Source organism: Nocardia sp. CC213A, assembly GCF_030766805.1.
GTDB classification, from domain to species: Bacteria; Actinomycetota; Actinomycetes; order Mycobacteriales; family Mycobacteriaceae; genus Nocardia; species Nocardia otitidiscaviarum.
The window spans coordinates 339,692-397,362 of the sequence record NZ_JASFXA010000005.1 but is presented as its reverse complement, the minus strand read 5'-3'; the positions used below and the strand labels follow the sequence as shown (position 1 = coordinate 397,362).

The following is a 57,671-nucleotide window of genomic DNA, read 5'->3' as shown; positions in this document are numbered from 1 at the left end:
GAGACACACTCGGCGAGGACCGCATCGAGCACATCCTCGAATCGTCGATCCCGGAGACGAAGCCGACGGCCTCGTCTCCGCCTTCGAGATCATCCTCATCGACGGCCGGTCATTCATCACCGGCGTGCTCGACGAGTTCACCGTGCCACACCACCACCAACGATCCCGTGGCCTGCGGCATCATCGGAACGAATCGAAGACCTGGACTCAAAGACCCGGGTGGTGGTCTCGAAAGACGGGGTGTTTCACTCTGCTATCTGGGACCGGTCAGTTCAACTACCGCGCACCCGATCTCCGCAGTTGGCCGTGACATGCTCGATCACCGTGTCTACCGACACACCGATCTGCGCACTATTCTTGACTCGCCGATCCAAGTCGGCGAGCGTTTGGCTGGGGTTGGCCATCTCTGGGGTGGCTTTGTCGCGAGCACTGATCGCCTGCTCCAGCGCATCGGCCAACGCCTGCCATTCTGTAGCGATCCCTTCAGGGGCCACGTCGGCGACCTTCCCAATTTTTGTCACGACATCCAGCGACGGCACCGAGGACGCGACACCAATATCGCCCACCTCGGCGACCGCGTCGCAATACGCTGACGCCGACGAGCCACTACCCCCGCAGCCGACAAGGGCAGTGACGTTGAGACTGAGGACAGCCACCGCGACACCGGCGGTAACTGCACCGCGCAACAGCGTGACGTGCTTACGTACAGGCATGGAGCAACTTTCTCGGGATTGCGTCAGTTCAGCCCCATCTGGACGGCCTTCGTGACAGTACAGTGCTACAAGGAATAGAGTTCATCCGAGTGATATTTTTTGATGCAACCGTCCATCTCGAATACCAGGTCTACAACTGAATAAACTCCGATAGTTCTGAATTGTTCGGATGCAACAAGATTGGTGACTTCAGCTCAACCGATCGATAACTACACCATTCGTCCTCATACCTCCAGGTTCCGCCCATTCATATCCCACGCCTGAAGGGAAGAGTCAACCCACCCCAAAATTACAATCGCCGAAGGGTGTGTGTCGGATCTCTGGTGCATCAGGCGAAGTACCAGATATCCTTACAGAAAGATACTCTCCTGGAGGCACTTCATAAATCATCCCTGCTGGCTCGAAATGGATCGCGATGGACTCGTCTCCGAACGGGCCAACTGTGAACCCCATCTCAAAGCCTGGTTCGTATGCCACTTTCGCTCTGCCGACTTTCCGAGAATATCATCCATCGATTTCGGCACGGCGGGCAATATCAGACTCATCCCCAACGTATCCAGGTCCTCGTCGTTCTGCGTGCAAACGCTCGTGCTTCATGCCACTTTCTCACATGTCACCTGCAGTCTTTCAACCGATTGTCCGGAACGCTGGCGATCGAGCTAACCGAGCCGACGAAGAGAATCGGGGTCGGACCTAGCAAATATATGAGCAACGGAAGCCGCGACGATCAGGGCAACGCTTTCACGCTGAATGTAGTAGAAAGTGGATGCGTCTGTGACCTGACTGACGACGAGTTCAACCAAGTTGTTCTGGAGCTACCCGCACTGATGCTGCGTGGATTCGGTGATCCTGTTAAGCACCCGGTTCCCAATGGTTCCTTGCTGAAGAATCTGCTGCCTATTAGTCATATCCGACGTTGTGAACGAGGACGGGGTGTCACCGTTGGTCACGTAGTAGGTGTGGATACCGCTGATGGTGAGGTTGTGGACAGTTTGGTCGATAATCGGGCTGCAGTCGCTGATCCACGTGACAGTGGTCGTGCCGATCCCAAATCCGCCCACTGCCGCAGACAGGTAAGCCATCGACTTCCAGCTCCCGATCTATATGATCTCGCCGGGCAGCGCCACCAACGGTGGAAATTACCTGTTGTGTTCGCTCTCACGGTCGTTCTAAGGCTCATGCCAAGCACTGCTCACGCAGCCCTCCTCGTAGTCCCACAACCCATTGTTCACGCCCTCATCCAAGAGACGCTTCACAGATTTCAAGTCAGCGTCAGATGGAACATTGAACGCGAGTATGTTGAAGGCCTCAAGGCCTGCGCCTTCCACGCCGACAGCAGCGAAAGCGGCTAGCACGGCTTTCTTACTGCCCGCGAGTGGACCATCCAGTAGGGGGATGATCCGAATCGTACAGTTGCCGGAAGCAGACACTTTCCTTATTGCGTAACGTTCTCCACTTTCGCCTGTGTGAACCTCGAAGGTGTCTCCTTTCGCAACATCCCTGACCCACCAGGGTGTACTGTCGATCTCGACAACGCCAGGGCGTGCCGTCAGCCTCGCCCATACTTTCTCATGGTCAACCGGGGGCCATCCAGTATCGTCTGAAGTAATTTTGAATATCAAACATATCCGCTCACTGTTGCAAGCGCGCCTCCCTTCGGACTTCTCCAGATTGCTGCCAAGAAAGCCTTGAGCAGGCTCCCACACTTCGGGCTGTCGATCTGACATCCATTTAGGCGCGTTTTCCTCCCAAGGAAAGTTACCGTCCTTGTCGGGCCAGCACATTGTGAGCGTCGGAAAGTTATCGTCTCTATAGAACTGTAGAGCTTTACCTAGATACTGTTCATATTTTGAATGCTGAAACTCCAAGAACACCACTGGATAGTTGTTGAGGATATCATTGGATATCGCTCCCGGCGTGAATCTCGAACCCTCGGATACAAGTTCGCAGACCGACGCAAGAAGGCGGGATGATGTCTCATAAGGTAGACCGAATACTGCCATTTCAGGATGACCATATCGGTGGTACAAGCCGATTGTATATGCGTACTCGGGTTCTCCAGAACTTTCCGGTAGCACTCCAATTACATGAAACGAACGCTCGCTAACATCAGTCATTACTTGACGGTCAGGACCTTGCGCGGCGAACCTCCGTGTCGGCCCACATAAATCACAGTTCACGTTATGCATCAGGCATCCCAAATCGTATCATCGCGTCGGTTTGCTATCACGATACCGCCTCCGGTCCATTCGTTTCGCCTCCCTGGTGCGTACGGTGGCCCCCCGCTGCTCCGCGGATTGTACGAGACACTGTCGCTCTTCCAATTGTTGCAGCTTGCGCAAAGTAACTGGCCGTTTTCTGGAGTTCCCGATCCTCCGTTGGCTTTCGGGTCAATGTGATCAACCTGCCATGAGTTTGGGTCCGTTGGGACGCCCTTCTTCGACTGCGGTGGCTTTGTAACGGGGTTTCCGCACCACTCGCAGATGTTCGTGCCATTGTATTTTGCTTTGTTATCGGTAGCAACTTGTTGCTTGCCAGCTGGGGTGAATGGCTTATTTTTTCGACTGCCCGGCGGTGACATCGGGCAGTTGTGAACGAGCGTCTGTGCATTGGCTACAACAATGTAGTACGTATGCACTCGACCCACTGACAGATTGTAAACGCTTTGGTTTCTGACGGTGCCTCGGTCGCGCACGGCCGATACCAGGAGAATTGGATCGGAAGTGTCGTCCCCAGGTTGTGTATCTGGTAGTGGACGAAGGCGATCGCCGACTTGAATTTCTCCAACGTTAATCCAACCCTTGTTCTCGACCCAGAATGGGTGGCCAGCGGTGGCAGTGATGACGTTAGGCGATCCCTCAATTGCGATGTCGACGAGATGTTTGGTGCCACGTCCCGAAATAACGTCAGCGACAGGTTGGACCCCGGTTTGGCTGGTGGCAGGATCTGTGGCCACAACCAGATCCCCGACTTCGATCTTGCTGATCGGCTTCGTTGTCCCGTCGGCCATCACTACCAAGGTGGTGGGTACAAAGGAATTCGCACAGACTGCGTCATCGACGGCTTTGGTGACATCGGGGGCATTCTTTGCCGCGTTCTTGGCGGCTGCACCAATGAGTTTGCCGCCGGGGACGAGGCCGGCTGCGGCGATGGCGGCATCCTTGACGTTGCCCTGGGCAAGGTTGCCCGTGACTTCGACGGCCGCGCCGACGGTGCCGATCGGGCCCGGGACGTAGGAGACGACGGCGCCGGCTTTGGTGGCAACCTTGGCGACGCTTCGCCAGGAGAAGGTACCGGCGAGGTCGTAGTTGTTGATGGGGTCGGCGCTGACGTAGTCGTAGGCGTTGGCCGAACCTCCCGCGACTGAGTCGACCTGCAGGAAGCGGCCAAGGATGGGCAGGTAGGTGCGGGCGCCCATCTCGATTGCCTGCAGTCCGGCGAGGTGTTCGACAGGGCGCTGGTTCTGCCCAAGGTATCCGTAATCCATGCCGCCGGTGACGGTTTGGGGGATGGGGATGTCCTCGATGGCTCCGGTGACGGGGTTGATGTTCTGCCCGTACGGGTCGTAGAGATAGATGCCGGAGGTGCGGGCGGCGGTGCCGTCGGAGGTGAACAGGACATCGCCGTGCAGGTTTGGATATGACCAGTTTGTAACCGCGCCTGGTTCCTGGGTGCCGTAGTTCTTGGTCAACAGCACACCGCCGGGTAGCGGGATGAGCCGTTGCAGCATATTGCCGTTGGCGTCGAGGACGACGTCGGCGGTGTCGGATTCGGTGGTGTAGCCGTAGTGGGTTGTGCCATTGTCCTCGGCATCGGGTGCGCCGGTGACAGTGCGGGTGGTGAGCCGGTTGGTAGCGTCGTAGGTGTAGGCGATCTTGGTGCCGTCAGTTGTTGTGGTGGAGGTGTGGCGTTTGGTGGCGTCGTAGCCGAGGGAGTCGGAGCCAACGGTGGTGGCGTCGCCGTGGTCGTCGTAGGCGAAATCCAGGGTGAGGTCGCCGCTTGTGGACAGCAGGCGGTCGGCGTGGTCGTAGCAGTATGTAGTGGTCGTCGCCGGGGCTCCGTCGTGACTGTCGGTGACGCTGGTGCGGTTGGTGTTCAATCCCGCGTTGGTGGCGGGTCCGCAACCGCCCTCGCCGTCGAAGGCATAGGTGAGTTCGTGGTGTGGCACCGACGCCGCGGCGAGCCGACCGACGGTGTCGTAGGTGTAGGCGTAGGTGGCGATCGTGTCGCCGTCGAGGGTGACCACGTCGTCGGTGACGCGTTGGTCCTGGGAGCGGGTGACCGTGTCGACGACCGTTGACTCGGACGTCTTCCAGGTCAGGGCCGTGAGCATGCCGGCGGGACTGCGGGTGAGGGAGTCGAGTCGGGATCCGTTGCCGTACACCACTTGTGCGAGTTCCCCTGCCTGTGACCAGGTGGAGGTGGCGAGGGTAGTGCCGTCGAGCGCGGTGCTGATCAGTTGGGAGGCGTCGTTGTAGGTGTAAGTCAGGGTGCTGGAGACGCCCTGGACGGTGGTGACATCCTGAGTCAGGCGTCCGGCCTGGTCGTAGGTAGCGACGTTTTCCACACCGTGGACGTCGACGGTCTTGACCGTTTGACCGAGCAGATCGATCGTGGTGGTGATCGCTCCGGACTCGTCACTTACCCGCCGGGTCAGCGGGTCGCCGTTGACGGCCCAGTCGGTAGTGATCGTGCGCGAGGGCTGACCGCCGAAGGCGGGGTGGGTCAGTTCGACTACGCGCCCGCGTGCGTCGTAGGTGGTGCACGACCAGTCGCCGTCGCCGATCCGTGTGGCTACGGTTTGACCGGCCTCGTTGTACACCGACTCAACCGCCATCGCTGCGCCGTTCGCTGGCTTGGCACTGGTGACAGTTTTAGCCATCCCGGCCTGATTCGCTGCCGGAGCCGAAGAGTCGCACGGGTTCGCGCGGGTCTCGCTTTCTCCGTAGTACACGGTCGTCGTGCGTTTGTCAGGATCGCTGATGTCCCCCGCCGGTGTGGCGTTTGCCAGTTCGCGGAGGTAACCATCACCGGGCTTCTCGTATGCACGCCACCCAGTGAGATTGATCCCGGCAGGATCGGTGGTTGAGGAAACCGCAAGTCCATACACTGGGTCGACACCTGCATCCGGGGCCGCGTAACTCGTCGCGTTCTGTATCGACGGGGCGCGTTCGACCGCTCCGCCGGAAGTGTCGTGGATGACCTTGCTGGTCTCGAGCCCGTACCGGGGCGCGAGGTACTGACCTGGCACATCAACCGATGTACTGGTGCCTGGTGGTGTCCACGTGAAGTCGAGTGCGCCGCTGTCGCCGGTGCGGTTGTAGTAGTCGACGCGGATGCGATGCCAGCTACCAGCGGTCTGATTCGTATAGGTGCCTGCGACCGTGGTGCTGGCTTTGTCGGTCCAGCTGTCCACCAATAGGACGTCATCGATCCAGAGCCGGACTCCGTCCGTGACGGTGAATCCGAGACCGTACTCCCCGGCCTCGGGGAATAGGAGTTCACCGGTGAAGCGCGCCGACCAACCGTCGGAATTGCTCACCGGCGCAGACGATGCCCACGCACCGGACAGCGCGCCGTCGGCGGCTCCGGTGCCGGTCTGCCACAGCGCCGGGACTCCGGCGGTGTGCGGGTTGTCGTAGAACGCGGCTTCCAGCCCGACCAGGCCCTCGTCATAGCTGAAGTGACGGTGCGGCATGGAGGTCGCGCACGCGGGGGTCGGTAGCTGTCCGTTGAAACAGGTGGCGGGTGCGGGACCGTATTCGTCGGTGGGGCGGTCGGCGTGGTCGTAGAGGATCGTTGAGCGGCGACCGGCCGCGTCGACCGCGGCGGTGGACTGGTCTTTGGCGTTCCACTCCGCGTAGATCGTTGCGCCGGAGAGGTCGGTGGTAGACAGGGCGCGTCCGGCGTCGTCCCAGACTACGGTGCGGTCGGGTGGTGAGTTGATGTCGCCGGTGCCTTCGACGTTGACCACGGAGGTGCGATTGCCCAGGTCGTAGCCGTAGCGGTGGATGGGTCGGTTGCCCATGTAGCCACCGTCGGAGGAGGGGCCGGTGACCGCGGCGGCGCGCCAGCGGGCGGGCATGCCGGGTTCTTCGACGATCTTGGCGTATTGGATGGTGGTGTGGGCGAGGGTTTGTGAGGGGAACTGTTGGGTGGCGGCCCAGTCGTAGCCCAACGCGCCGCGGGCGAAGCTCATCGGCCCGATCGAGGCGAGCAGTTCGCGGCGTTTGATCTCGCTGGAGGTCTTGTTGTACTCCTTTTTCACCTCCGCCAGGTCGACGTAGCTGAAGTCCTGCATGGCCGCGCCCGGATTCTCGATCCGGGCCAGGACGTTGAGCACGTACCAGAGCAGTGTTTCGGTGCCGTCCCAGTAGGTGATGCGGCACAGCTGATGTGCGGGTGCGGAATTCGCGCCCGAGGGCAGTGGTGTACCGCCGTAGCAGCTGTCGCTGCCGTCGGTGTTGTAGTGCAGGGTGTGCGAGCGGCCCGAGACCGGGTCGTGGATTTCGGTGAGCCGTGGCGGGGTGCCGCTGTAGCGGTACTGCAGCGACGCGGGTTTCTTGCTGTCGAGCACGCTCGACACCTCGGCCAGGCTGCCGTCGGCGTGGAACAGTGACACCACGCCGTTCTCGGTCACCGACAACCGGCCGTGGCTGTCGAAGGCGACGACGCCGTCACGACCGGGTGGTGGGGTGTAGCCGCCGTCGGTGCGGGCCCAGCTGTGTTTGCCGCCCGCGCCGTCGGTGAGCACGACCGCGCCGTCGAGCATCGCGGCGTGGCTGTAGGCGCTGGCCGGGACCGACAGGGTCCAGCCCGGCGGCAGCGGCGGCGGGTCCGACGGGGACAGCCACTGGCCCGACACCAGTTGCGGGGCCAGATTGTGCAGGCGTTGGCCGCCCATGTCCTGGGTGGACTTGACCCACAACACCATCGCGGGCGGGTTGGGCGAGTGGTGGTAGAGCTCGACTGTGATCGCGACGCGTTGACCGACGGTCAAACTCACTTCGTCGTCGCGTTTGGGGCCCGGGTCGAGGAAGCCGCTGCCGACCACGGTGGTAACCGGGTCAGGGTTGTCGTAGACGAGCTGGTCGTCGATCCAGATCTTCGCGCCGTCGGTGTGTTCTCCGGCGAAGCGGAAATCACCGCTGGCGGGGGCGTCGAAGTAGCCCTCCCACCGGATCACATACCAGTCGTCGACCAGACCCGGCGGCAGCGGGTCGCGGTCGGTCTCGTCACCGAATTGGTTGCCCCAGTGCAGATCGACCTGCGACTCGGTCCGCACCAGCACCGGAACGTCATCCGGGGTGCCGTCGTGGCCGGAATCGTTGAAGTACGACGCCCGTACACCGCGGGGCACACCGTGGGCGCGGGAGTTGTAGGCGAAGGTGACCCCGGCAGGCCCACCGAGAGCGGAGAAGATCGGGCCGGAAGCGTTGTAGCGAACGTTGCCGTTGAACAGGTTCACCGTGATCGGGCCGAGCGTGTCGGTCGGTGTCGGTCCCGGATCACCGAGGCGTTGATCGATGGTGAAGTGCCCCACCCACGTCGCGGGGGTCAGCGTTTGGCTGCCCTCGGCCATGGTGTCGACGGTCCAGGTGTAGCGGCCACCGTCGGTGACCACGTGGCGCGGGACCGTCCATTTCGGCTGGGCCAGACACCCGGATTGGGCGACGCTGCCGGTGCGGCCGTCGAAACCGGTCGAGACCTTGAAGCAGTACTTCGTGCCGTCGGTGGCACCGTTCGCGGTGACTTCGAGGGTGGGGGTCTCCGTCGACAGGATCGCGTCATCGGCCGGAGCGACCAGCACCGCTTCTGGCCCGGTCCCCGGGTCGCCGCCGTCGGCGAACTCGACGACGAGGTTGGCTTGCAACTCCTTGTAGGAGTGGGCGCCGGCTTCGGAGCCGGTGAGCATGAACCACATCTCGGTCGCGCCCGCGGCGACCTGATCGGCCAACGCGGTGGTCAATTCGGCCGATTGCAGGACACCGGTATCGGTGACCGACGCCGTCGCGAGTTGCGCACCGAGCCCGTCGTATCCGGGCGGGGTCACCGCCTCGGACACGGTGACCGGGGCGGCCAGGAACATGGCCGGGTCCGCACTGGTGATCTGCAAGTCCATGTGCGCACCGGTGATCGTGCGTCCGGCCACGGCCGCCAGGTCGAACCGGATCGCCGAGCGCCACACCTCGGGGGTGCCGAAGACCGGCTTGTTCGTGCCCGCGCGGATACCGCAGGTATCCACGCATCCGGCCGCGCCCTGCTTGTAGGCGATGGTCTCGACCTGGCCACCGAACCCGTAGGTGAAGGTCGGATCGACCACCACCGGGAACACGCGCGCCGGGTCGGTCAACCAGTCGAGGTCGACAGCCACGGTCAACAGCCACGCGTCCCCATCGGCGGTGAGGGTGTAGCTGCCGCCGGTGCGTGCGGTCGAGGCGCCGTCGTCGTCGGCGCCGGCCGAGTCCCACACCGTGATCGGCGGCAGCACCGCCACGACCTGCCCGGCCGCATCGGCGATCTCGACGGTCTGCCCGTCGGTGGACGGGGTCCACGTGCCGGTGTCGAGGTGAAAGGTCCACTGGCCGTTGCCGACCGCGTCGGCGGTTTTGACGAACAGCAGTTCCTTGACCGCGCCCTCGGTCACCTCGTAGGTCAGGTCGACCCCGGGCAGCACGTCGCGGTACCACGCCACCGAGTCGACCACCGACCGCTGGGAGGTATCGGCACCGACAAGCCCCATCGTCACCACCGATTCACCCGCGTCGACACGGACCAGGTCCGTCTCGGCGGCCGACGGCGCGAATTCCACCGTGCCCGCCGCCGATTCGGCGACCTCGGAATCCGGCCGTTCCACCACCCGGGTCTCGCGCTCGGCCCAACCGCCCTGGCCGTCGGGCACGCTCACCGGCGCCTGCGACAGCACTACCGAGCCCGTGCCGTCCCCTTGGGAGATCGTCACCGACTTCTCATCTCGCGCGGTCTCTCGCGGACTCGACGACCCACCAACGGCGTCGGCCGCTCCCGCGAGGGGCAGGAAGTCGGCGTCGGGTGTCGGCGCGGCTTCCTCCGGACGTGGTGGCCCGTCATCGGTGTCCTCCGACGCCGACGGTCCGTCCTCCGAGGCAAGCAACGGCACATCCCGCGCCGGAATGGGTTCGGCCGCGCTCGGCGCGGACACGATCACCTGCGTCAACGTGGCAACCAATACCACCGACAACGCCACCGCGCCGACCCGCAGTAACACCTTGATCCAACCGCGCAGCCAGAAAACGCCGCGGCGACGATGAGAACTCACCAGCACAAACCCTGTCATTCAAAATCCAACACCAATCCCAGCGCGGTAACCGCGACGGCATTGGTGGAACGGGACCGTAACCGAAACGGACGCAACTCACAAACCGGGCGGTCTACTGCAAATTAGCTGGTGCGCACCGGATCTCACGTACACGCCGAGAAATCCGCGTTAGCTAATGGCGGGTAACTTGATGAGTCCTGTCGCCGCGCCTCCTGGGTTCGATCGCTCGCGTCGTCACCGGCAGCGCGGTGGCTTACGTCATCTATATGACAACTGGATTTCGACGACCTTACGGTTACCAAAGGCTGTGGCACGTTTTAGAGCACATTGCACAGCCGGTCCACAGTCCTTCACGGCAAGAAGTATTGGATTCGCCTCACTCGAAAGATGCGATGTCAGAGCGATATTCGCTCGTCCGTGTTGATCAGTTCTGGTGGGCGTGGTAGGAATTCACCGCCGGTGTGGTTCTGACCCCGGCCGCGGCCGTTGAAGGGGATTCCGGTCGTGGTGAATCCTGATGAGGAAAGTGAAATCCAGTGAGCACGATTCGCGCGTTCAGCGCTGCCATTGTTGTGTCGTCCGGCCTGCTACTCGGCGCTGCCGGTACCGCATCGGCAACCGAACTGTCCCCCGCACCGGCCCCGGTCGGTCCGGTCGCTGACACCGGCTCAGCGGCGGCAGTCATCGACATTCTCGGCATGCTCGTCAGCGGCAGCGCCGAAGGAACCGACACCGTCGCCGACGACGACAAGAACAAGCCCGATACCGGATCCTCGGTCACCGGATCCTCTGCTAGCTCCGGTTCGTCCGACCCGACCACCGGATCCGCGGAAATCGCGACCGGCAGCGCCGAAACCGGCAGCGCCAAACTGCTGACGTAGCACCGTTCGGGCGGGGCGCTGGAGAAGCTTCGCACACCAGCGCCCTGCTTCGGCAGTTCCTGCAGGCTTCGGCGATCTGTGCGATGGCCCGCGCGGGCCGACGATCAGGCGGAATGCATCGGCAGCACAGATCTGCCCACGCGTGGGGTCACTGGGCATGTCTGGATCCACACGTGGTCGCGCGTGTCGTGGACTACGGGATGTTAGTTCCATATGGTGATTGGATTTTGCCGTCATGGAACGGTGGCAGCAGGGTTACACGCTCGTAGACGCGTAGTGCGCGATCCGAGCTACCAGCGCTGGGTAGCCCGAACCGCGTCGATCGCGGTCGCTCATTTCTGGTGACCGATCTGGGTGGTCAGCCAGTTGAGCACGGTGGCGAGGCTGGTGTCGTAGCCGGTGTGGTGGACGCCGGAGGTGTAGAAGCGGGCGGCGTCGCTGCCCTGGCGGGCGAGGTCGGCGAGCATGGTGCTGGTGTCGGGGTCGGCGGTCAGCGTGGAGGCCAGTGAGCTGCCCGAGCCGCTGCTGGTGCCGGTCAGCGCCGCTGCTGCGGTGAGGGCCAGGTCGGCCGCGACCGGTACCAGGCCGACGAGTTCGATGCCTGCGCCGAGGATGTCGCCGAAGGCGAGCTTTTCGGCTGCGCGCCAGGCGATCTCCTGCGCGATTCCAATGTTGGTGGCGACTCGTTGGATGTCGGTGCGGGCGAGGATGGCGACGATTTGTGCGGCGATGGCGGTGGTGCCGGAGGTGTCCATCGGTGCGGCCAGTTCGAGTGCGCGGGCGACCAGGGCGAGGTCGGCTTCGTCGGCCAACCGCACCAGCGGGCTGAAGGCGGTGTTGATCGCGCCGGAGAGCCGGTGCGCTGTGGGAATGTCCCCGGCGGCGACCGCGCCGGGCAGTCGGGCGAGGCTGTCGAGCAATATCGGTATGCCGGAGGCGAATTCGGCCATACCACCGGCGACGAGCACGACCTGCTTGGCCACGCTCGCGGCGTCGATTCCAGTGCCGGAGAACGAGGTGCTTGTCGTGGTGTTCGGGGTGCCGGTGAAGGCGTGGCCGAGGGCGGACCAGGCCGGCGAGTCCTGGGTTGTCGAGCAATACAGGTCGCCGGGGGCGCAGACGGTGCGGACTCGGTCGGTCAGTGCTCCGAACCCGGGGGTGCGTGGTCCGGCCACGCCTTGCCCGCCGACGTTGGTGTCGCCCAGTAGTGGGGTGGCGGGGTCACGGTGTGGGTCGGAGATCAACGCGACCGCGGCGACCCGCGCGGCAGGGAATCCTGCGAGGTTGTTGCCGATGTCGGCGGCGATCTCCCCGGCGACATCGGCGCCTTGGGAGTAGCCGGTGAGGACCACGCGGGTGGTCTCGCACAAACCGCCCAGCAGCGCCGACAATGCCTGTACTCCGGCCTGCTGAGAGTGGGTGTAGGGGGTCACCGCGGCCGGGTAGGGCAGGAAGCGGACGTCGATGCCGGTGCCGTAGCGGGCGGTCAGGCCGGTGCCGATGGGGGCCAGCAGCCCGACCGGGCGGGCGGGGTCGGCGGTCGCGTTGGTTTCGCCGGTGCCGGGCACCAGCACCGCCGTGTAGGGCGCGCAGCCGGGGGCCGGGGCGGCGGTCGCGGTCACGGTGACGACGGCCGGAACGGCGGCCAGCAGGGCCGTGGCGGTGACAGCGGCGGTCAGCCGCGCCGGTGCCCGCCCGTGGCGGCGGGCACCGGCAGCGGCGCGGTCGAAGAAGAATGGACGGGTGGGCATGGGAACCTCCGGAGGGCAGGGGCGAAGCGGTTTCCTGACGGGAGGCGGTTTCCTCCCACTCACGGAAAGGGCGTGCTCCGGAGGTGATTTCGACGCGTGAACTCCACACACTGAGCAGCGGTCGCGCCGCGCGTTCTCACACGGGCCACCCACCCGCGAACGAACGGTGACCGGTGCGAGGAAGGTGCGCACCGGTCAGCGGGTCGTTCAGGCGCAGGAGGGCTACTGCTTCTGGTCGGGGTGCAGGGCGAAGCGCTTGGGCTGTTCGCAGGTCTGGTGAGCGACACCGAGCTCGGTGAGCTTGAAGCAGGCGTTGTAGACCGCGCCGCTCGACCGGGTCAGCGCCTTGCCGATCGCGCCCGGGGTGAACTCCTCGTCCGGGTGATCGCGCAGGTAGTCCTCGACCAGGCCCCGCAAGCTCCCCGGCGGCAGCGCCGTCCCCGAACTGCTACGCCGCCCACCGCGCCCACAGGTCGGGCACACCCCGTCCCCGGCAGCCGCCTGCTCACCAACCGCCGCAGGTTCCGGTTCCTCACTGACTGCCGCCACCTCGACCTCGGCCCCGGCCTCGACGGGCGCGGGCGCGGGATCGTCGTCGGTGGCGGTCGTGGTGTCGGTGGGCGGTTCGGCCGGGGCTTTGTCGGCCGTCTCGGTGTCGGCGGGGGCCTGCTCGATCGGGGTGGCGTCGGCGGGGTTCTCCTCAGCGGTGCCGAGGGTGGCGCGGGTCCAGCGGTCGGCGGCGCGGGGGTTGGGGTCGGGGGTGCGGGTGACGAGCCCCTCGGTGGCCCAGCGGGTGAGGATCTTGCGTGCGGTGGAGGCCCCGATGGACGCGGTTTTGGCCAGCACGGTGGCGGTGGCGTCGGGTTCGGTGGCCAGCGCCGCCCACAGGACGTCTTCGGTGGCGCTGCGGCCGGTGTCGGTCGCGGTGGTGGACGTGGTGGACATGACGGTCTCCTCGCGGGAATCGCCGAATGAATTCGGGAATCGGTTCGGTGGTCATGTCCCGGCCGGGACGGTCACCCCGCCGGTGCGCTGCCGGTGTGCCGGGGATTCCACGTCCATGGACGCTCCATGCCGCCCGCGATGTCAAGCGGATTGGAAAACAAGACGGCTGTCTTGTGCCATGAGAGAATTCCCCGCCGTGGAATTCGTGTGGTCACGCCCGTTTCCGCGTCGGTCGCAGCGGCACGCGAAATTCGCGGGCGGGGCGTGGTTGTCACGCGGCGGTGTCGTCGGTGCGGCGTTGCCAGGGCAGCCGTTCGGTGAGCAGGTGCTCGGCCTGCCACTGCTCGGCGCACTCGGGGCACAGGGTGTGCTCGTGTGTGCAGGTCGCGGCGGAGGCGAGGGGGATTTCGATGTCGTCGATCCGGCTGACGCTGCGGCGGCTGCCCGGCGGCAGGTAGTCGAATTCCATCAGCGCGCTCACCGTCTTCTTGCGTTTCGCCATGGCCGTCACCTTTCAGGAGTAGAAATGAGAAGTTGCGAACTCTCGCAGCGTTGCGCTGCGCGTAGTCGGATCTATTCCGAGCCGTGAGTCCGGGGTGTCGGATTCTGATTTATGGGCGAGGTCGCTCCGAAGAAATCGTCTCCCGGATAGCGATAATCCTGAATTCTGACCGGTATTCCGAAGGTGGGGGCGTTGATCATCTTTCCGCCGCCGAGGTAGAGGCCGACGTGGTGCAGGTTGTCGGCGGTGCCGTAGAAGACGAGGTCGCCGGGGCGCAGTTGGTCCTCGCTGATGACCGGTCCGGCGTAGTACTGGTCGTGGGCGACGCGGGGCAGCGGAATCCCGACGGTGGCGAAGGCGGCCTTGGTCAGCCCGGAGCAGTCCCAGCCGCCGCTGGCCTCGGGGCCGTTGCCGCCCCACACATACGGTTGCCCCAGCTGCGCGCACGCGAAGGCGAGGACAGCTGCAGCACGGCCCGCGTCAGCGGTGTCGGCGCAGTCGCCGCTGCCTTCGGGGACGGTGGTGCGGTAGCGGGCGGCCTGGTCGAGCACGTCACGCACGTACCAGTCGGCGTGGTTGTAGGCGAAGATCGCGGCGTACATGTCGCCGGGTGCTCCGGAGTCGCACAGGTAGTAGGCGGCGGCGTGCACAGCGTCGGAGGGGTTGTAGCGCGACGGTGGGGTGGCTCCTCCGGCGGGGAGTTGGTGGGCGGCGATGACGCCGTCGAAGGTCGGAGCCAGGAATTGCATGGGTCCGCCCGCGCCCGCGAAGTTCTCCCCGGAGCTGACGCCGGGAAGTGGGGAGCGGCCGTGGTCGGTTTCGATCTTGCCGATGCCGGCGAGTATCGACCAGTCCAGGCCGGGGCAGACTCCGACGGCTCGTTGGTAGAGCACGAGCATGGACTCGGGGATATCGGCGTGCGCTTCGGGGCTCGGCGCGCTGCCGCTGCCCGGGGTCTGGGCCGGTGGCGCACCGTGTTCGACCACGACGAGAGTGGTGACGGTGGCCGCGATGACCACCGTGGTGAAGACCACGGCGACGCTGCCCGCGGCAAGGGCCTTGCCGAACATCACCGTGCTCCTCGTCCGGGTGCGGTGGGCGGCGGTGCCGCCAGCAGCGCGTGACGGCTGGCCGGTGGCACCGGCACCGTTGCTGGTGCGGTGGTGGCGCGCGGCCACCCGGCGGGCAGCTCGTGCAAGCTGCGCCGGGTGCTCGTGGTCAGGGGCAGCCAGACGCGGTCGGCGGGGCTGGGCCGGGCGGCAGCGGGGTCGAGCAGCTCGGCCGGAGCCGTGGCCACGGGCACCGCGTCGGGGTCGGGAAGCCGGGTCCAGGTGTCGTGCAACAGTTTCCGGGCGGCGGCTTCGCGAGCGGCGGTCGGAATCCACACCAGGATGGGAGTGATAATTCCGGTGGTGCGGGCGAGGTCGGCGTAGCCGAGGAGCTTCGCCGCGACCGTGGGTAAGGCCATGGTGCCCAGGTCGAATTCGAGGAAGAAGTCGAGGGTGGCTCCGGTGCGGGTGTAGCGGCCGTAGGCGTCGGGGCGGGCCAGATCGCCCCACAGGGCGTGGCAGCGGGTTTGGGACCACCACGCCAGCACCGAGGTGTCTGGGCGGTACAGCGAGGCGGCGGTGAGGGTGGTGAACCATTCGGCGATGCCGACGGTGTGGGCCAGGTGCAAGCTGTGCGCGATCGCGAGCGCCCGGTCGGGCCGGTAGTGCAGGTCGCGGACCTCGAGGCCGGCTTCGGCGGCGAGTACCGCGGCCCCGCCGGGGGCGAGGACCCAGTGCGAGGGGGCGCTGCCGGTGGTGCGCAGTGGCCGGAACCGGTCGAGTACGCCGTAGTCGCGCAGGGTCGCGAGGCGGCGGCGGGCCAGGTCGAGGTGGGTGAATCCGAGCGCGGAGATCTGTGTGGTGGTCAGCACACGATGCTCGTGGACCATGTGCAGGATCCAGCGGTCACGCCCGGTCAGACACACCGCCAGACGGGCGTGCTCACGGCCGGGGTTCGGGCTGCGACGCGCGGGCCGCAGCCCGGCTTGGCGAGTGGGACGACGGATCATCGCGATCTCCTCACGAAGGGGTCGAGAACCGCTGCGACGCACCATCTTCAGCGCGCAGACGGGGTGTGGTGGATGTCAGGACAGGCGAGGGTCGCTGCCCGAGACAGGGGCCTCGACGGTCGGTGCTGGCGGCGAGCTGGGCGCGTGTGCCGAGGGTGGTGTGTGCGCGGCGGCGCGGATCTCGCGGGCGCGACCGGGGATCGGGTCGGGCAGTGGGCGGGAGGCGAAGGTGAACGGCGGGGTTTGTTGCCCGGCGACCAGCACTCGCGCGGCGGCGTGGTAGGCGTCGAGGTGGGTCAGGTCGTGTTCGGACAGCCACGGCGCGGTGTGGCGGGACAGGTCGCGGGCGTCCTCGGGCGACGCCGAGAAAATGATCTTGTTGCGGGCGTTGGCGGAGATGCCGTCGCGTAGTTCGCGCGAGAGCTGGCCGAGGTTCTGGTGGGCGAGCACCAGCGATAGCCGCAGCCCGCGGGCTTCGGCGAGCATGTCCTCGACCGGCGTGGACAGGTTCAGGAAGTTCTGTGCTTCGTCCAGGACCAGCGACGCGTCGTGACGCTGCGAGGACGCCACGGCAGCGCGGGCAGTGGTCGCTTGCCAAGTGCGGGCGACCAGCAGCGAGCCCATGAGGCGGGTGGTGTCCTCGCCCAGGGACCCTTTCGGCAGTCGGGCTAGGCAGATGCCGCCGTTGTCGAGTACGTCGGACAGGTCGACGGTGGACTCGCCGGCCGCGATCGCCTGGCGGACGAAAGGCCGCAGCAGGAAGGCGCGCAGCTTGTTCAGCAGTGGGGCGACGATCTGGGCGCGGGAGGCGTCGGACATGCCGGTGTAGGCGGTCCAGAACCCTTGCAGCACGGGATCGTTCACGTCACGGGTGAGGGTGTCGAGATGGGTGCTGCCCGACAGCAGCCGGGCGAGGTCGACCAGGGTGGGGGTGCCCGGCCGCGCGCACAGGGTGCGCAGGCTCGCCCGCAGCAGATCATCGGTGCGCGGTCCCCACCACCGCGAATAGATGCGCGAGAAGATCGAGGCCATATTCTCCACGGCCAGATCCAGATCGGCCGGTGCGGCGTCGAGTGGATTCACACACGGCGGAGGCGTTTTCGCGTCGGCGTCGAAGAGCACCACTTTCCCAGCCGCCGTGCGCGGCAGCCGCGCCAGGACATCGGTGATCAGGTCGCCTTTGGGGTCGATCACCACCACCGCGCGCCCGGCGTCGGCGTCGTCGAGGATCAGCTGCGCCAGCAGCGTGGATTTGCCGACACCGGTCGCGCCCAGCACATGCAGGTGGTGGCGTGCGTCGGCCACGCGCAACGCGACCGGCCGTGCACCGGTCCCGGCGTCGGCGAGCCCGAGCGGTTTGGTCTGTTTACCTCCGGTGGGGATCTGTGTGGTTGGGGCCAGGGCGCGGGCTCCGGCGCGGGCCAGGCCGGGTACCGAGGCGTCCTGGGGCAGGTGGGCGATCCCGGCGAGTTCGGGTACCGACAGCAGATCTCCGCGCCCGAGCCACCGACCCGCCATCGCGGTGGCCAAGCGCAGGCTGCGGCGTCGCCGGTAGAAGTTGTGGTCCGCACAGGAGCCGAACACCGCGGCGAGGGCATGCGCGCGTCCACGCGCCACCGTCCGCGCCGCTGTCCGCTCGGCGGGTGAGGCGGTGGCCGCGACGGTGACCGCAGCGGCGTAGCGGACGAGCGTTTCCCAATGTCCGCCACGGGCTTTGGCAACCGCAGCGCGGGCCTGGGCGCTGTCTTCGAGACGGCTGAACCGGTCCCCGGACACGGCCTGGGCCTGGCCTCGGGTGTAGGTGTGGCGGCGGGTGGGTGGGCCGGGGGTGAGCAGGTCCAGCAGCGCGAGCAGCGGGACGCATGCGGCGCGGGCAAGACGGGCGCGCAGGTCGTGGCGGAGGCCGGTGACCGCGCGGCGGACACGGCGGCCGGTGACCGGGCGGGCCAGGATCTGTACGCACACGCTGTGACCGGGTGCGAGGTCAGCGGCGGCGGTGAGCAGATCCCGGGCCAGGTCCCCGCCGCCGTAGTCGCTACGGATGGGAAACCCTTCGGCGCGCCCCAACCTCAGCACCCCACCGGCGAGTGCTCTGCGTTGCCCGTCGGTGCTGGCTGGAAGGGGCGGGTCGGCTGTGTGGAGGGTGGTGGTGCGCGCGCCGGGCCAAGCCGAGTGCACCGCCCGCTCGATGAGGTGCGGCGGGATCGCCGCCGGTACCCAGACCGCGAGGGTGATGCCTTCGTGCCCGCTGGCGCGGTATTCGAATCCCAGGTGCGGTTGCCCGCACAGCATCCGCTTCCAGGCCGGGCGCAGCAGCCCGATCAGGTGCGCCCACCATGCGGCGGCCGAGCCCGGATCGACGGTGGGCGGGCACAGGATCGTCACCTGCCGGGCCGTCACGGCCAGGCGGGCGCGTCGCCACCGCCGACCCACCGCCACCGCGGCGAGCACACCCACGGCGGCGGTGGCCGCCGTGAACAGCTGCTGGCCGGTGAGCGGCCAGCCCACCACACTGGTGACCCGCGCCAGTACCTGGCCGGGACGCAGCAGGAGCTCGGCGAGCCCGCCGTGGCCCGGCTCGACCGGGGCTGCCATCACGCCGCCTCGGGATCATCGAGCAGCACGTCATCGGCGGGCTCGTCCGTGTCGAGGTCTGCCCGGAACTCGCTGCCGTCGCTGGCCTCGTCGGTGTGCGGGGGCAGCGGGCCTTCTTCGTCGGCGTCGAGCAGGTCGATGCCGGCGTCGGTGTCCTCGCCGGTGGTGGTGAGGTGGGCGGGGTTGGTGGTGATGAGGGCATCCTCGGTGTCGGAGGCCACTGAGGCGAATACCGCGCGGTGCACGCCGGTGGCGAGCAGGCCCTGCCCGCGTGCGGCCGAGAGCAAGAAGGCGCGTTCCCCGTCGGAGAGGGCGAATGCTTCGCCGACTTCGTCGATCTCCTGGGGCGCCTGGCGCAGCAGGATCTGGGTGGTGGCGTTGGCGACGATCGCCTTGCCCATCTCGGTGCCCAGTACATCGGCGACGTCCTGGGTCGCGATCGTCAGGCCCGCCCAGTACTTGCGGAAACTCTTGGCAGCCTTGAACAGGAACTCACCACCCGCGTCCTGGCGCAGCATCCACCAGGCTTCCTCGACCACCACCAGACGCGGTCGCCGCAACGCCGGATTGGACACCCGCCGCCAGATCACATCGAGAGCGAGCAACGTGCCCAACGTTTTCAGCTCATCGGGCAGCTGCTGCATCGAGAACACCACGAACGGCCCCTCGGGCACGGTCGTGGTCGGGCCGTCGACCAGCCCGGCGAACGCGCCACCGGCCACGAACGGCCCCAGCGCGGCGGCCACCTCGTCACCGACCCGGCTCCCGCACGCCTGCAGCTGTTCGACCAGCATGCTCAGCGTGGGCGCGGGACGAGTCCACGTGGCCGGGTCCTCGGTGATCCCGGCGGCGGCGTATGTGGCGGTCAACGCGGTGTCCAGCGTCGCCCGCTGCGCCGGTGACTGCTCCCCGATCAGTACGCGGATCACGCTGTGCAGGAACAGCTTCCGGCGTGTGAGCGCGTCGGGAGGGGCGGTGCGGCGGCCGTCGGCGCGGGTATGGATGTCGAGGTCGAACGGGTTGAGCCGCACCCCGGCCGCACCGAGGGCGATGTAGGTTCCCGAGACCGCCTCGGCGAGGGGTTTGTATTCGTTTTCCGGGTCGATGACCAGCGCTTCGATCCCGCGATGCAGCGAGCGCAGGACCTCGGTCTTGACCAGATACGACTTGCCCGCACCGGAGCGGCCGAGCACGACCGCGTTGTGGTTGTGGATCTCCTCGGAGAACCGGTCCCAGAACAGCAGACCTCCGGCGGCGTCACGCCCGTAGAGCACGCCGTCGGGTCGGTGGGCATCGACCGGATCGGTCGCCGGGAGCTGCGGCGAGGTGAACGGGAACGCCGAAGCCAACGCAGCGGTATCGAAGGTGCGTCGCACCTTCACCACGTCCACACCCAACGGCAGGGTCGCTGTCCACGCGGGGATCGCCCGGTAGGTGAGGTGGCAGGTGTCGATCAACAGGCTGGCGGCCAGAGTGCGCACGGCCGCGACTTCCTCGGCCAGTTCGGCTTCGCTAGCCGCGTGCACACTCACATACAGTCCGACACGGAACAGACGGCCCTCACCGCGGGCGACGCGGGCAGCCAGGTCGGCGGCGTCCTCGACAGCGACCTGGATCTGTTCGTCGGGAAAGCGGCCGTAGCTGGCGTCGTGCATGCGAGTGGACTGCAACCGCGCCATCTGTCGACGCAGCCGAGTGGCGGCGGTGACCGGGTCGACCGGATCGATATGCACCGCGACATCCACGCGTCCCGGGTGCGTCAGCAGCGGCGCGAGCCATCCCGCGGCGACCTCACGCGGATACCCGGTCACGGCCAGCGTCGCAACCCAATCCTCACCGACACCGAGGTGCCGCGCGCCGACGGTCAGCGACTGCGGCGCGAACCGCGACCCACTCCCACCCCGAGAACGCCTGCGGCGTAGCCGAGCACGGCGAGGCGTGGAGGTGGTGTCCGGGGTGTGCTCGTCGTCGGTGTCGTCACCGTCGGCGAATTCGCCGGTGCCGGTGGTGATGACGGCGGTGGGGGTGGCGATGTCGGCCGAATGCGGCACCAGGGAGCCGGGATTGGTGGCGCTGCTCAGGATCGCGGTGGCCTGCTCGTCATCGAGCCCGGTCACCGTGATCCCGATCGGGGCCAGCAGTTCAGCGGCCTCGCCCATTCGGCGCAGCAGCCGGGCCTCGGCCGCGCGACGCGCGGCGGCACTCGCGGCGCGGGTGGCGCGGCGACGGCTCGGCAGCACCGCGGCAAGGATCGCCCGCGCGGAGGGACCGGCCAGCGTGCCGGTCGCGGCCGTCGCCGGATCCACGGGTTCACGCCAGATCAACAGGACCTGGCGGTGTAGCAGGTCTTCGGTCGCGGCGAGCTCGCCCAGATGGGCGGCGTGCGCGCGAGCGGCGTCGGCGAGCTCGGGCCACATGTGTTCGGCTTTGTCGCGCAGCGCGGTGATGCGGCCGGTCAGGTCCAGGCGCGTGGCGCGCACGAGGATCTGCACGGGCTGGCGCAGCGTGTGCAGCCAGCCGCCGAGCTGGCCGACGAGCGCGTCCTGCTCGTCGGGGGTGCGCAGCCCGAGATTGACGGTACCGGCCAGAGCGATGACGGCGAGGCCGTCGGCGCCGAGGTCGACCATCCCGGTCTCCCCACCGGAAGCATGCACGTTCTGCGGCAGCCGCGCATGGTTTGCCGACAAGGGTTGCGCGATAGCGGTTTTCGCGCGCCGCGTGGCGCGGGTGGTGAGCCATCGTGGTGCCGGGGCGAGCCCTTCGGGGGCGGAGACGAGGCGATGCGGGCGCAGGCGATGGGCGATCGCGGCGGCGAGCAGCTGATCACCGGACAGACCGTCGCGGCGGGTGAGCACCAGCGCGGCCACCAGCGCCCCGAACGGGACCGCGCCCGCCATGAACACCGGCGGCGAGACCACGGCGCGGGTGGCGGTCCACGCCAGATAGAGACCGAGGGCCGTGGCGGCCAGGATGACGAGCTGGCGGGCGGTGAACGGGCCGATCAACCGGTCGGCCCGGTCGATGTCGGCGGGAATGCGGGCGGTATTCATTTCGAACCTCCAGTGGTGCGGCGGTGACGACGGCGGACGGGCAGATCAGGCATAGGCAGGTGCAGCTGCCGCCCCACCGCCCGCGAGGGCGGCTTCTCCAACGGCGGCGCAGTGGCGCGAGGCGGGGTCGGGAAACGGCGCACCTCGATCGGCAGCGGGTACTGGCCCCCGCGCAGCGGACGCAGCCCGGCATACGGATCCGGGACAGTGGGAGCGGGCGCGGTGAAGTCGAAGGCCAACTGCTTGCCGCGGGGAGCAGTGCTGGGCGCGGGCCTCGGGACCGGTGCCGCAGCGGGTTTCGGCACCCGCTGGACGGAAATGGGCAGCTGGTATTGGCCGCCTCGGCCCAGCTGCGGCGTCGGCCCCAGATTGATCCCGCCGTGGAAGGCCGGCAAGGGCAGCATCAACTGCTGGCCTTGCGGTGCGGCTACCGGAATCGTCGAAGCAGCCGGGATACGCGGGGTAGGTGCGGCGGGCGGGGTGACGCGCCGGACTCCCTGCAGCGGCAGCATCAGCTGCCCGTTCTTGGTCGCGCGGACTTTCGCGTACGGGCTGGCCGCCGGTTTCGGGGTCGGGACGCGCGGAACCTTCGGTTTCGACGACGGGGATCGGCGGTGCCCGAGGGCGGCCTTGTCGACGCCCTTGAGCGCGCTCATCCCCTTGTAGAGCACGAAACTACGCACCAGCGACCCGACCAAGGTGCGGCCGTGGCCGAGTTTGAGCGAGGCCAGCAGCCAGGACGGGATCTTGATCAGGATCAGGCCCATCGCGATCGCGACGAGCACGTTGACCAGCCCGGAGCGGTCGGGGCCGAAGAACCCCCACCCGCCCGGCGACAGCCATACCTGCAGGCCGGTGATCAGCACCAGCGATTGCAGGACCTGGATCGCCAGGCACGCGGTGAACGCCCGCCACCACCAGCGCGCCACACCATCGGTGCCGGGCAGCGCATAGCACATCATCGCCAGCGGTGCGGCGATCACAAGCACGGTGGTCAAGGCGACACGGATGATGTAGCTGATGAGCAGCACCACCAGCACCACCGCGAGCGCGTTCATCATCAAATAGACGAAGGCGTTGGTCGCGGTGCCCGCGCCGACATTGAACATTGACCGGAACGCCGCGCGGGTTTGTTCGGGGTCGACCCCGTCGGCGACCAGCGCGGACGCCAGCCCGTTGGCGACGCGGATCGCTTGGGTGGCGAGGATCAGACTCATCGCCCCGGCCGCGAACCCGACCAGTAGCCGAGGCAGCAGTTCCCGCAAGCCCCATTGGGTTTGCAGGGTCTCGTGAACCATGAGCAGAAGGCCCGTCCCGATCACGAACAGCCCGTACATGGCGAGTACCAGCTGCCACGACCTGTCCCACAGCTGCCCGATCCTCGGGTAGTCGGCCGGATCTGGGGTGGTCAAGAGGGTCTCCGACAACAGAGTCAGCAGGGGGTTGATCGCCGATTCGGCGATCTCGCGGAAGAACTCGTTGACCGCGTTCGCCACACAACCGGGAATGTTGCGGATCCCGCACTCGGCTTCGCTGCTCTCGCCGGAGCCCGGCCCGATGTCCTCGCCTGGGCTGCCCGGTGAGGCTGGTATCGTTGGGGCGGGTACGGCGGAGGTCGTCGGCGGTGTGGGTGTTGGGGCGGGAGGGGCCGGGATGGTGAGGGTGGGTGGTGGCGTGCTGGGATCGCTGGTGGGCTCGGCGGCACCAGTGCCTGCCCCGGCCACTATGAGGGCCACCATCGCGCCAAGCAGGATCAGCACGCGCAGCGCGAGCGCGGTGTTCGGCGGTCCACCGCCACGTGAGCGGGCGGTCATGATCAGCCGCCCACGATCGACTTGAGGACCTCGACCACGACCGGGGCCAGCATCGCCAGGGCGTAGCCGATGCAGGCGGCCTTCAGCGCCGATTTGGCGCGCTCGACCTCGCTGGGGTCACCCGCGCAGATGAGGTAGCGGGCACCGCCGACGGTCAAGCACACCGTCGCGATCAGCGCGAGGATTCCGACGAGCCAGTTACGCAGATTCGTCAGCACAGCGTCGAGCGAGGGCGCGATGGCAAGGTTCGAGATCGGTTGCGCAGCAGCCGATCCTGTCGCATACGCCAGCGTGCCCACAAGCACGAGAGCGCACACCAGGGCGCGGGCGAGTCGGACACCGCGCCGACCGGTTCGATCCCGGTCGGGCGATGGCTGGCAAGGGCGGGTTATGCGCATCGGCGGTTCACCTCCACTGGAGCCGAGAGCGGAAGGACCTCAGTGGTCCCCGTGCCCCCGGAAGAAGCCGCCGCTCGCGGCTGCTTCGACTCCGATGGGCCGGGATGGGCGCGCATCGCCGCGTCCAGCGCCTGGGTATCGCCGCCGCCGGTGCGGTCCGCGGCGAGGTCGGCCAGCCGATCACGCAGCCAGATCTCGAGGCGGCGCTCGGCCCGGCGGCGGCGCTGATGCAGGCGCGGATACGGCTCTCCGATCTCGGCGGCCACCTCCCACAACGACCGGCCTTCGATGCGGGTGGCCGCGATCAATTCCGCTGTCTGTGCGGTAATCACGCCCTCGGCGACGGCCTGGTGCACCAGCAGCTCAGGATGCCCCTTGGGCTGGCCCATCACCTGCCGCTGGGCATCACCTTCCCCGCCCCCCGACAATCCGGGCACTGGGATCGGGATGCGGTCCTCGCGGCGTGCCCACGCCCGCGCGGCGGTGTAGGCCGCCCACCGCAGCCGAGGCCACACCCCGAGACGGTCCAGATCGACCGAGGTGACTTTGTCGACGAACGCGGCCAGGACCACCGCCTCGGCCTCGTGACGTTCGGGGCTGTGCCGCCCAGTGAACCGGATCGCGGTCGCCCCCAGCATCGGCAGCGCCAGCCCGGCACACGCCAGCATCGCCTCCCCATCCTCCCGACGCGCCCGCCCAACCAGCCACACCCACACCTGCTCCTGGGCCCGGAGCGGCAGTCGGGAATTGAGCAGCTTCCGCCGCAACTGCCCCCAACTTGGTGTGGGCTCGCCCAACAGGGCAGCGACCTCGCCGCTCAACGGCACCGGATCAGCAGTCATCCGCTGGAATGCGCTGCGCACCGGAACCAACGGGGAAACACCTCGTCGCGATTCCGGGTGCATTGATTTCGTAGTACTCATGGTGATCAACTCCTGCCTGGATTCGAAAAATGAATTCCGACTCGGCAAGAACATCTGGACCGTCTCTCCAAACAGTCACCAAAAGTCCACCAAACAATCTCCAGAAGTCCACCAAACAATCTCCGGGAAGGCCGTCGATACCTCGCGACGCAGACAGATCACTCCGGCGAACTAGCCGTAGAACGACGCACCTACCTGGTGCTGTGTGTGTCTGGTGACTGTCCGGTGACTGCGACGAGAAAAGCGCGGAGGGTACGTCCAGAAATAATCGAAGAATTTCTTCCAAACCGCCAGATGAGGACGAGAACGCGCGTTGAATCGGATGCACGCTCGGCGTGGCCCAGCGGCCGTGATGCCAGCGAATATCCGCAGGCCGGTTGAAAAAGGACGGGTGTAGCGCACTTGCCGTTTATGTACGCGAATTCTGTTCCCGAACCCAAGGAGCGTGTCCCATGCCCGAATTCCGCCCCGCCCACTCATCCCGACGCCGACCCCGCCCCAACAAGCCCACTCCGGTTCCGATCCCGTCCACCCTATGGGCTACCGGCACCCGCACCCGACCCAGCGGGTATGGGCCGATCCCGGTGCTCTCGCGCGCCGTGCGCGAATTCACGCCCTCTCGCGGAGTGTTCGCTCTGGCGGCCCTTTCCTCGGCCCAGGCTCGCCCCGCCGCGCAGGCCCTGCACGAGGTGCTCGCCGACCTCGCGAACTACTGCCCGCCGTCCCAAGTGCCCGCCGGACTTGTGTCGGTTCTCGGCGACGACACCGCCGCCGACCTGATCATCGCCAGCCTGCTGCCCCCGCTCGACAACCCGACCGCACCCGAGAAGCTCACACAACTAGCCATCGATGCGGCCGAGAAGCTGTGCCCCGGTGGCATCCTGGCCGTCCTGACCCGCCACGACCACGACCCGCACGGGCGGCTGCTCGACCCGACCGGAGCCGTCGTCGCCGCTGCTCAGGCCGCCGACCTGCTCTACCTCTCTCACATCGTCGCAGCCCCGATCACCGGCGACACCATCGACCTTCGCCTCGCCCCCGCACCCGACCACGGACATGCCGCTGGTCACCGCCTTGTGCACCTGGACGTCTCGGTGTTCCTGCTCCCGGGCATGGACGTCGACTTCCCTGCCACCCAGTCTCGGGCCGCCTGACACCGACCCGGCTGCATTCCCTCATTCGAAGGAGCCAATCCGATGACGCAGAACCCCTTTCGCCGCGCCACCGCACCCGTCGCCGCGCCGGTGCCAGTATCGGTATGGGTGACCGCCCAACGGTCCCCAGCCGCGCAACGCGGGGACCGCTACCACCCTGACAGCACCGCCCACCCGGCGAAAATGCTGCCCGCCATAGCCGCCCATGCAATCACGCACTACACCCAACCAGGCGACCTGGTCCTCGACCCCATGTGCGGCATCGGCACCACCCTCGTCGAAGCCCTCCACCTGGACCGCCGTGCCCTCGGCCTCGAGTACGAAGCCCGCTGGGCCGCACTCGCTCATGCCAACATCGCTCTGGCCCGCAATGCCGGATACGACCAGGACGCTGCCGTTTACACCGGCGACGCGCGCGCCTTGTCCCGGGTACTGCCCGCCGAGCACCTCGGCAGCGTCGACCTGATCATCACCTCACCCCCATACGGCCCCTCCACCCACGGCCACGTCACCGTCAAACCCGGACAAGGCGTCCACAAGACCAACCACCGCTACGGCTCGGTCCTCGACCGCGGCAACCTCGCCAACATCGGCCTGGGCCGCCTGTTGTCCGGGTTCACCCGCATCCTCACCGCCAGCGCCACCTACTTGCGCCCCGGCGGGCACATCGTCATCACCGTCCGCCCTTGGCGACAACACCTCGAACTCATCGACCTGCCCTCGCACCTCATCACCTGCGCCACCCTCGCCGGCCTCGAACCCGTCGAACGCTGCGTCGCACTCTTGGGACGCCTCGCTGACGACGACATCATCGCCCGATCAAGCTTCTTCCAACGCGACTTCATCACCAAAAAGCGCGCCGCCGGACTACCCGCCCACTTGATCGCTCACGAAGATGTCCTTGTCCTGAGGCGCCCTGACTGTCCGGGTTCGGAGAAACCGAAGCACTCTCGATAGGAACCCGCGTGGCCGTCGCTGACGGGGCCGCATGTAAATCAAGGCAAGTGGAGTTCGGCCGCAGTAACGACCAGACATTCGGCACTGCTGTGGTCGCGATGCAGGGAATGTAGCACTGTGGCGCGGGATTCGGTCATATCAAGCACCTCGACGTGGCACAGGTGCTCCGCGAGCACACTGTCTGCCCTGACGAACATGTGGCTAGGGGTCGGCGCGGGCATCATCGCACCTCAATTTCTGTTCGGCCCAACAGATCTCGTCCTTGAGGTTCATTCACGCCCGGCAAGGCCGATGGCCGCCCACGTGCGGGGGGCGACTCTCTCCGTTCCCGCTCAATTCGCTCGATAATGCTCTGTACCGTCGGGGCATCCTTCGGCTGGACGAAAGGCACCGGATTCACCGGCGTATAGGACACCAGCGCCCATACCGCCAATCCGCCCAAAGTCAGGCCGGACAGGAACGTCACGATCGCGGTTACCATCGCACCCCTCCTGGATTTCTGAAAATGGCTGCGAAACAAGGAAGGACCGGCCTGTTCAGGACCGGTCCACGCCATCTGCGGCCAGCTTGCACCACCTCAAGAACGCGGCCGTCGTAGTTGCTGACCCGCCACAGCTCGCCCAGCAGATCCGGCACTGGGGTCAACGTCTCATCACTCATGCTCCTCATCTCCTCGCGACCCGGTACGGCGCAACTTCCCTTGGTGCGCAGGGCAATCGCCGCCGACCGGACGACACCTCGGCTGTGAGATCCTCGTAACCGACGGCCAGTTCCGCCAGCCGTTCCCAAGCGATGAATGAGTCGCCGCCGACGGACAGCGCTTCCAATGCGCAGGCGCTGAACTCGGCCAACCTATCGATGACGGCACCCATGGTTTCGGTGTGCAGACGAGCGCACCCCAGTGCAGGAGGCAGTTCTAGAGCAACCCATGCATCGATGACATGGATTAGCTCGGCTCTGCGCCGATCGATTGCCGCCCGCGTGTCATCGTCCACTGTCAGCAGGCGCTGGTGAATCTCCGACAGTTCGCGCGCTATCGGCAGGAGGGGATGGGTGTCCGAGGCGTCGCCACGACACGCCGCCAACATCTCTCTCTTGATGGGAAATGGCTTCATCGGAATCACCGCGGATCGAGTCGAGGGCAGCGTGTTTCTCCGGAGGCGTGAAGCCGTTCGCGATCGCGGCAGTACCGCCGCATCACCGTGTCGCGTGAAGATTCGTTCAGATCCAGCGTCATCGGTCCCACCTGCATGTATGTGGTGTGAGGAGTGGTCCAGCTGCTGTTCACTATGCGCTACGCTGTGTCAGATTGTCACAGTGCAAAGCAGGATGCAATAGAGCTTCGGAAGACGGGAACTATTCCGCTGAACCGTCGAATCGGCAGGTGTCCGCGATGGTGTGGAACGGTTCGGCGGCCTATCCTGTGACCCTGGGAGCTTGTGACAGATTGTCACTGTGTACTGACGGAGGTGTGCCGGTGTCGCGAGTGCCGTTGTCGACCAAGAACGAGCGCTTCTCGCCGTACAGTCGGCGGCTTCACCTCGGCGATTCCCTGCGACGACTTCGCCAGGATCGGGATATGTCGATCCAGCAGGTCGCGAAAGCAATGGGGATGGATCGCACCTTGTTGACCAGGATCGAGACCGGACAGCGTCGGGTCGCAGCCGACGTCAGCATCTCGGTCGCCGAACACCTGGGCATCGAGCAGCACTCTGCGCAGTGGCAGGAGATCTACGCGCTGGCTCGCGATGCCGCGCAGTCAGGCTGGTGGGAGGGCCGTGCCTTCAAAGGGCTGTCACCTCGCCAAGCACTCCCTGCGGATCTCGAAGCTGGTGCGAGCACAATCCGCTGGTACGACTTCTCCTTGATCCCAGGACTACTGCAATCACCGGCCTACCTGCGGGCGCGGCACGATGCTGCCGTCACGAACGATCACTCCCTCGACAACCCCGTCGATGTCCGCGCGCGTGAACGTCGCCAGCAGGAAGCGTTCGCGGCGGGCGGTCCTCGCATCGAGGTCGTTGTCGAGGAGACCGTGGTTCGCCGAGTCATCGTTCCGAAACCGGCGATGCTCGAACAACTCGAACATCTGCTCAAGCTTATCGACACCAACGACCAGGTCGACTTCCGAATCCTGCCGGTCGGCGGCGAACTACTCGGCGTTCGTGCGCCCCGATCACCTTGGGAGATCTACGAATTCACCGCTGGCGACCCGCCTGTGGTTATGGTCGAGTCATTGACCGAGGACGTCCTGCTGCGCGACCATGCCGAGGTCGCCAACCACGAGCGGCTCTGGCGGAGGCTTCACGAAATCGCGCTTCCCCCGGACGAAAGCCGGAAGCTTGTCGCACGGAATCTCGAGACCATCTCGAAGGAGCACTGAAACACGATGGGGAGCAAGACCATGACACCGCGCCGACCCCGCGACGGATATGTCAAGTCGTCGTTCAGCGAGGGTGGCGGTCAGTGCGTTCTGGTCCGAAGGCGGGAGCACGACTCCAGTGTGTTCCTCCGCGACAGCAAGTATGCACGTAACCCGCGCAACCAGCCCGAGAACGAACCGATCATCGAGATGCCGGCAACGGCTTGGGCCCCCTTCGTTGCGCAGGCTCTGGGACTGTCCGGCGATGTGGTTGCCGATTGCCCTGCGATCGAGTTCGTTCCCGAGCGCGAGGACGTGGTGTTGCGTGGAAATGATGGGACCACACTGGTCTTCACTCGCGATGAATGGGAGGCGTTCAGAGCGGGGCTGCTCAATGGCGAGTTCGGCCATGGTGCGACCGGTCGCTATGGGCGCGGCGAGCGCCCTCTCCAGGTCGGCGACACGCCTTCTACATAGATCAACCGTGCCGTTGCGACCACCTCTGTGCCCCAGAGACTTTCATGCTGACAAGGCGACGGCGACGGGCTCTGTTGGACTGATCGCTGCCGCCGACCTCATTGAACGCGCGGTGTCGTGATGCGCGATGATGTTCGTGTGACGCGCTCGGCTGCCGCAGCCGGTGCGCCACCTTCCGAATTGCACGCCCACGCTCGTACGCTGGGCGTCCCACACCTATCGTCGAGTGAGCCTCGTAAGGAGCCTTGTGAGCACCCTCGGTAGCTTCATCTGGTCGATCGCCGACCAACTTCGGGGTCCGTACCGCCCCAACCAGTACGGCAACGTGATCCTACCGCTCACAATCCTGCGTCGCCTCGACTGCATCCTCGAGCCCGACCTGGAGACGGTGCGTGAGCTGGCAGCGAAGTACGACAACCCCAACCGGCTCAAGATCGAGGTCAAGAAAGCCACCGGACGGCCGTTCTACAACACCTCGAACTACTCCTTCGCCAACCTCCTCAAAGACGCCGACGGGCTAGCAGACAATCTGGCCGACTATATTGATCGGTTCTCGCCCGATGTCGATGTGTTCGAGTACTTCGATTTCAAGAAGGAGATCCTCGCCCTCGATAAGGCAGAGCTGCTGCGCGGGATCATCACGTCCTTCAAGGAAGTCGATCTGCATCCGGACGTCGTCTCCAATGCCGACATGGGCGACGCATTCGAGTACATCATCCGCAAGTTCAACGAGGCCGCAAACGAGACCTCGGGCGACCATTACACCCCTCGAGACGCAATCCGCCTGCTGGTCGACCTGATCTTCGCCGAGAAGGACGCCGATCTTACAGAGGCCGGTATCGTCCGCACGTTGTACGACCCGACAGCGGGCACCGGCGGCATGCTCGCTCTGGCCGAGGAACACCTGCTCAAACATAATCCAGACGCGAGACTGAGCCTGTTCGGCCAGGAGTACAACCCGCAGTCATACGCGATCTGTAAGTCCGACCTGCTGGCCAAGGGCCACGACGCGACCAACATCGCCTTCGGCAATACGCTCACCGATGACGCATTCAAGGGCCGCCACTTCGACTACTGCATGTCCAACCCGCCATACGGCGTCGATTGGAAGCAGTATGCCAAGGCGGTGATGAAGGAACGCGACGAAGCAGGTCCTTACGGTCGGTTCGCTCCCGGCCTCCCGGGGACCTCGGACGGGCAGATGCTCTTCCTGCTCCACTTGGTCCACAAGATGCGCGCCCCCGAGGACGGGGGAGGCCGAGTCGGGATCGTCATGAACGGCTCGCCGCTCTTCAACGGCGCAGCCGAGTCCGGCCCCTCCAACATCCGCAAGTGGCTACTGGAGAACGACTTGGTCGACGCGATCGTCGCACTTCCGACCAACATGTTCTTCAACACCGGCATCGCCACGTACATCTGGATTCTCGACAACACCAAGCACCCCGACCGCAAGGGCATGGTCCAGCTCATCGACGGCACCTCGTTTTGGACCAAGATGCGCAAGAACCTTGGCGCCAAGAACCGTGAGCTCAGCAAGGAGGACCGGGACCAGATCGTGGAGCTCTACGCCGACTTCACCGATGCCAACCCGGACTACTCCAAGGTGCTGCGCATTGACCAGTTCGGCTACTGGACCATCACCATTGAGCGTCCGCTGTTGGACGAGAATGGGAATCCGGTCGTGGATCGCAAGGGCAATCCCAAGCCGGACCCGAAGAAGCGCGACACCGAGATCGTCCCGTTCACCTACGGCGGCTCGACCGCCGGTGCGGCTAGCAAGGTCGAGGTTATCCAGGCATACTTCGACGCCGAGGTGAAGCCGCACGTCAACGAGGCCTGGATCGACTGGGCAAAGGTCAAGACCGGCTACGAGATCCCCTTCACCCGCCACTTCTACAAGTACGTTCCGCCCCGTCCTCTCGCGGAGATCGATGCTGACCTGGAGAAGCAGGTCGCCAAGATTCTCGACTTGCTGCGAGAGGTGGAGCAGTGACGGGACCGCTCTGGGGCGCCTTGCCGGACGGGTGGCTGGCGGGCCAGGTCAAGAATGCTGCGACCGTCACGCTCGGCAAGATGCTGCAAAGCAAGGACTCCGGCAGTGACGTGCTTGCCCCATACATGCGTGCTGCGAACGTGCAGCCAGACGGTGTGCTGGCGCTAGACGATGTGAACGAGATGTGGTTCGGCGACGCCGAGCTGGAGCAATTGAGTATCCAGGCAGGCGATGTTGTCGTCGTCGAGGGCGGCCAAGGCGGCTTCGGCCGTGCCGCGTACGTCAAGGAGGATCTCCTTGGCTGGGGATTTCAGAACTCGATCAACAGACTTCGGCCGACCGGCGACTTTGATGGGCGGTTCATCGCGTTCTATCTGATCGCGCTGCGCGCCAGCGGCTTCATTCGCGCCTATTCCAACGTTGTCTCCATGCCTCACCTCACCGCGGAAAAGCTCGCGAGGATGCCGATGCCGATGCCGCCTCTGGAGGAGCAACGTGCCGTCGCCGAGTACCTTGACCGTGAGACCGCCCGCATCGACACGCTTATAGAGGAGCAGCAGCGCCTGATCGGGATGCTCCGCGAGCGGCGAGCGGATTTGATCTCGCACGCGGTGTTGGATGTGACCTCGGAGCGAATTCAACTCCGGCGGCTCGTCGATGTTATCGACTGTGCCCATGTGACTGCGGACTTCGTGGACGATGATCGCCGCTTCCCGGTTGCCAGCATCCGAGAGTGTCAGGGCGCGACGGTTGATCTCTCTGCTTGCAACTACACAACGGCCGAGTTCTTCGAACATCTCAGAGCCGCTGGTCGTGCACCTCGCGCCGGAGACCTTCTGTTCATCCGAAATGTCTCCGTAGGTCTAGTCTCGGTTGTTACGCACGATCTGCCTGACTTCGCCATTGGTCAAGAGACGGTCCTGCTCCGCCGAAAGAGTGACGTTCACCCGTTCTACCTGCGCTACGCATTGGTTGGAGCCGAGGCACGTCACGCGATCGAGGGAGCGATGATTGGCAGCACCTTTCGCAGGATCAATGTCTCTGCCATTCGTTCTCTGCCGGTGCCCGCTCCGCCGCTCGATGAGCAGCACCGCATCGTGGCATACCTCGACCAGCAGACGGCCAAGATCGACCTGCTGATTGACGAGACCGAGCGGTTCATCGAGCTCGCTCGAGAGCGTCGATCGGCATTGATTACGGCTGCAGTGACGGGACAGCTCGACATACGGGAGATGGTCTGATGGCCGACCACCATGAGGTCGTCTTCGAAGCCGAGATCAGCGAGTACCTGGCCGACCACGGGTGGCTCTACTCCGAAGATGACACGGGCTACGACCGGGAGCGGGCGCTCTTTCCCGAGGACCTGTTCGCCTGGCTGGAGCAGACCCAGCAGGTGGCGTACGAGAAGGCTTTGAAGGCTGCGGGCTCGCAGGCGAAGTTCCTCGACGTGCTGGTCACGGCGCTCGACAAGCCACTCGAACATGGTGGCGGGACACTGAACATCCTGCGCAACGGGGTGCAGTACATCGGCGGCGGCCGGTTGAAGATGGCGCAGTTCCGCCCCGAGACCACCCTGAACGCGACCACGAACGAGCAGTACGCGGCGATGCGGGTGCGTGTGATGCGGCAGGTGCATTTCTCCACGGCTGACCAGCGCAGCATCGACCTGGTCTTCTTCATCAACGGACTCCCGGTCGCCACCGTCGAGTTGAAGACCGACTTCACCCAATCTCTCGATGAGGCGATCAACCAGTACCGCAAGGAGCGGCATCCGCTGACGAACGGTCGGCCGGAGCCGCTGCTGTCGTTCGGGCACCGGGCGCTGGTGCACTTCGCGGTTTCCAACGACCTAGCCGCGATGACCACCAAGTTGGAGGGCGAGAAGACGCACTTCCTGCCGTTCAACAAGGGACACAACAGTGGTGCTGGGAACCCGCCAGGTGAGGGCGGGCAATCGGCGACGGCGTACCTGTGGGAGCGGGTTTGGGAGAAGCACGCCTGGCTCAACATCATCGGCCGACTGATGATCGTGGAGACCAAGGAAGAGTGGGACGTCGCTACCGGAACGTCGGTGCGGCGTACGAGCCTGCTCTTTCCGCGGTTCCACCAGTGGGAGGCTGTGACGAATATCGAAGCAGCGGTGATCGAGGAGGGGGTGGGGCAGCGCTACCTGATCGAGCATTCGGCGGGGTCGGGGAAGACGAACACCATCGCCTGGACCGCGCACCGGCTCGCACGGCTGCACGTCAACGATAAGAAGGTCTTCGACTCGGTGATCGTGGTCGTGGACCGCAATGTGCTCGACGGCCAACTCCAAGACGCTATCCGGCAGATCGACGGATCGGGGAAGATCGTGGCCACGATCAGCCCAGAAGATGTTCGCAAAGCGGGAGCGAAGTCGAAATCCGGCTTGCTGGCGACCGCGTTGAAGAACGGGGAGCTGATTATCGCGGTCACGGTGCAGACCTTCCCCTTCGCCCTCGACGAGATCCGGGCCGACTCATCGTTGAAGGGGCGGCGGTTCGCGGTGATCGCCGACGAGGCACACTCCTCGCAGGCCGGCCAGATGTCCTCCAAGCTCAAGGCCGTGCTGACCGCGGAAGAGGTCAAGGAGATCGAGGACGGCGGTGTCGTCGATGTCGAGACGATCCTGGCCGCGGAAATGGTCGAGCGAGCCGAATCCGAGGACATCTCCTACTTCGCGTTCACGGCGACGCCAAAGAACAAGACCCTGCAGCTCTTCGGTCGCAAAGGCCCTGACGGGAAGCCGGTCGAGTTCCACCTCTACTCGATGCGGCAGGCGATCGAGGAGGGCTACATCCTCGACGTGCTCAGGGGGTACCAGACCTACGACACCGCACTGAAGATCGCCAGCAAGGCGAAGAGCGGCGGTGGCGAGGTGGAAGAGACCGCGGCGCGCAAGGGGGTGATGCGGTGGGTGACACTGCATCCGACCAATATCAGCCAGAAGGTGCAGATCATCGTCGAGCATTTCCATGCCAATGTCGCTCATCTTCTGGAGGGCAAGGCGAAGGCGATGGTCGTGACCGACTCACGCAAGGCCGCGGTGAAGTACAAGAAGGCGATCGATGCCTACATCGCCAAGCGGGCCGCCTTGGACGCCTCGTACAACTACCGCACTCTGGTCGCTTTCTCCGGCTCGGTGACCATGGCCGAGGACGAAGAGTGGGCTTCGGACTGGGGGCCGCAGCCGAGCAAGGACGACAAGTTCACCGAGGACAACCTCAACCCCGGTGCCGGCTCGGACCTGGCCGCCGCCTTCAAAGGCACCACATACAAGATCATGCTGGTCGCCAATAAGTACCAGACGGGATTCGACCAGCCGCTGCTCTCAGCGATGTACGTCGACAAGAAGCTCTCCGGAGTCACTGCCGTGCAGACACTGTCCCGGCTCAATCGCACTCACCGCACCGCGGGTGGGGAGCAGAAGCGCAAGACGTTCGTCATTGACTTCAGGAACAAGCCCGAGGGCATCCGGGCTGCGTTCGAGCCGTACTACACCAACGCCACCCTGGAGACCGAGACCGACCCCTATGTTGTCGTTCACCTCGCTACCAAACTCGCCCAGGCCGGAATCTACACACCGGAGCAGGTGCGTGAGGTCGCCGAACTATGGGTCACTCGCAAAGGCAACAACGCGCTCTCGGCCGCGATCAGCCCTGCCAAGAACGACTTCGCCCGCCGTTACGCGGCGGCGATCGAGGCCGACGACAAGGTCACCCTAAACACCCTCGACCTGTTTCGTAAGGATGTCTCCACCTACGTTCGGCTCTATGACTTCATGAGCCAGATCGTCGATTACGGCGATCCGTACATGGAGATGCTGTCGATCTTCCTGCGGCTGCTGGAGAAGGTCATCGCAGGTTCCTCCTGGTCGGCGGAGGTCGACCTAACCGACGTGGTCCTGGTCGGGGTCAAGCACACCAAGGGGACTGCGGTCGATATCTCGCTGACCGGTGAAGGTGAGCTCAAGGGCATCAGCGCTGCGGGCAGCGGCGCACGGAAGGAACCGAAGTACGTTGCACTGCAGGTCGTCATCGACAAGATGAACGATCTGTTCGGTGCCGAGTCGTTCTCCGCCTCACAGGTCCGGGAGTTTGTACAGGGGTTGGTGCAGCGGCTGCTCGCCTACCCGGACCTGGTCAACCAGGCCAAAGTCAACTCGAAGAAGCAGTTCATGGAATCGCAGGACTTCCAGGCGGCGGTTACCGAAGCGGTCGTCGACAACCAGGAAGCGCACAACACCATGGCCGACTACTTCTTCAGCGACGGCCCCGGCATCAGCGCAGTCGTCATGGCGCTCGCCGACGCCTTTTACGAAGCAGCGATCGACAGTAGTGAAACCACGGGCTGGAGCGCGTCGACAGACGAAGCCGACCAAGCCGTCGCCCGCGCAATATCCGCCGGAGTGCTCGATCCGGCCGCGTTGCAGGGCCTACCAACAGCGGCAGAAGCCGCCGACATGCCGCTAGAGCCTCCGTCTGCTGATGGAGATAGCGGTAGCGAGGCAGTCTTGTCTCTGCGCGACGAGGAGACCTGGTGAACTTCCTGTACATGGACACGTGCGCGGCCATCAAGCTTTTCAAGCAGGAGTCAGATTCCGAGGCACTGCAGGACTGGCTCGCGAGCCAGGCGTCCTCCCGCCAGATCACCGCTCACTTGACTCGGACCGAGCTGCGCCGTGGTCTACACGCGGCCGGTGCCAGTCAGGAATCGCACGAGCGCGCTACCGTTTGGTTGAACCGTTGCGCGCATATTGCGCTGACTGCGGAAGTTCTCGATAAGGCGGGCAAGCTTGCACCAGGTACCAAGTTGCGTACCTTGGATGCGCTCCACTTGGCCGCCGCTCTCGAATTGGGTGCCGCGCTAGCGTATTTCGTAACGTACGATAATCGGCTCGCTGCTGCGGCGGAGGAGCACGGTTTAACAGTGGCCGCGCCGAAGTAGGAACCGATTGTGCAATACGGTTGGGGGCTTGGGGTGGCCCCCAAAGATGGTCCCTGAGGTGTGGACCACACGCACGGTGTCCGGGCGGGGCGTCGTCCGAATTTCGGATCATTGGGTTGGGAGTCTCGCGATGATCTGCCGCGCAGCGGTAGCCCACTGATCATCGGTCGGGACGGTGACCGACAGGGTGCCGTGTTGGTCTGACCGGTCCCCGATGACGGGACCACCCGGTCTTTGAGTCCGGGTTGTATTCGATCCAGTTTCAGTTGATGTCGCAGGCCACGGGGTGGTGGGTGTGGCCGCAGCGGGCAGCGTACTCGGCCGGGGTGAGATAGCCCAGGGCCGAGTGCCGATGCCGATGGTTGTGCTCGGTCTTGAAGTCGCCGATCACCACGCGAGCTTCGAGCAGGGAAGTCCAATGGTTGCGGTTGAGGCACTCGGCCCGCAACCTGCGGTTGAACGACTCGATGAACCCATTGTTCCACGGCGTTCCGGGCGGAATGTAGACGATCCCCACACGGTGAGCGCAAAACTGTTGCAGCGCAGCCGAAATCATTTCCGGTCCGTTGTCCATCCGCAGTACCATCGGCGGGCCGCCGCGGGTGGCGAACACCTTCTCGAGTTCGGCGACGAGTTTCTCGGCGGTGATCGACCGCTCGACCAGGTGCAGCAGTGATTCGCGGGTGTGCTCGTCGATCATCGACGCGATCTTCACCGCCCGCCCGTCGACGGTGGAGTCGAACTGAAAATCCAACGCCCACACTACCTTCGGTGCGTCCGCCTCGATCAGCGGCGCTGAGGAGCACCCGACTCGCTTGCGCGGGGAATGCGCCCGCACCTGCAAGCCCTCCTCGCGCCAGAGCCGGTGCACCTTCTTCTTGTTCACGGCGCTGCCCTCGTCGAACCGCAACGCCGCCCAGGCGCGGCGGAAGCCGTGGCCGGGGTGTTTCGTGGCGTAGGACCGCAGCCAGGCCCGCAAACCAGCGTCCGGATCGGCGGGGGTCTGCGGGGCCGGCAGCCGCCGATACGTGGACCGAGCGAGCCCAACCACCTTGCACGCCAACCGTTCCGACATGTCCTTGACGTCTTTGAGCATGTCCACGGCGCGGCGCTTGGCGGATGGGCTCAGAATTTTCCCTTCGCGATCTCCCGCAGCGCGTCCTTCTCCAACTCGGCATCGGCCAGCAACCGCTTCAATCGCGCGTTCTGCTCGCGCAGCTCCTTGAGCTCCTTGGCCGCATCGGTGTCCACACCGCCGTACTGACGGCGCCAGTTGTACATCGTGGCCGCCGACACCCCCAGCTCGGCCGCAGCTTCCTCCCCGGTCTTACCCGCCGCTGTCAGTTCATCGGCACGGCGCAGCTTCCGCACGATCTCCTCCGCGGAATGCCGCTTGCGTCCTGCCATGTCACTCAGTGTCCCTTCCAGCCCTGATCAGGGCCAACAGGACTCTAATACCTAGTGGTCTCATTCACTGGGGACGGGCCAGGTCGATAAGGTCCATTACGGATTTGAAGATCCCGACCTCAACGATATAGGTGTCGGTGTAGATCGTGACCCCTGTCCCCGAATCGTTAGCGAGCACCTCACGGGCAATTCCCGAAATTGAATGGTCACTCGGGTTGGACTGTAGGGCTATGACGACGTCGAGTGGCAAGGTCGGACTCGGGCGACTGACATTAATCCGCACCAGGGCAGAGAGGCGGTCATCCAGGGTGGTGCTGTACTCACAGCTGCGATACTCGGAACCATCAGCCAGGGTGGCTTTGGTGTTCTCCCCGTCCTTCATATCCACACCGACGAGCGCGGTGACCTCCGCCGCCGAGAGAAGGCACTCGTCGTCGACTACATCGTGCTGCCGTACCGATGCGGCGGTAGTAGCCGTAGTCGCGGGGGTCGATGTTTGCGCGTCTGCCGCGCCGCCGTCGACCGAGTTGCTACAGGCGACGCCCGCCAGAAGCCCGATGGTGATCGGCATGGCCAGCGTCATCCGGCCGATACTCTCGCGGATCGGCGATCTCCGGTAGCTCACTCGTCGTTCTCCATTGTTTCGTTCTCTTCCCTGTCCTCCAGAGAGCTATATCCAGTCGGAAGGTTCCTGGAGCGACCGATTTCGGTCGTCGAGCCAGTCCTCGTGGCTGACCGCGTCCGGGTAGTCGGATCGGCCACCGATCGGCGGTTCCCCACGACCGAGCTGTCAACGGAACGCCAATCCTGATCACTTCACGGCATCCGAATTCTGACCCCTTTCCGGTCGGGTTGGGTTGATGGTTTCAGTCTTCAGTTGTGCCGGCGGCGGGGACTCGGCCGAGGTCGCGGTCCTTGAGCCGGTAGCTGTCGCCTTTGAGGGCGATGACCTCGGCGTGGTGGACGAGGCGGTCGATCATCGCGGCGGCGACGACGTCGTCGCCGAAGACCTCGCCCCAGCGGCCGAAGACCTTGTTGGACGTCACGATCAGCGACGCCCGCTCGTATCTGGACGAGACGAGCTGGAAGAACAGGTTGGCCGCTTCGTTCTCGAACGGGATGTAGCCGACCTCGTCCACGACCAACAGCGGGTAACGGCCGAGCTTGATCAGCTCGGCCTGCAACCTTCCCGCGTGGTGGGCTTCGGCCAGGCGCGCGACCCATTCGGCGGCGGTGGCGAACGCGACCCGATGCCCGGCCTGACAGGCCCGGATCGCCAACCCGATGGCCAGGTGCGTTTTCCCGGTTCCGGGTGGGCCCAGGAACACCACGTTCTCCTTCGCGGTGACGAAATCCAATGTTCCGAGGTGGGCGATCGCGTCGCGTTTCAGTCCGCGAGCGTGACCGAAGTCGAACTCTTCTAGGGATTTCCGGTAGGGGAAACGCGCGGAGCGGATGCGTCCTTCACCGCCGTGGGACTCGCGGGCGGAGACCTCGCGTTGCAGGCAGGCGACGAGGAATTCCTCGTGAGTCCAGTTCTCGGCGCGGGCGCGTTCGGGCAGCCGCTGCGCGGCCTCGCGTAGCGACGGCGCCTTCAACGCCCGGGTGAGAAAGTTCAGCTCGGCAGCGAAATCCCTTGTCGTAGTGGATGTTTTCGCGTTGGTTCTGGTTCGTCCGGGCATCAGGCCACCCCGCCTTCGATATCGATACCCAGCGCGGCGTCGTAATCAGTGAGGGCACGCTGCTCGACATCGGGTTCCGGTGCCGGTCGCAGGACACCGATCCGACCACGCCGCAACGCTTTCGCCGCCTCGACATGGGCGGGATCGGACAGGGTTTGATGCCAGGCCCAGATCCGCTCGTGGTCGGCGACCAGGCGTCCACCCGAAAGCACCCGGACCCGGTCGAGGTCGGCGAGGATCTCGATGCGATGCCCGATCGCACTCGGATGGACCGAATAGTCGTTGGAGTCCAAACGAATGTAATGATCACGCGGTAACCGTGCCGAGCGGCGCCATCCGGTCTCCGGCGCGACCGGCGGCAGGGTGAGCATCGCGTGGCGGTCCGCGGTGATCCGGTCGGTCGGCGCGCAACCCAACGCCCGGCGCGGCCGGGCATTCACCAACCCCAGCCACTGCCCGAGTTGAATGTTGAAATCTGTTGGGCCGGTAAATGTTCGACCCGGAAGGAACGACCGTTCGAGATAGTCGTGGGCTCGCTCGATCATGCCTTTTGCTTCCGGATCGGCAGGGCGGCAGACGACCACCTTGCAACCCAGCGTTCCCCGGAATGCCTGGCATTCTGTGGTCAGTTCAGTGCGTCCGCCTCGCCAACGGCCGATCGCTCCTTCTCCATCCCAGACCAAAACCCTAGGCACCGAACCTAATCGGTGGATATGGGTCTGACCGGTCCCCGATGACGGGACCACCCGGTCTTTGAGTCCGGGTTGTATTCGATCCAGTTTCAGTTGATGTCGCAGGCCACGGGGTGGTGGGTGTGGCCGCAGCGGGCAGCGTACTCGGCCGGGGTGAGATAGCCCAGGGCCGAGTGCCGATGCCGATGGTTGTGCTCGGTCTTGAAGTCGCCGATCACCACGCGAGCTTCGAGCAGGGAAGTCCAATGGTTGCGGTTGAGGCACTCGGCCCGCAACCTGCGGTTGAACGACTCGATGAACCCATTGTTCCACGGCGTTCCGGGCGGAATGTAGACGATCCCCACACGGTGAGCGCAAAACTGTTGCAGCGCAGCCGAAATCATTTCCGGTCCGTTGTCCATCCGCAGTACCATCGGCGGGCCGCCGCGGGTGGCGAACACCTTCTCGAGTTCGGCGACGAGTTTCTCGGCGGTGATCGACCGCTCGACCAGGTGCAGCAGTGATTCGCGGGTGTGCTCGTCGATCATCGACGCGATCTTCACCGCCCGCCCGTCGACGGTGGAGTCGAACTGAAAATCCAACGCCCACACTACCTTCGGTGCGTCCGCCTCGATCAGCGGCGCTGAGGAGCACCCGACTCGCTTGCGCGGGGAATGCGCCCGCACCTGCAAGCCCTCCTCGCGCCAGAGCCGGTGCACCTTCTTCTTGTTCACGGCGCTGCCCTCGTCGAACCGCAACGCCGCCCAGGCGCGGCGGAAGCCGTGGCCGGGGTGTTTCGTGGCGTAGGACCGCAGCCAGGCCCGCAAACCAGCGTCCGGATCGGCGGGGGTCTGCGGGGCCGGCAGCCGCCGATACGTGGACCGAGCGAGCCCAACCACCTTGCACGCCAACCGTTCCGACATGTCCTTGACGTCTTTGAGCATGTCCACGGCGCGGCGCTTGGCGGATGGGCTCAGAATTTTCCCTTCGCGATCTCCCGCAGCGCGTCCTTCTCCAACTCGGCATCGGCCAGCAACCGCTTCAATCGCGCGTTCTGCTCGCGCAGCTCCTTGAGCTCCTTGGCCGCATCGGTGTCCACACCGCCGTACTGACGGCGCCAGTTGTACATCGTGGCCGCCGACACCCCCAGCTCGGCCGCAGCTTCCTCCCCGGTCTTACCCGCCGCTGTCAGTTCATCGGCACGGCGCAGCTTCCGCACGATCTCCTCCGCGGAATGCCGCTTGCGTCCTGCCATGTCACTCAGTGTCCCTTCCAGCCCTGATCAGGGCCAACAGGACTCTAATACCTAGTGGTCTCATTCACTGGGGACGGGCCAGGTCCACCATCCGGCGAACAGGTCCTCAGCATGACGGGTCGGGATCAGCATCGCCATCAACCACCGCGAATAGCCCAACACCATAGTCAACACCGGTAGCTGTTTCGGACCACGGACCTGCCCGAACCCGACCGGCAACTCGATCGGAGGGAACCAGAAATCACACTGCGCGATCTCCCCGGCGACATAGGCGGTCCGCGACGCCGGATCCGGCGGCAGATACGCCGGGCGCAACTCCGCGACCCGACCCGAAAGCACCCGCACCGAGCGGGTCCACCCGATCCGCTCGGCAATCACCGTCGACGGCATCGTCGGATAGGTCTTGAGCAACTCGCGGATCTGCGGTTCGACCGCATCCACGATCGACCCCTTGGCCGGCCGCTCGTATTTCGGCGGTCTGTCCGAGGCCAGCGCAGCCCGCACGGTATTGCGGGACACTCCCATCAGCCGGGCGATCGCCTTGATCGGCACACCCTCTGACCGGTGCAAACGACGAATCTCAGCCCAATCCTCCACGGCAAGCATCCCTTCGTCCTCCTGACTCGGTTAGAGCCAGGGTCCCGACCAAAGGGGTCAATTTTCAGATGCCACGCGGGGGTCAGTATTCACGTTCTGCCGACACGAGCGACGGCCTCCAGGAGGCCGATGGTGGGCTGGCTGTGCCCGGTGCCGGGCTCGGGGCGTCGCCGCTTGGGTTCTTTGCCGGTGTGTTCATCGCAGCCCGGATCTCGGGCGGCAGGTTTAGTGTGCTCAACTGCCCTCCTTAGGTCGATGGCTCCTAAGAGTATTTCAGGCCACGGAAACCCGTGCCGCACAGTGATCTAGCGGTTTAGGCACCCCGATACGCTTGGTAGCCGGAGTTCGATGTGGTTGACGACCATGAGAGTTGGTTCTCGCGTGGAGTCAGTCCGGTGTTGCGGGCCAGCCGGGGTAGGCGGGTAGGACAGGTGGCGGGGTATCGCTGTAGACGGCCTCGACTTCGGCGGGGGCATCGGGGTCTTGGCTCAATGCCCAAGCGTCGCAGCGATTCCGGTCTTCGTAGCGTGTCGGGAACGAGACGCGCCAGCCGTCGAAGACGTCATAGGTCGGGGCCTGCCACTGCAACCTATCTGGTGCGGGAGCGTACGTGGTGGGTGCGGTCGTGGCGGTGTCGGTTGATGGTGATGCGGTTTCGGTGCGGGTGAAGCGCACCTCCGGGTCGAATCCTCGGCCGTTCGACCGCGCATATCGTCCGTCGTCCTCTAGTCTGGCGAATCCGTTGGAAAGGACGCAGAACTTGCCGAGGAACCCATCCGCGGTGGTCTCGATTTCCAGGATATGTCCGAGCACGGTGCCGAAGACGGTCCCACGGTATCTCTCTTCCCGGTAGCGACCCCGCCCGTGGTATTCGGGCGACAACGCGCGTGCGAAGCCGGGATACGTCTGCTCGAGTCCTGCGTAGCTGCCGATCTCATCCGATTCCCATGCGGCGCGCACGAGGGTGGCTTCAGGCGAGTACAGGTCGATTCCGGGCTCGGCCGACCAAACCATGGTGGCGTTGCAGACTTCATCCGGTGGCTGGTACGCGGCTGATCCGTCGGAGCAAGCGGTGGTGGCCGGCGTCGTCGTGGTGGCACCGGTACTGGTGTCCGGGTTGCCGCAGCCGGTAAGAGCTGCGATTGCGGCGGTGGCTACGGCGGTGAGTCGGACTGTCCGTGCTCGTGTCATCGCGTGAAGAGGTCGGGCCATTTGTTGTCCTTGTCCGCCGATGCTCGGGGGTCGGCGAGTACGGCATCGGAGGACATGCCCTCGAAGCTGCCTTTGGAATCGACCGCCTGCTCGAGGATGGTGTCCTCGCCGTTCTGTCCGGCCTCGGTGTACTTGTTGAGCTGCGTGAGATCAACACCCGCACCCCGGAGCAAGTCCTGCACTCTCTGCGTGGTGTTGGAGTCCCCACCTCGAAGATCACCCACGGGGGCTTCCTTGAATTCGGTCCAGGTTTTGAATCTGTCTCCGTTCTTCATTTCCGCTGGCACGTCGTTGAAGTCGATCACGCCTTGTTGTTCGAGTGCTTGCAGGATCGTGTACTCGCGGTGGGTGGTGGTGCCGAATGTGGATCGACTGTAGTCGGCTTCCTCGAACTTCAATGGCTCGTGGGGCTTGACCTCGCCGGCCTCGATCGGGAACAGATCCAGTTTGACCGGTTCGGCCAGCGCAGCGACACCGGCCTGCGCGGGTCCGAAACCACCGACCATGATCTGTGCGGCGGTGTAGGCGGCGTTGAGTTTGGCGGTCCGGTCGGAGGCTTCCTGCTGCTTGTCGCCGACGCGTTCGGCGATTTCTGCGTCGATGGCGTGATCGACCGTCCAGGTGAGCCGGTTGGCGAAGTTGCCGTAATCGGTGTTACCGGTCCCGTTCGCTTCTTCGGTCGCGTACAGCTGATCGAGGCGGTGCGATTCGGCCAGTGCCGCGCCGTTGATGATGGCGCTGGCGGCGTCGTCACCCGACAGCACGGTGAGCGCTCGCACCGCCTCGACCGGACCGCCGAGGTTGCCGAACCCGTCGGTGTTGGTGAGCCAGCCGGGCTCGCCGACCATATTGCCCACATACGGTGACAGCGCGTCGGCCATCGCCCGGGCGGCTTCAGGATTGAGCTGGGAGAAAGACAGATTCTCGTGGCCGTCGGGACCAAACGCGCCCATATCCATCCACCGCGCGTAGAGGTTGGTGCCGTCGGCGGATTCGGTGCTCGACAGCAATTGCGCGAGCCCGTAGGCGGCCTCACCGGCACGGGTGTTCGCCTCCGTGGGCACTTGCCCCTGCTCGACGATGGCGTCTTCCTTGATCCAGGAGAACATGTCGCGCAGGGAGCTGTCGTCGTCCCAATCGTGCGACATCAACGGCACCATGACATCATCGCGGTGATACTCGGTGCCCAGCAGTTCAGGCGGCCCGTTACCGGTGATCAGCGCATGGTTGGAGACTTCGTTGCGGGCCCCGGCGCCGAGCAGATTCGCCCGTGCGTCCTCGGAGACAGCGTCATTCGAAATGATCGGGTAGGGATGATCGGCTATCGCGGTCTCATGGGCTGCCAGGCGAGAGAGCTCGACACCCAACCGGTCACCAGGCTGATAGTCGGTATCCGCGGAACTGAGCAGCCCGGCGAAGCGTTCGACGTCGCTGGCGTACTGACTCTCCTTGCCGCGGTACTTGTCGGGAATCGCGCCGTTCGCGTCCGGGAGTGGAACGCCGACTTCCCGGCGGGTGCCAACGAGGTCGCGGACACCTGCCGGTAGCGCGTTCCAGCCGCCGGTCATCAGTACCGCACCGGAACCGTCGGTGGCCACAACCTGCTCATCGGACAGTGTCATGAGCCCGTTGGCCAGGCTCGTCTTCAGCGCCTGCGCCTGGTCCGAGCCGTCTTTGTCGAGCTGCTCAGTCAATCCCAGCAGCCCGTCTTCACCGGCGTACCCGTAGAACGCCTTCAAATACGCCAGCGTGGCCGGCGACATGTTCACCTGCTCGCCGTTATCGATCTTCGCCAGCTGCTCGGGGGTCAGTCCCGCCTCCGAAAGCCTGCTGGCGATGCGCGCGATCTCTTCGGGAGTAGCGGTGCCATCGGCGATCGCCTTCCCGTCCTGCGCGGCCTGCGACGGCGTCAATCCCTCGGTCGCCTCGGCGGGGGTGAGCTGTTCGATCGCATCCAGCACGGCACCGATCGCGGTCGCTGTGGCGGCGTCTTCTGCGTCGATAGCGTTGGCCAGCCGCTGCATGATGACTGTTTGATAGGCCGCCTCCGCCGCCCGATCGGTCTGCACCTGCTTGATCTGATCGATCAGCGTCTGGTCGTCGCCAGCCACCTGGTAGGCCGCCTGATAGTTGTTGTTGTCGGTGACGGTCCAGTCCTCGCCGACAAGGAACCTATCGCTGTCCTTGCCGCCGTCGCGGTTCGGGCCGCTCAACGTGGTCACATTGGTGATGGCGGTGGACACCATGGAGGCGAGGTTGGCGTGGCGGGTCCGGCACTCGTCAGCGAGGGCATCGAACTCCTTAGCGACCACCTCCATCTGCTGGAGCTCCCGATCAGAACGGTAGTTCGCACCGTTACGCCCAGCGCCGGACCATGTCATGCCGTCTATCGTGGAATCCATGGTGGTCGCCGCAGCGCGGACCCCCTTCGCGATCTCTTCCGCTTTGCCCGCGATCGACTCGATATCGATATTCCAACCCATCACCTGGCTGACCGTCAGCCGCGGCGCTTCGGTCATGCCGGGCGCTCCCCGGCATTGAGGTCAGTCATGGCGAGAAACCACGCCGCCGCTTCGGCATCGGTATCGGTATAGGTGTCCGCCGACACCCGCAACAGGCTCGCGAACTGCTCGTAACGGCCACCGATCACCGTCATCGCTCCGGCGCGGACCGACTCGACGCGATCCAGCACCGGCCCGGTCTGCGACCCGGCCATCAGTGCCGATCGCGTCAACCCGCCCAGCGGGCCGTCGGTCGATTCGATCACCGGCAGCCTGCCCACATCGCTGACCAGGCCGTCGAACACCGTCGCCGCCTGTCGCAACTCCTCGGCCGAAACCTGCATCAGTCCCCCTGTCGCACCGCATCCGAAACACGAACCGACGAACACCGTCGACCACGGTCACCGGTGTCGAATCACGCCGACATTATCAAAAACGGGCGTATTCAACAGCTCGGGGCGGTGTCCGCATCCTTGAGTTCGGCCACGATCGGAGGGCGCTGCGTGCCACAGCGCCCAGCAGGACAGTGGTGGGTCCGGGGTACTCGATCGGGACATAGCTCATGCGAACCTGGGCCATTGCGCCGTGCGGCGGGGATGACCAGATGGTCGCCCCTCGGGCCTTCGTCCCGATTCGAAACCCTGTGCAGGACCGTCATTTCGACCAGGAGATCCACCGTAGAGTCGTGGCGGGTTACCGTCGGTAGCGGCGAACTTGTCGTGCTAGCATCGGAGCCTTCGCACAGGGGGTGACATGCGGAAAGTCCGTATTGCGTCGATGCTGGTCGTACTCGCAGGGCTCGTTACGGCATGCGGAAATGCCGATCAGTCCACGTCAGGTCAGCCGTCCCACGGCCCGAATACCTCCTCTGCTCTACCTCGGTCCTTCGATCCGCCGAAAGCGTTCGCCGCCAGCAGTTCCGGTCCGATATCGATACCACGAGAGAAGGGAATGCTCGGTGACGGGCTGACTCCAGACAAAGCGTGCGCGCTCGATGAGACCATGCTGTACTGCGTGACCAACACCGGGTTGCATGCCATCGACCCGCTCGCCCCCAAGACGCAATGGTCGATGGTACCAACGATCGATCCTCACAAGACGTTCGGCAGCGCCAAGATCTGGAACCCTGGCGGCGCGCCTGTCATCCGGAGTTCCACGATTTTCGCGGTGTTCGGTGGCAAGAGCGCTGGCACCGGAACCGGCCGCGACCGCAACGTCATCCAGCTCATCGCCACCGACGCTGGGGACTCCACCTGGGATACCACGATCGACCTCGGTGCCGACGGTAACTCGAGCAAACCCTTGTCCATCGCGGGAGTCACCGACACTTCCATCGTGATCACCACGGCCAGTATGTGGGGATTGCCGGTCTTCCCCTTACCCGACTCCGCCCACACCTGGGTGATCGACCGAACCACCCACCAGGTGCGATGGGAACGCGCGGGTATGTACACCGGCCACGTCGACAACGACACCCTGGTCGGCATCGTGGCGGCGAATCCCACATCCTCTAAACGCGGTGTGCTCGGACTGTCGCTCTCCGACGGATCACAGCGATGGCAAAAGGAGTTCCCGGGCTACACCCGCATGTTCATCCAGGACATAGAGGGAATGACGCTGGTCGACAGCGAGGGAGGCGGGCTCGAACTCATCAGTACCGTCACCGGCGACGCACTCTACCGACGAGACCGACTGGGCGCCTTGACATGTCACTTCGACGAGCTGAAAACCGTGGTCTGTCAGCCACAAGTGGGCGACTCGGTGATCCTCGCCTTCGACATCACCGCACCCGGATCACCTGAATGGGAGTTCGCTACCGACGGAGCCCGCGAAGCACCCACTGTCACGGCTGCCTACCACGGCCTCATTTACGGCCACAACAGCAAGCGCCAAGGCGTCGTGCTCGATGCCTCGACGGGACAGGACGCACCGGACCCGCCGGGTTTCGTGCCTGTACTGGCCAACGAGTACGTCGGTATCGCCGAAGACTTCTCTGTCGGCATTCCCACGAAGTAGCGGGCTGCGTAGTGATTGCCGTCGCCGTGGCGCAGCGTTTCGAGCGGCATCACGTGACTTGCAGTTGTACGCCAGAGAGCTTCCCGCGACAGATACAGTTCGAAGAGCCCACCGTTTTCTGTCGTGACTGCAATGATAAGGCTGTCTGAATCCGGTTCGATGCCTCGATGTGCCCACGATCGAAGCAACATCCCCAGCCCACCACGGATCCGGAGACGACGAGGACAGGCCATGAGGAACCCGCACCCGGCAGTTCGAGCCGTTCTTCGGCCCCCTGAGAGTTCGCCGTACCCAGACGGATATAGAGGCCCGTTTGATTTGGAGCAGACGACGAGCGTGTCCTTAGCGCGCGCTCTTGCCGTGGGTTGCCTCAGCCGCCTTGAGCCGAGTCTCAGCTCCGTTGACATTTGGGATCCTGCGGCGGGTTCAGGATTCACGGGCTTCATCCTTGTCGAAGCGCTGCGGTCCGCCGGGATGCGGGTCCGGTATCGTGGCCAGGACATCAGCACGGCAGCGGTGTCGATCAGCCGACACCGCTTCGACGGTGTTCCAGACGTCGCGCTCGCCGTCGGAAACACCCTTGAGCGGGATGAGTTCGAGGACTTCGCAGCTGATTTGGTCATCGTCGATCCACCGTGGGGGATGAGCTGGGCAGGCTCGGCGTCGGCGGTCGAATTGCGTCGTAGTGAGGGCTCCTTCGAGTTCGGCATCCCGCAGCGCTCCGACAGCACGTGGCTTTTTATCTCCTTAGCGCTGGAGAAGCTGCGTCCGGCTGCGGAGGGTGGTGGGCGAGTCGCAGCTCTGGTCCGCCCGGGCGCACTGAGCGTGGGCGGTGAAAGTGGTGCCGTGAGGCGACGCATGTTGGAAGCCGGTCTGCTCGAGTCGGTGACGCGGCTGCCCGAAGGGTTAGCGCCGAATACGTCGATCCCGTTGTATCTCCTGACCTTTACCAACAGGGCCGTGGAAACCATGTGCGGCAAGGCACTGATTGCCGATCTGCGGACGCAATTCACCACCGAGGATGGGCATCGGATGATGCCAGACGCCGCATTGCGGGAGCTCGAGTTAGGTCTGAGGACGGGAAAGCAGGGACCCCGCAACCGTCGTATTGATCTCCGACACTTCATCCGCAGGGATGCGAGGCTGTCGCGACGCACCAGCGAAGGGCGTCGGCTCACGTGGCGTCTCACAACGTACAACGACACGGCAATTGATACCCAGCTCGTCAATTCTCGCTATGGTCCATGTTCCGATGTGTCGGTCGACGAGGACCCGCGGGAGACCTTCGACTTGGACCCCAGCCACATCTTCAGGGGAAATTCGCAGGACCTGCTCAAGGACATGAGGGTCAAGGGATGGCCGAGCCGGCGACTGAGCTGCCTACTGGCGACAGAACCCGAAGCGATCAAGGACTCGGCTGAAGAGGCCTGTGGAGGGCAGCTGTTCATCCCGACAACTCGACATGGGAGAGTCACGGTCGAGGCGCCCGACGGGGAGTTGAATGGCCGGATCCTCTCGATTCGACTCGATGGCGATCCAGTTCAGCCGAGCTTCTTGGCGGCGTGGCTCAACTCGGAGCAAGGAATCGTGAGCCGTCGACAAGCGATCGATGCGAGCAGTTCGGGCACCATTGTGAATGCGCTGAGGTCGGACGCAAGTTCGTTGATGCGCTGGGCTGACGAACTAGTGGTACCCGCGCCTGAGAAAGATATGCAGCTTGCGCTCGCCTCGGCGGACGAGCGCCTGGCCTCCTTCCAAGCTGAGCTGAACAGCCAGCGAGAAAGTGTCTGGGCATCTCCTGAGAACGCAGAAGAAATCGTGGGCAAGATCGCGAGCGCGTTTGACGACTCGCTCGCCCTATGGTTTGAGCAGCTTCCATTCCCCGTCGCGTCAGCGCTGTGGACCGCGGAAACCGCGACAACGCTCGGCGACAAGCTGCAGGCGTACCTCCATGCCTGGGAGGCTCTTGTGGCCTTTCACGCGATCGTGATGCTGTCAGCCAGCCGAAGCGATCCGGGCAGAAGCGTCGAGATCGAAGCTGTCATCCGTACTGTGTTGCACGATCAGCACATCAGCATCGAGCGAGCTTCGTTCGGGACTTGGGTAGTCATTCTGGAGACGACCTCCAAGAACCTACGTCGCACGTTTGAAAGTGGCGACTCGGACGAGGTCGCGCGCATTCGCGCAGCGTTCTGTGACCTGAGCGAACCTGCGGTAGAGCGGCTGATATCGAGGGACCTCGTCAAGAAATTCAAAGAGTTGAATTTCAAGCGTAACCGCTGGCGTGGCCATGGAGGGCATACGTCCGAAGAGGAGCGTCGCGCGCAAGTCGATTCCCTGGTCTCAGACCTGCGCGAACTTCGCTCGATTCTCGGCAACGTATGGACGCAGCTGCTTCTTGTGCGCGCCGGAAGCGCCAAGCGTGGACGGGACGGATACGTCCAAGCGGCAGAGGTAGCGGTTGGCACACGATCGCCCTTTATCACAAGGGAATTCCGGGTCGGGGATGCCATGCTCGACGGCGAGCTGTACCTGGTGCGAGGTGTATCGCAGTCCCCGCTGCGCCTGGGCCAGTTCGTCCAGCTCCGTGCGACTCCGCGTGATGGTCACTACACGAGCTACTTCTACAACCGCATTGAAAGGACCACCGTTCGTATGGTCAGCTACCAGTACGGGCCAGGAACTGAGGTGGAGGACGATGCGGAGAGGTTCCGCGATGATTTTGGAGCGTTGTCACTGGGATGAGGCCACCTCTCGGGGCCGATCCCTCAACCGGTCCAGCAGCCACACCGTTGACGTCGGTCTGCCTCCGGCACTGATGCGCCCGGCATTGTTGGTCGGTCGCGCCGCCGTTCTGCACGACCAAGGCTGCATCTCCGAAGTCATCGAACAAGCCCTGGCGATCGCGATGACACCTTTGGATTCGCCTGCCACACCGGCTGTCCCGTTGGTGCGTCGACTGAATGACGCGCCACGTCGAGAGGCGCACCTCGGTGCCGTCATGGAGCGTGCACTCTCGGGACCACCGTTCGGCTTAGGGAGTTGAGCTACGAGACCGCCTGGTCAGCGAAGAATTTCTGGGCGAAGCTCGGACGATCGGGCGCGCCCGCCGCCGTCGAGTGGTCGTCGGCCCAGTTTCGATCGGTGCCGCAGCCGAGCAGGGAAACCCGCTGAGCGCGGTGCCGCGTACACCACCGCGACGACGGGTTACCTGGAATCGCAAGCCGGGGAAAACGGTGGCGTACATGATGGGTGAATGGGTAAGAACCCCACACGGTTGAACCAGAAACAGGTCGAGGTCCTCCAATGGGTTTTCAACGGGTGCCCCGAAGGCATCTTCACCGGGTATGAGCACCGGGCAACCGCGCGAGCCCTGGAACGTCGTGGTCTCATCACCATCAGTGGGACGAGTCGCACCTGGGCAGCAGCGATCACTAACAGCGGCCGCAATTGGCTTGCTGCACGCCCGGCGGAGGTGCCGCCCGATCAGTCGGACGCGGACCGACTCATCGTTCAGGTCCAGGAGGCCGGCGGACGGCTTGTACTGGAACAGGATCGCAACGTCGAGGAATCCCATCGACGGCTCGTCGCTATGAGCTTGAAGTCCCCGCTCCGACCGAGAGGCAGGAAGCTGGACATGATTTCGACCGGGCAATGGGGTTCCGGCCCGAAAGCGATCGTGTTCACCGAACACTTCGATGATCTGGTCGACGCTCGTCCCGTCCCCGTTCCGGAGCGAGTCACGAAGTATCACCCGGCAGTGAAGGCGTATGTGGCAGACAAGGACTGGCACTTCGTCAGCGGTGGCCATGTTCCACGCGCTGCCCGAATCCTGCAGGCAATCGCCACCGAGGCTGCTGCCCGAGGTATCGACGCCACAACGCCCGCCACCGCCTCGCAGGGCTTGGACGCATACGAAGCCCGTTCCCTGAACGGATGTCACCTGGCATTACGGACACCTGCCGGGGTCTACGGGATCAAGATCAAGGAAATCGCGGCAACGGGCGCGTCGAAGGTAGATCCAATGCGATGGCGGGAGCGACAGAAGTTGCCAGCGTGGATCAGACAGCGCGGCCGGGAGTTCATCGGCACTGGAAGGCTTGAACTCGTAGTCGACGGGCGATGGTGTCGCTACAACGGTGACCACTATCGTGACGCGAAGACCGTCAGCGTGGAGGACAAGCTCCCCGAGGTTTTCCGCTCCTTCGAGATCCACAAACTCCGCGCCGACTGGCAGGCGCAGGAACAAGAGCGAAAGGAGATCGAACGCCGACGACGCTGGGAGGCTGCGATGGCGGTCGCGAAAGAGCGATACGCCGAGCACGCTCGGTGGGAGCACTTCAAAGATTGCTCACGCGAGTGGCAGAAAATCAACCAGCACCGCCGCTTCCTCGCCGCTGCCAGAGAAGCCGTCGAACGGTACGACGGAGACGACCGCGACGCCATCCTGCGACATCTCGACGAAGCGGAACGAAACCTCGACGTGCTGGACCCAATTCTGCAGCCGACACGTATCGCCCCCACCCTGCCAGAGCCGAAGCCGGAGGATCTCAAGCCCTTTCTCCAGGGCTGGAGCCCTCATGGTCCGGACGGAAGGCTTTGGTGAAGGGGTTAATCCGGTTGGGCCAGCCCAGGTGGTCATGCTGTACCGGTGGTAGCACCATCAACCGCTTAAGGTCCCTCGCTTGATTCGGCCGCCTGATCAGTGATCTCGTCGAGAAGTTCGACGGGAAGTACGTATTCACCAATCTTCTCCGCCACGCGGAGTGGCCAGGGGTTGGTCGTTGCGTAATTGTAATTGGTTGTGGCCCAGCGTAATTCGTGCACCAGCGCGGCCCATTCCTGAGGATCGTCGTCCTTCTGAGTTGCGGCGGCGGTGATTTCGCAAGGACGTGCGTTCCATACGTATGCACCCGGGTTTGGCTCCTTGAGCTGCTTTTTCCTATTGAGGAAGGTTGTGATCTTGGATGCGTAGCGGGCAGCCTTGCTCGCGCTTACCGGTTTGTCGCCGGTGCTGAGGAATGTCCGCTCGTTGCGGCCGATCCAGAGCCCGTCATAGGTCGAGCTCTCCTCCGTTTCGTTGAACGCGAAGCCGTGAGGCACTTCGTTGTCGGTTCCTCTCCGCACCCGTACATGTCGCAGCCCGGGGTAGGCCCGGATATGCCGGATGGCCGGGCCGAATCCGAGTTGATCCTGCTTGAAGTTGTGGTGGAGCAGGTAGGTCCAACCGGTGCGGAGATTGTGCGCATCAGTGAGCAGGACAGTGTCTGGGTAGACGGCTGCGGCTTCGCGCAGGACTCTTTCGACGAACCGGGTGATATCGGCCGCGTCGCGCCGTTGATTGCTGATCATGTGCGCGCTGCTGATGCGCAGTTGGGCTTGGTCCAGAGGCATCCATGGAACGTCGGGAGCGCATGCTTGGATCCGGGCACCGTCGGGACTGATGAGAACCGCGACCGGTACCTGCCTGGTGGCGCCCCAGTGGCGTTGCTTGTTCTGGCGGATGACCCATATGGCCAGGTAGGCAGGCGGGTTGGCTATCGTTCCGCCCGCGAAGGGCACAGGGAGTGGGTTGGTGCGGACTCCGAGTTGGCGGATCAGGTCGGCCCAGCTCTGCTTGAGTTTTTCTCTGCTGGGATCGCTTTTGGGCTGGTCTTCGCCGGTGTTGGGCTGCGTGAGTTCGGCTTTGGTAACGCACTGGCTGAGGCGGCCGAGGCGGCCGAGTCCGAACTTGATCGCGAACTTCGGGTCGAGCGGCCTACGGGCGCGTTCGTAGTGCTTCTTGCCGGGGATCTCGACCAACGCGATCGTCGGGTACGGCACCGTTTCCAGAACGCCTGCTATCTCGGCGGCTCGTGCCTCCACGGATGTTCGAAGGCGATCCTGCCGGTTCTTGATTGTGGGGTCGGGCTGCAGATCCGCAGTGAGCACACCGCAGGGGCGGACGGTGAGTTGGATCGTGAGTTGCTCGGTGGTGATCGTGGTTGGCGTGCCATCGTCGGCAGTGGCGGAGGGGACGTCGATACCAAGAAGGTCGGCGAGCTCACGGCGGGCGTAGTCGAGGGTGCTTCGCGTGTCGAAGAAGATGTCCACACCCAGTACTGGCCCAGTAGTGTCGGCGACGGCCTTCCGCAGGGCGACGACTGGATCCTGGTTGTCCGCGTGTGCGTTCTTGGCGGCGGCAGGGGTGCGAAGACCTGGCAAGATTGCGCGGTCGGAACGTTCATATGGCTCGGTCAAGGCGAGATGGCCGGCGAGGACGTCTGCAGTCCACTCCAGGAGCGGGATTCGTTCGGCCAGGGACGTACCGGGAGTAGCCGGGTGGTTGAACCGGTACATGCCGTTGCGGAAGACCAAGGCCACGGCGTCCTGTTCACGGTCCAGAGCCAAAGCGGGATTGTCGCGCAGGATTTCCGGGCGTGGCATTCGTTCCATGCATCCCAACTCGGTGAGGATCCGGTCGAGCCGCGAGTTCCATCCTGCGGTGTAGGTACGCTCGCCGCCGCTGGCGATTGTCCGTGAGTTGATCGTGGCGGCGAGGAAGCTACGGGACGTGGATATCCCGGGTAACCATGGCACCGACGGCAGCATGTAGACCGTGTGGCCACGCTCGGCGCTGAGTAGTGGGTTGGGTTTGTGGCACCAACGCCTTACGCCGGGCGTGATGTGGACCATGGGTTCGGTGCTGAAGGGCTGGAGTTCCGTGGTGATCTTCAGGAAGAAGGAGAACGGCCGTTTAGGCAGGCCGTGTGGCGTCCAGGACATTACCTCGGCGCCTCGCTCGGTGGGGCATCGTAGGAATTGCGACGAATTCTGGACGAGTTCGTCGGGGTCGTTGCGCATGATGTGCTGATGAACCACGCCCGGCGCGGTCAACTTACCCGCGATGACGTGGGGCAACAGCTGAAACAGAGTGCCGCCTGCCGAATGGTTGGGATCCTGCATGTTGGTGACCAGTTCGGTGAAGTCGACTAGGGTGAGGTTCCATGCCAGGTCGTCGGCGGTGAGATGGGCGAGCGCCTGCTCGACCAGATCCGAATCCGGACTGAGCGTTCGGATCCAGGCCGTAATGATCGTGAACAAGGCCGTGGTGTCGACGAGGGTGCTGCTGTAGAGCCAGGGGGCGTTCTCGTTGATCGTGGCCTTGGTTGTGGCAGTCACGATGTCGGGTACGAGGGCGACGAGTGCGGCGTTGAGGCTCCATATGGGGATCGATCGCTGGTCGGTGTCTTCATCGCGTGACAGCAGCGGGAGGAGTCGTTCCTTCCATTTCTCGGGGAACGTGAGTACCTGGAACGTTTCCTGCCATTCCGTGTCGGTGCGGAGATGGAAGGCGGCGGGTTGAAGCAGGCGGTATTTGGGGTTGGTGGCAGCCACGTCAGAGTCCTTCGATTGTGCTCAAGGCTGTGTACAAGCAGCCGTAAAGGGCATCGACAAGGTCCCGATCGGCGTCGGTGCAGTCGGGGCGGAAGTAGGGTGCGAGGACGTCACGCAGCCCGATCAACAGGCTGGTCGAGTCATCGTCACGCGCGGTGTCGGATCTCTGGGCGACCGCTGGGGCGAAGGCCGCGTCGCAAAAGAACACCTGTGCTGGTTCGCCACCACGGACGAGACGGCCGATGACCTGCCAGATGGTAACCAGCATGGTCCAGGCCAGTGCCTGTTGCTCCGCAGTGCGCAACGTGCTGTAGGCGAGCTTCATGTGAAGAAGCGCCCGCCAACGGCGGTGCGCGGCTCGCCGGAATTCTCGGGCGATTTCACCGATTCCCTCACCAGGGTTTCTCACCGCCGGAAGCCCGTTGGCAATCTGCAGGCAGGCCCACTGGTTCACGCGCTGGATGATGTAGTGCAGATCGTCCGGCCGCGGGTGTGGCCGGATCAGGAAGTAGGCCGCGCCGATCGCGGCCTTGTCCTCGTCGTTGAGGATGTTGTGGCCGCGCTCGACCGCCAGCAGCGGGGCCACCAAGAGCCAGGCACCGGTGTCAGCAAAGGTGGAGACGTCACCACGGCGCAGTGCGCGCGGACCATCCCAGGAGGCGGTGAATTCTTCATCATCCGGGATGAGCCGACAGATCTGGTCGCGCCAGCTGCTGCGCAGGCGCACAAGGTGGTCGGCGACGAGCTTGGCCTCCAGATAGCTGCCTACGAGAAGCAGGATTCGGCGACGGTTGGGTGGCAGCAAGTCGCGCCGCTGTTCCAGCAGGCTTTTGCCGGCGCCTGGATCCGCCAACGCAGCGACCATACGCTGTAGTGCTGCTTCGCGGCGTTCACCGCGAGTTCCTGATATCCGGATCGGTTCGGTGCTGCTGCCCGCGAAGAGCGGCAGAAACTCGAAATGGCTGTGTCGGATCGCGGCGAGCTCACGGTCGGGCGGCTTGAGGACCGCGTCGACCGGTACATCTATGTGGTAGCGCGGCGAAGTACCTGCCCAACTGGTGGCCGAGAGCATCAGGACGTTGGGTCCATGCTTACCATCTGCTTGGTACAGCTCGTGCAGGTGCGAGAGTAGCCATCGGCCGATGCCCGTGCAGCGGAAGAATCGAAGCTGCCCCATTGGACCACCCCGCCGATTCGGGGCGTCGTCCTCTTCGACGTACTGGAAGCCGAGGACGTTACCCATCGGCGACTCAGGGACGACCGATTGAAACTCCCGAGGCGCCCGGTGAAACAGGGAAGAACCGTTGCCTTCGAGACCGAGTTCGAATTCGACATCCCGGAACATCTCGACGAGGCGATTGAGTCTGGTGGCGAGGACGGCAACGTATATTCCGAACTGCAGCCGGGTGGCCTGCCGTTCGAGCTCGACATCATCGATCCCGGACAGGGTTCCATTCGCCGCGGGCCAGTTCTTTCGCAGCGTTCGTAACCATTCCTCAACTCTCCGCTGCCGATCCGCCTCGTGGCTGTCGTTGAGAATTGATTTCGTGAGGGCGACCATCTCGACGGCGACCTCATCCGGAGGAGGATCGCCAGCCAAGGGGTCATCGATGAAGGTGTCGAAGGCTCGGCGCAATCGGATGTACGCCGGATCCGACTCCCAGCCTTGAGTGGGCTGGTTGCCACGCCCGCGTGGGCCGTATCCCGCCCACGCTTGGGCGAGTTGTTGGCTGAGCGTCCATTCGGTGAAATAGCCGGTATCGAGCCAACGACGATCCAGAGCTTTCGGCGTGCGATTCTGGTCGGCGGAGAGGAGCCCATACATCATGTGAACGGAGGTCATCGCCGTCGTCAGGGTGGTGGCCCACAGCCGGACCCTCGGGTCGTGCATCCGCTGACGTTGGTCGCGCCGGATCCACTCTTTGGTCAGTCGATCGATCTCGTCGAGCCAGGCTTCGAAACCCTCGCCGATCAACTGCTGGCTGGGGCTGAAGACGGCGTCCAACTGCGCCTGTACCTGATCGGCCTCATCGATCACGATCAGGTCGCTACGTCGCCATGCTGGCTCGAGGTAGCGCATCTTTTCGCCGTTCAGCTCGGTCGGAACCGGTGT

The 57,671-nt window shown here is 64.7% G+C and carries 37 protein-coding genes and 2 pseudogenes (1 of these 39 cut by a window edge); 13 read left to right on the top strand and 26 right to left on the bottom strand.

Annotated features, from left to right (window positions below):
- Positions 1 to 272: 272 nt before the first annotated feature.
- The 3 genes from QJS31_RS12580 to QJS31_RS12570 form a co-directional block, all read right to left on the bottom strand.
- Positions 273 to 713 (bottom strand): hypothetical protein, encoded by a 441-nt coding sequence (locus QJS31_RS12580; RefSeq protein WP_306356775.1) that lies wholly within the window; start codon positions 711 to 713, stop codon positions 273 to 275.
- Positions 714 to 1,882: 1,169 nt separating this feature from the next.
- Complete coding sequence (locus QJS31_RS12575) at positions 1,883 to 2,830, bottom strand: DUF4262 domain-containing protein (RefSeq protein WP_306356774.1); 948 nt, start codon at positions 2,828 to 2,830, stop codon at positions 1,883 to 1,885.
- Between the two features lie 71 nt (positions 2,831 to 2,901).
- A complete protein-coding gene (locus tag QJS31_RS12570) occupies positions 2,902 to 9,525 on the bottom strand; it encodes a PA14 domain-containing protein (protein WP_306356773.1) in 6,624 nt (2,207 codons plus the stop codon).
- Positions 9,526 to 9,805: 280 nt separating this feature from the next.
- On the opposite strand from QJS31_RS12570, the gene QJS31_RS12565 reads away from it, so the two are divergent.
- Both QJS31_RS12565 and QJS31_RS12560 read left to right on the top strand, forming a co-directional pair.
- Positions 9,806 to 10,003 (top strand): hypothetical protein, encoded by a 198-nt coding sequence (locus tag QJS31_RS12565; RefSeq protein WP_306356772.1) that lies wholly within the window; start codon positions 9,806 to 9,808, stop codon positions 10,001 to 10,003.
- Between the two features lie 544 nt (positions 10,004 to 10,547).
- A complete protein-coding gene (locus tag QJS31_RS12560) occupies positions 10,548 to 10,892 on the top strand; it encodes a hypothetical protein (protein ID WP_306356771.1) in 345 nt (114 codons plus the stop codon).
- A gap of 332 nt (positions 10,893 to 11,224) precedes the next feature.
- Here the strand turns inward: QJS31_RS12560 and QJS31_RS12555 are convergent, their stop codons facing one another.
- From QJS31_RS12555 to QJS31_RS12510, 10 genes are all read right to left on the bottom strand, one after another.
- Positions 11,225 to 12,643 (bottom strand): cutinase family protein, encoded by a 1,419-nt coding sequence (locus QJS31_RS12555; protein WP_306356770.1) that lies wholly within the window; start codon positions 12,641 to 12,643, stop codon positions 11,225 to 11,227.
- Positions 12,644 to 12,865: 222 nt separating this feature from the next.
- Entirely contained in the window at positions 12,866 to 13,588 is a 723-nt protein-coding gene (locus QJS31_RS12550; protein WP_306356769.1) for a helix-turn-helix domain-containing protein, read from the bottom strand.
- 271 nt (positions 13,589 to 13,859) lie between these two features.
- Positions 13,860 to 14,090: a hypothetical protein gene (locus QJS31_RS12545; RefSeq protein WP_306356768.1), complete on the bottom strand. Its 231-nt coding sequence runs from the start codon at positions 14,088 to 14,090 to the stop codon at positions 13,860 to 13,862.
- Between the two features lie 71 nt (positions 14,091 to 14,161).
- Positions 14,162 to 15,160 (bottom strand): bifunctional lytic transglycosylase/C40 family peptidase, encoded by a 999-nt coding sequence (locus QJS31_RS12540; protein WP_306356767.1) that lies wholly within the window; start codon positions 15,158 to 15,160, stop codon positions 14,162 to 14,164.
- A complete protein-coding gene (locus tag QJS31_RS12535) occupies positions 15,160 to 16,149 on the bottom strand; it encodes a replication-relaxation family protein (protein ID WP_306356766.1) in 990 nt (329 codons plus the stop codon). Before QJS31_RS12535 ends, QJS31_RS12540 begins: the two co-directional genes overlap by 1 nt.
- A 75-nt stretch (positions 16,150 to 16,224) precedes the next feature.
- Complete coding sequence (locus tag QJS31_RS12530) at positions 16,225 to 18,744, bottom strand: type IV secretory system conjugative DNA transfer family protein (RefSeq protein WP_306356765.1); 2,520 nt, start codon at positions 18,742 to 18,744, stop codon at positions 16,225 to 16,227.
- The gene (locus QJS31_RS12525; protein WP_306356764.1) at positions 18,744 to 21,794 is read right to left on the bottom strand and encodes a PrgI family protein; all 3,051 of its coding nucleotides are present in this window, start codon (positions 21,792 to 21,794) and stop codon (positions 18,744 to 18,746) included. The genes QJS31_RS12530 and QJS31_RS12525 overlap by 1 nt, the downstream gene beginning before the upstream one ends.
- Positions 21,791 to 23,290: a hypothetical protein gene (locus tag QJS31_RS12520; RefSeq protein WP_306356763.1), complete on the bottom strand. Its 1,500-nt coding sequence runs from the start codon at positions 23,288 to 23,290 to the stop codon at positions 21,791 to 21,793. The genes QJS31_RS12525 and QJS31_RS12520 overlap by 4 nt, the downstream gene beginning before the upstream one ends.
- A gap of 320 nt (positions 23,291 to 23,610) precedes the next feature.
- On the bottom strand, positions 23,611 to 23,907 hold the full coding sequence (locus QJS31_RS12515) for a pilin (RefSeq protein WP_306356762.1): 297 nt from the start codon (positions 23,905 to 23,907) through the stop codon (positions 23,611 to 23,613).
- A gap of 89 nt (positions 23,908 to 23,996) precedes the next feature.
- The gene (locus QJS31_RS12510) at positions 23,997 to 24,848 is read right to left on the bottom strand and encodes a hypothetical protein (protein ID WP_306356761.1); all 852 of its coding nucleotides are present in this window, start codon (positions 24,846 to 24,848) and stop codon (positions 23,997 to 23,999) included.
- A 533-nt stretch (positions 24,849 to 25,381) separates the two neighbouring features.
- Between QJS31_RS12510 and QJS31_RS12505 the strand changes: the two genes are divergently transcribed.
- Both QJS31_RS12505 and QJS31_RS12500 read left to right on the top strand, forming a co-directional pair.
- Positions 25,382 to 26,083: a hypothetical protein gene (locus QJS31_RS12505; RefSeq protein WP_306356760.1), complete on the top strand. Its 702-nt coding sequence runs from the start codon at positions 25,382 to 25,384 to the stop codon at positions 26,081 to 26,083.
- 42 nt (positions 26,084 to 26,125) lie between these two features.
- Complete coding sequence (locus tag QJS31_RS12500) at positions 26,126 to 27,040, top strand: TRM11 family methyltransferase (protein WP_306356759.1); 915 nt, start codon at positions 26,126 to 26,128, stop codon at positions 27,038 to 27,040.
- 220 nt (positions 27,041 to 27,260) lie between these two features.
- On the opposite strand, the gene QJS31_RS12495 is transcribed toward QJS31_RS12500, so the two are convergent.
- The gene (locus QJS31_RS12495) at positions 27,261 to 27,596 is read right to left on the bottom strand and encodes a hypothetical protein (protein WP_306356758.1); all 336 of its coding nucleotides are present in this window, start codon (positions 27,594 to 27,596) and stop codon (positions 27,261 to 27,263) included.
- A gap of 109 nt (positions 27,597 to 27,705) precedes the next feature.
- Complete coding sequence (locus QJS31_RS12490) at positions 27,706 to 28,155, bottom strand: DUF4254 domain-containing protein (RefSeq protein WP_306356757.1); 450 nt, start codon at positions 28,153 to 28,155, stop codon at positions 27,706 to 27,708.
- Positions 28,156 to 28,511: 356 nt separating this feature from the next.
- Here QJS31_RS12490 and QJS31_RS12485 point away from each other — a divergent pair, with 356 nt between their 5' ends.
- The 6 genes from QJS31_RS12485 (at position 28,512) to QJS31_RS12460 (ending at position 36,840) form a co-directional block, all read left to right on the top strand.
- Positions 28,512 to 29,423, top strand: coding sequence for a helix-turn-helix transcriptional regulator (locus QJS31_RS12485; protein ID WP_306356788.1), 912 nt, complete (start codon positions 28,512 to 28,514; stop codon positions 29,421 to 29,423).
- 6 nt (positions 29,424 to 29,429) lie between these two features.
- Positions 29,430 to 29,879, top strand: a complete 450-nt coding sequence (locus tag QJS31_RS12480; protein ID WP_306356756.1) for a DUF397 domain-containing protein — start codon at positions 29,430 to 29,432, stop codon at positions 29,877 to 29,879.
- A gap of 247 nt (positions 29,880 to 30,126) precedes the next feature.
- Positions 30,127 to 31,872, top strand: a complete 1,746-nt coding sequence (locus QJS31_RS12475; protein ID WP_306356755.1) for a class I SAM-dependent DNA methyltransferase — start codon at positions 30,127 to 30,129, stop codon at positions 31,870 to 31,872.
- On the top strand, positions 31,869 to 33,113 hold the full coding sequence (locus tag QJS31_RS12470) for a restriction endonuclease subunit S (protein ID WP_306356754.1): 1,245 nt from the start codon (positions 31,869 to 31,871) through the stop codon (positions 33,111 to 33,113). The genes QJS31_RS12475 and QJS31_RS12470 overlap by 4 nt, the downstream gene beginning before the upstream one ends.
- Positions 33,113 to 36,436: a type I restriction endonuclease subunit R gene (locus QJS31_RS12465; protein ID WP_306356753.1), complete on the top strand. Its 3,324-nt coding sequence runs from the start codon at positions 33,113 to 33,115 to the stop codon at positions 36,434 to 36,436. The genes QJS31_RS12470 and QJS31_RS12465 overlap by 1 nt, the downstream gene beginning before the upstream one ends.
- Positions 36,433 to 36,840, top strand: coding sequence for a PIN domain-containing protein (locus tag QJS31_RS12460; protein ID WP_306356752.1), 408 nt, complete (start codon positions 36,433 to 36,435; stop codon positions 36,838 to 36,840). The genes QJS31_RS12465 and QJS31_RS12460 overlap by 4 nt, the downstream gene beginning before the upstream one ends.
- A 262-nt stretch (positions 36,841 to 37,102) precedes the next feature.
- Here QJS31_RS12460 and QJS31_RS12455 read toward each other — a convergent pair.
- The 9 genes and pseudogenes from QJS31_RS12455 to QJS31_RS12415 form a co-directional block, all read right to left on the bottom strand.
- Positions 37,103 to 38,247, bottom strand: a protein-coding gene (locus tag QJS31_RS12455) for an IS3 family transposase (RefSeq protein ID WP_372341547.1) whose coding sequence is annotated in 2 segments (ribosomal slippage) — positions 37,103 to 37,980 and positions 37,980 to 38,247 — 1,146 coding nt in all. Because the reading frame shifts where the segments join, the coding sequence is not laid out codon by codon here.
- Between the two features lie 64 nt (positions 38,248 to 38,311).
- Positions 38,312 to 38,830: a hypothetical protein gene (locus QJS31_RS12450; protein WP_306356751.1), complete on the bottom strand. Its 519-nt coding sequence runs from the start codon at positions 38,828 to 38,830 to the stop codon at positions 38,312 to 38,314.
- Positions 38,831 to 39,113: 283 nt separating this feature from the next.
- Positions 39,114 to 39,929, bottom strand: coding sequence for an IS21-like element helper ATPase IstB (istB, locus tag QJS31_RS12445; RefSeq protein ID WP_306356750.1), 816 nt, complete (start codon positions 39,927 to 39,929; stop codon positions 39,114 to 39,116).
- Positions 39,929 to 40,642, bottom strand: a pseudogene (locus tag QJS31_RS12440) (IS21 family transposase); the annotation flags it as partial. The gene istB and the pseudogene QJS31_RS12440, both read right to left, overlap by 1 nt.
- Before the next feature lie 68 nt (positions 40,643 to 40,710).
- A protein-coding gene (locus tag QJS31_RS12435; RefSeq protein WP_372341547.1) for an IS3 family transposase occupies positions 40,711 to 41,855 on the bottom strand; the annotation gives its coding sequence in 2 pieces (ribosomal slippage) (positions 40,711 to 41,588 and positions 41,588 to 41,855; 1,146 coding nt in all).
- Positions 41,856 to 41,939: 84 nt separating this feature from the next.
- Positions 41,940 to 42,461 (bottom strand): annotated as a pseudogene (locus QJS31_RS12430) (helix-turn-helix domain-containing protein); the annotation flags it as partial.
- A gap of 378 nt (positions 42,462 to 42,839) precedes the next feature.
- The gene (locus QJS31_RS12425; protein WP_306356748.1) at positions 42,840 to 43,466 is read right to left on the bottom strand and encodes a hypothetical protein; all 627 of its coding nucleotides are present in this window, start codon (positions 43,464 to 43,466) and stop codon (positions 42,840 to 42,842) included.
- Between the two features lie 173 nt (positions 43,467 to 43,639).
- Positions 43,640 to 46,183 (bottom strand): hypothetical protein, encoded by a 2,544-nt coding sequence (locus QJS31_RS12420; protein ID WP_306356747.1) that lies wholly within the window; start codon positions 46,181 to 46,183, stop codon positions 43,640 to 43,642.
- Entirely contained in the window at positions 46,180 to 46,509 is a 330-nt protein-coding gene (locus tag QJS31_RS12415) for a type VII secretion target (RefSeq protein WP_306356746.1), read from the bottom strand. The genes QJS31_RS12420 and QJS31_RS12415 overlap by 4 nt, the downstream gene beginning before the upstream one ends.
- A 670-nt stretch (positions 46,510 to 47,179) precedes the next feature.
- Between QJS31_RS12415 and QJS31_RS12410 the strand changes: the two genes are divergently transcribed.
- The 3 genes from QJS31_RS12410 to QJS31_RS12400 all read left to right on the top strand — a co-directional run bounded on the left by QJS31_RS12410 (position 47,180) and on the right by QJS31_RS12400 (position 52,787).
- On the top strand, positions 47,180 to 48,181 hold the full coding sequence (locus QJS31_RS12410; RefSeq protein ID WP_306356745.1) for a hypothetical protein: 1,002 nt from the start codon (positions 47,180 to 47,182) through the stop codon (positions 48,179 to 48,181).
- A gap of 318 nt (positions 48,182 to 48,499) precedes the next feature.
- Positions 48,500 to 50,926, top strand: coding sequence for an N-6 DNA methylase (locus QJS31_RS12405; protein WP_306356744.1), 2,427 nt, complete (start codon positions 48,500 to 48,502; stop codon positions 50,924 to 50,926).
- Positions 50,927 to 51,437: 511 nt separating this feature from the next.
- Complete coding sequence (locus tag QJS31_RS12400; RefSeq protein ID WP_306356743.1) at positions 51,438 to 52,787, top strand: hypothetical protein; 1,350 nt, start codon at positions 51,438 to 51,440, stop codon at positions 52,785 to 52,787.
- 65 nt (positions 52,788 to 52,852) lie between these two features.
- Here the strand turns inward: QJS31_RS12400 and QJS31_RS12395 are convergent, their stop codons facing one another.
- The gene (locus tag QJS31_RS12395) at positions 52,853 to 55,558 is read right to left on the bottom strand and encodes a pPIWI_RE module domain-containing protein (RefSeq protein WP_306356742.1); all 2,706 of its coding nucleotides are present in this window, start codon (positions 55,556 to 55,558) and stop codon (positions 52,853 to 52,855) included.
- A gap of 1 nt (position 55,559) precedes the next feature.
- Positions 55,560 to 57,671, bottom strand: the 3' portion of a protein-coding gene (locus QJS31_RS12390) for a hypothetical protein (protein ID WP_306356741.1). Its footprint extends 1,248 nt past the window's final position; the window shows 2,112 of its 3,360 coding nt (coding positions 1,249-3,360); its start codon lies off the right edge, out of view; the stop codon is at positions 55,560 to 55,562.

Coding starts and splice junctions, on each gene's coding strand:
- QJS31_RS12580 (WP_306356775.1), bottom strand. CDS start 713: ATGCCTGTACGTAAGCACGTCACGCTGTTGCGCGGTGCAGTTACCGCC.
- QJS31_RS12575 (WP_306356774.1), bottom strand. CDS start 2,830: ATGACTGATGTTAGCGAGCGTTCGTTTCATGTAATTGGAGTGCTACCG.
- QJS31_RS12555 (WP_306356770.1), bottom strand. CDS start 12,643: ATGCCCACCCGTCCATTCTTCTTCGACCGCGCCGCTGCCGGTGCCCGC.
- QJS31_RS12550 (WP_306356769.1), bottom strand. CDS start 13,588: ATGTCCACCACGTCCACCACCGCGACCGACACCGGCCGCAGCGCCACC.
- QJS31_RS12545 (WP_306356768.1), bottom strand. CDS start 14,090: ATGGCGAAACGCAAGAAGACGGTGAGCGCGCTGATGGAATTCGACTAC.
- QJS31_RS12540 (WP_306356767.1), bottom strand. CDS start 15,160: ATGTTCGGCAAGGCCCTTGCCGCGGGCAGCGTCGCCGTGGTCTTCACC.
- QJS31_RS12535 (WP_306356766.1), bottom strand. CDS start 16,149: ATGATCCGTCGTCCCACTCGCCAAGCCGGGCTGCGGCCCGCGCGTCGC.
- QJS31_RS12530 (WP_306356765.1), bottom strand. CDS start 18,744: ATGGCAGCCCCGGTCGAGCCGGGCCACGGCGGGCTCGCCGAGCTCCTG.
- QJS31_RS12525 (WP_306356764.1), bottom strand. CDS start 21,794: ATGAATACCGCCCGCATTCCCGCCGACATCGACCGGGCCGACCGGTTG.
- QJS31_RS12510 (WP_306356761.1), bottom strand. CDS start 24,848: ATGACTGCTGATCCGGTGCCGTTGAGCGGCGAGGTCGCTGCCCTGTTG.
- QJS31_RS12505 (WP_306356760.1), top strand. CDS start 25,382: ATGCCCGAATTCCGCCCCGCCCACTCATCCCGACGCCGACCCCGCCCC.
- QJS31_RS12500 (WP_306356759.1), top strand. CDS start 26,126: ATGACGCAGAACCCCTTTCGCCGCGCCACCGCACCCGTCGCCGCGCCG.
- QJS31_RS12495 (WP_306356758.1), bottom strand. CDS start 27,596: ATGGCGTGGACCGGTCCTGAACAGGCCGGTCCTTCCTTGTTTCGCAGC.
- QJS31_RS12490 (WP_306356757.1), bottom strand. CDS start 28,155: ATGAAGCCATTTCCCATCAAGAGAGAGATGTTGGCGGCGTGTCGTGGC.
- QJS31_RS12480 (WP_306356756.1), top strand. CDS start 29,430: ATGGGGAGCAAGACCATGACACCGCGCCGACCCCGCGACGGATATGTC.
- QJS31_RS12465 (WP_306356753.1), top strand. CDS start 33,113: ATGGCCGACCACCATGAGGTCGTCTTCGAAGCCGAGATCAGCGAGTAC.
- QJS31_RS12450 (WP_306356751.1), bottom strand. CDS start 38,830: ATGACGCTGGCCATGCCGATCACCATCGGGCTTCTGGCGGGCGTCGCC.
- istB (WP_306356750.1), bottom strand. CDS start 39,929: ATGCCCGGACGAACCAGAACCAACGCGAAAACATCCACTACGACAAGG.
- QJS31_RS12425 (WP_306356748.1), bottom strand. CDS start 43,466: ATGGTTTGGTCGGCCGAGCCCGGAATCGACCTGTACTCGCCTGAAGCC.
- QJS31_RS12420 (WP_306356747.1), bottom strand. CDS start 46,183: ATGACCGAAGCGCCGCGGCTGACGGTCAGCCAGGTGATGGGTTGGAAT.
- QJS31_RS12415 (WP_306356746.1), bottom strand. CDS start 46,509: ATGCAGGTTTCGGCCGAGGAGTTGCGACAGGCGGCGACGGTGTTCGAC.
- QJS31_RS12400 (WP_306356743.1), top strand. CDS start 51,438: ATGGGTAAGAACCCCACACGGTTGAACCAGAAACAGGTCGAGGTCCTC.